Here is a 56880-nt window from a genome sequence, read left to right on the forward strand (position 1 = left end):
CAAATATTTGGGGTGGGCGCAACTCAAAATGTGGGAGGGGGCTTGCCCCCGATAGCAGTGGGTCAGCCAACACATTGGGTGACTGATACACGCAATCGGGGGCAAGCCCCCTCCCACAGTTGGTTTCGAGGTGGTTTTTAGTGTGCGGTGGCCTGTAGACCGGCGAGCAGCAAACGCTGGTACAGATCCTCTTTCAACCCCTCCGGCTGATCCAACCGCATCCGCTCCAGATGCTTGGGAAACGCCTCCGGCTCCGGTGCATCCAGCGCCGCCTTGCCCAACTCCAGAATCTCGGTCAGCTTGAATTTGCTCTTGAGCCAATTCAGCGCGCGCAGCAGATCCTTCTCCTCATCCGTGAAGTCAGTGCCCAGCGGATACTCCGGAAACAGCCGGTGATGCCGCGCCTGAATACCCTTGAGCCGCTCCGGCGTATTGTCGGCAAAGCGTGGGTCCAGCTCGAAATCCTTGGGCAGCTTGCCGGCCTTTTGCGCCTGTTCGATCAAGTCGTTTTGAAAGCGCGAGTCGGTGATATTCAGCAGCGCCTCGATCACCTTCGCATCTGTCTGCCCACGCAAATCGGCAATCCCGTACTCGGTGATGACGATATCGCGCAGGTGCCGGGGAATGGTGCAGTGGCCGTACTCCCAGACGATATTGGAACTGACCTCCCCGGCCGACTCGCGCCAGCTGCGCAGGATCAGGATCGAACGCGCGCCTTCTAGTGCATGGCCCTGGGCAACAAAGTTGTACTGCCCGCCGACGCCGCTGAGCACGCGGCCATCTTCCAGCTGATCGGCCACACCTGCGCCGAGCAAGGTCACCATGATTGCGCTGTTGATAAACCGCGCGTCCAGGCGTTGCAGGCGCTTGAGCTCTTCCTGGCCATACAGCTCGTTGATGTAGCTGATGCGAGTCATGTTGAATTCGAGGCGCTTGGCGTGAGTCATTTCCTGCAAGCGCTGGTAAAAACTGCGCGGCCCGAGGAAGAAACCGCCATGGATCGACACGCCGTCAGGTTGCGCCGCGTCATCCAGCATGCCGGCATTGGCTTGCGCCTGGGTCGTCACATCCGGGTAAACCTTGCGCCGGATAATGCCGGCGTCAGCCAGTACCAGCAGGCCGTTGACGAACATTTCGCTGCAGCCATACAGGCCACGGGCAAAGGGCGACACACCGCCTTCGCGGCTGATCAGGGGCGCCCACTGATACACATCAAGGTCGGTGAGCAGCAGTCGATAAGCCTCGTTATCCGCCTGGCGCGCCAGTAAGGCGGCGGTCAGCGCATCGCCCATGGAGCCGATACCGATCTGCAACGTGCCGCCATCGCGCACCAGGGTGCTGGCATGCAGGCCGATAAAGTGGTCCTGAAAACCCACCGGCATGTTCGGCGTGGAGAACAGCGTGGTGCTGTCCTTTGCGTCGATCAGGTAATCGAACGCGTCCATGCCCAGTTCAGCATCGCCCGGCATGTAGGGCAGATCGGAATGCACTTGGCCAACGATCAGGACGGTTTCGCCAGCATCGCGACGCTTCTCGATCATCGGCAGCAGGTCGAGTGTGATGTCGGGGTTGCAGCTCAAGCTCAGGCGATCCGGATGCTCAGTGCTGCTGGCCACCAGTTGCGCCACCAGATTCAGGCCGGCGGCGTTGATGTCGCGCGCCGCGTGACTGTAATTGCTGCTGACGTAATCCTGTTGCGCCGATGCGCTGTGGAGCAGACTGCCAGGCTGCATGAAGAACTGCTGGACGCGGATGTTCGCGGGCAGGCTGTCCTTTTGCAGGTCGGCAAGAAAGTCCAGCTCGGGGTAATCGCCAAAGACGCGTTCGATGAAGGGCTCGAGAAAGCGCTTCTGCAAACCGTCGCCCAAGGTCGGACGACCCAGGGCCAGCGCGGTGTAGATTGTCAGCGCGCGCTCCGGCAACTTGGCGATACGCCGGTACAGCGCATTGACGAACAGGTTGGGCTTGCCCAGGCCCAGCGGCATGCCCATGTGGATATGCGCGGGCAAGCGCGCCAATACGTCGTCAACTGCTTGCTCGATTGAACACAACTGCACCATCCGACCCTCCTGACATTCCATGATTAGGGGTTGGACCGAGCTTGCCGGGTCTTTGCTGCAATGAACAGTCTCGAAGTACAAATCCCAGGCACAAAAAAGCCGCTGGGCAGCGGCTTTTTTGGCGAAGATCGGTCTACTTCAAACCCGACATCTTCTCGATCGCACCTTTAAGCTCGGCATCCGAGCAATCGGCACAGGTGCCTTTGGGCGGCATGGCGTTCAAGCCGGTAATCGCCTTGGCCAGCAGGCCATCGAGGCCGCCTTGGTGGTCGGCACGGTCTTTCCACGCCGCGGTGTCACCAATTTTCGGTGCGCCCAACAGGCCGGTGCCGTGGCAGGCGTTGCAGTGCTTGGCGATCACGTCATCCGGTGTTTTTGCACCGCCGCCGCCACCGGCTGCCACCGCCACTTCCATGCCTTTGCATTCCTGGCCCTGAACACAGACTTGGCCGACAGGCTCCAGGCGCTTGGCAATTTCATCATTGGTCGCAGCTTGAGCGCTGACAGCCCATAGGGCCAGTACGGTTGCTGGTGCAGCCAGCATTTTCATAATTAGGTTCACGCGTTCACCCTCAATGGTGGCTATTCACGCCTGCGGCCACGGTTTCGCAGGCGGCGAAAGTATAACGGTTAGCCCGTCCGGCCGAAACAACCCTATTAAATAAAGGGAGATTCAGCCCTGCGGAATACAGCTACGGGTGTGTCTGCAACGCTGGCAGCACGCCTCTTGTGTCAAAAGTTCGCGGGTGTGGCTGCGCTGATTAGTCGCGCCGGCACATCGAACGGGTTGCGAAAACGATGCGGCTTGGTGCTTTCAAAGTAGTAGCTATCGCCGGCTTCGAGCACAAAAGTTTCAAGACCGACCACCAATTCCAGGCGACCTTCCACCAGAATCCCGGTTTCCTCGCCTTCGTGGGTGAGCATTTCTTCGCCAGTGTCGGCGCCCGGCGGGTAAATCTCGTTAAGAAACGCAATCGCCCGGCTCGGGTGTGCGCGGCCCACGAGTTTCATGGTGACGGCGCCGTCCGATATGTCGATCAGCTCATTGGCTTTATAGACGACCTGGGTCGGTTTTTCCTGGAGGATCTCCTCGGAAAAGAATTCGACCATCGACATGGGAATGCCGCCCAGCACCTTGCGCAAGGAGCTGATCGAGGGGCTGACACTGTTTTTTTCGATCATCGAAATGGTGCTGTTGGTGACACCCGCGCGCTTGGCGAGCTCGCGCTGGGAAAGACCCTTCAGTTTACGGATGGATTGCAGTCGTTCGCCGACGTCCAATGCAGGAGCCTCCTAGGATTCAGGCTTTGTTGTAATTGAGCGTTATCATGGCGACAGCGTTCAGTATTTACAACACTTGGGCCTAAATCCCGGCCGGCTTCACTCGTAGGCAGCGCTTAGGCCCCGCAATAGAGCCTTGGCACGCGGCGCAGGTTGCAGAAGATCTGGTAGGGAATGGTCTCGGCAGCAGTCGCGACGTCGCTGGCGAGAATAGTTTTGCCCCACAGCTCCACGGTGGAACCGAGCCCGGCCTGCGGGACGTCGGTGAGGTCGACACACAGCATGTCCATGGATACGCGGCCCAGCAACTGGCTGCGCTGGCCCGCCACCAACACCGGTGTGCCGGTTGGCGCGTGCCGTGGGTAGCCATCGGCATAGCCCATGGCGACCACGCCGATCCGCATCGGTTTGGGTGTGATGAATTTGGCGCCGTAGCCCACCGGCTCGCCGGCCGGCAGTTCGCGCACGCAGATGACCTTGGATTCCAGCGTCATCACCGGCTGCAAGCGCGCGGCGATGGCCTGATCTTCACCAAACGGCGTGGCGCCATAGAGCATGATGCCTGGGCGCACCCAGTCGCTGGACACGTTCGGCCAGCCCATCACGGAAGGCGAGTTGCGCAGGCTGACTTCGGCCGACAAACCTTGGCGCGCCGCTTCAAACACCGCCACTTGTTCATTGCTGCGTACACAGTCGAGCTCGTCGGCACGGGCGAAGTGGCTCATCAATACGATTTTCGCCACTTTACCGCTGGCCAGCAGGCGCTGATAAGCCTCGTGGTAATCCTTGGGATGCAGGCCGACACGATGCATGCCCGAATCCAATTTGAGCCAGATGGTCAGCGGCTTGCTCAACCGGGCCTGCTCAATCGCGTCCAACTGCCACAGCGAATGCACCACGCACCACATATCGTGCTCGATGATCAGCGGCAGTTCGTCAGCTTCAAAAAAGCCTTCCAGCAGCAATACCGGCGCGCGAATCCCGGCGGCCCGCAGCTCCAGTGCCTCTTCGATGCAGGCCACGGCAAACCCGTCGGCCTCGGCTTCCAGCGCCTGGGCCACGCGCACGGCGCCATGGCCATAGGCATCGGCCTTGACCACGGCGAGGGCCTTGGCCCCCGTGACTTCACGGGCCAGTTGGTAATTGTGGCGCAGGGCTTGGAGGTCGATCAGGGCACGGGCAGGACGCATGGCGGCAGGCTTCTAGGCGGCAGAGTGAAGAAAAAACCGGCACCGACCAACAGCGTCGGCACCGGGAGAGGGATCGTTGTTTAGGGCAGCGCGGCCACGACGGACAGCTCTACCAGGATTTCCGGTTCGCACAACTTGGCTTCAACCGTGGCGCGGGCCGGGGCGACACCTTTAGGCAGCCACTTGTCCCACACCGCGTTCATGCCGGCGAAATCGGCGTCGATGTCTTTCAAGTAGATCGTCACCGACAGCAGCTTGGATTTGTCGGTGCCGGCCAAGTCCAGCAAACGCTCGATATTGGCCAGGGTTTCACGGGTCTGCTTTTCAATCCCGGCACTCATGTCGTCGCCGACTTGCCCTGCCAGATACACGGTACCGCTGTGAACAACGATCTGGCTCATGCGCTCATTGGTGAGCTGGCGCTGGATTGACATGTTTTGCGGACTCCTGGTGGTTGCCGTAACGGGAAATATCGAGGCCTTCGGCGCTGATCTGCGGGGTTTTCTTCGCCATCAGGTCGGCCAGCAAACGACCAGAGCCACAGGCCATGGTCCAGCCAAGTGTGCCGTGCCCGGTATTGAGGAACAGATTCTTGAAAGGCGTGGCGCCGACAATCGGCGTGCCGTCGGGCGTGGTCGGGCGCAGGCCGGTCCAGAACGTGGCTTCGGTCAAATCGCCGCCCTGAGGATAAAGGTCGTTGACGATCATCTCCAGGGTTTCACGCCGGCGCGGGTTCAGCGACAGGTCAAAACCGGCGATTTCAGCCATACCGCCGACGCGGATGCGATTGTCGAAACGGGTGATCGCAACCTTGTAGGTCTCGTCCAGAATGGTCGAAGTCGGTGCCATCGCCGGGTTGGTGATCGGCACGGTCAGCGAGTAACCCTTGAGCGGGTACACCGGTGCCTTGATCCCCAGCGGTTTGAGCAGTTTTGGCGAGTAGCTGCCGAGGGCCAGTACATAACGGTCCGCGGTTTCCAGCTTGCCGTCGATCCACACGCCATTGATGCGGTCGCCTGCGGAGTCGAGGCGCTGGATGTCCTGGTCGAAGCGGAACTCAACGCCCAGCTGCTTGCACATGTCGACCAGGCGCGTGGTGAACATCTGGCAGTCGCCCGTCTGATCGTTCGGCAGGCGCAGCGCGCCAGCAAGAATATCCGTGACGCTGGCCAGGGCCGGCTCGACGCGGGCAATACCGGCGCGGTCGAGCAGCTCGAACGGTACGCCAGACTCTTTGAGCACGGCGATGTCTTTGGCCGCGCCGTCCAGTTGCGCCTGGGTGCGGAACAATTGCGTCGTGCCGAGGCTGCGGCCTTCGTAGGCAATGCCGGTTTCAGCACGCAGTTCGTCGAGGCAGTCGCGGCTGTACTCGGACAGACGCACCATGCGCTCTTTGTTCACTGCATAGCGGCTGGCGGTGCAGTTGCGCAGCATCTGCGCCATCCACAGGTATTGGTCGATATCGGCGGTGGCCTTGATCGCCAGCGGCGCGTGGCGCTGCAGCAGCCACTTGATCGCCTTGAGCGGAACGCCTGGGGCGGCCCAGGGTGAGGCATAACCAGGCGACACCTGGCCGGCGTTGGCGAAACTGGTTTCCATGGCAGCGGCTGGCTGACGGTCGACCACGACGACTTCAAAGCCGGCCCGCGCCAAATAGTACGCACTGGTCACACCAATGACGCCGCTACCCAAGACCAGAACGCGCATTTTTATATCCTCATCGCGGGCTTGGCCGCTGACGTGTGTTATTCGAGCAATGATGAGCGCAGTATAAAAAGCAATTGCCAGTGCATTTCACTATATAAATGCCTATATTTGGCGACAATTCTCGGTAAAAACCCTTTTGACAGAGGCGTATCCCCTATGCGTACCAACACCCAGACCAAGCGGGAGCTGGACAAGATCGACCGCAATATCCTGCGCATCCTGCAAACCGACGGGCGCATTTCGTTCACGGAACTGGGGGAAAAAGTCGGGCTGTCGACCACGCCGTGCACCGAGCGCGTACGCCGACTGGAACGCGAAGGCATCATCATGGGCTACAACGCGCGGCTCAATCCGCAGCATTTGAAGGGTAGTTTGCTGGTATTTGTCGAGATCAGCCTCGATTACAAGTCCGGCGACACCTTTGAAGAATTCCGCCGCGCCGTGCTCAAACTGCCCCATGTGCTGGAGTGCCATTTGGTGTCGGGTGACTTCGACTACCTGGTGAAGGCACGGATTTCCGAGATGGCCTCGTACCGCAAATTGCTCGGCGACATCTTGCTCAAGTTGCCCCATGTGCGCGAATCAAAGAGCTATATCGTGATGGAAGAGGTGAAGGAGAGCTTGAACCTGCCGATCCCGGATTGAACTGCCACAATGCGGTCAATTGTGGGAGCAGGCTTGCGCGCGAATTCTGTGTATCAGCCCGCGCATTTTTCACTGACCCGCTGCATTCGCGAGCAAGCCCGTTCCCACATTTAGAGTAGGTAAATTCACTAGACCAAGACTTGCCGGGTGCTGGCCATGTATTCGTGGATTTGCTTCTCAACCCGCGGATGAATCAACTCCACCGGGCCCCGCCCGTTGGGGCATGGCAAGGTCTTAGTGGTACCAAACAACCGGCAGATCAGCGGGCGTTCGTCGTACACCGTGCAGCCATTGGGCCCAAGGTGCACGCAGTTCAGCTCGTCCATGGCGGCATCCTGCTCGGCTGCGGTCTTACGCGGCAGGCGCGACATTTCCTCGGGCGAGGTCGTCACCGGCCCACAGCAGTCGTGGCAACCCGGAACACACTCGAACGAAGGAATCTGCCTACGCAGCGCGCTGATTTTCTGACTGTTGCAACTCATCGAAACACATACCGGACGGCGAATAGGCGTGGATTCTGACGCAAAACGCCCTGCGCAGACAGCTTCGTCCGACCGCTGTATCCTGCGTCAAATTTTCCAAACAGGGATGCTCCCCATGACCGCCAGCGCCCGGCACACCGATTCCTACTACGCCGCCAGCAGCGTCCCACAACCCGATTACCCGGCGTTGACGGGCGAAGTCAGCGCCGATGTGTGCGTAATTGGCGGCGGTTACTCCGGGCTCAACACCGCCCTGGAACTGGCCGAACGCGGTTACAGCGTGGTGCTGCTGGAGGCGCGCAGGATTGGCTGGGGCGCCAGTGGTCGTAACGGCGGCCAGCTGATTCGCGGCGTCGGCCATGGCCTGGACCAGTTTGCCAACGTGATCGGCACCGACGGCGTGCGCCAGATGAAGTTGATGGGCCTGGAAGCCGTGGAGATCGTGCGCGAGCGCGTCGAGCGCTATCAAATCCCCTGCGACCTGACCTGGGGTTACTGCGACCTGGCGAACAAACCTCAGCACCTGCACGACCTGGCCGAAGATGCCGAAGAACTGCGCAGCCTCGGCTATCGCCATGAAGTACGCCTGCTGCAAGCCAACGAGATGAGCAGTGTGATCGGTTCCGACCGCTACGTGGGCGGCATGATCGACATGGGCTCCGGCCATTTGCACCCGCTGAATCTGGCCCTCGGCGAAGCCGCCGCCGCGCAGAAGCTGGGCGTGAAGCTGTTCGAGCAGTCCGAAGTGACACGCATCGACTACGGCCCTGAAGTGAACGTGCACACCGCCCTTGGCAATGTGCGCGCCAAGACCCTGGTGTTGGCGTGCAACGCCTACCTCAATGGCCTCAACCCCTACCTGAGCGGCAAAGTGCTGCCCGCCGGCAGCTACATCATCGCCACCGAGCCGTTGAGCGAAGCCCAAGCTGCCCACCTGCTGCCCCAGAACATGGCCGTCTGTGATCAACGGGTAACGGTGGATTACTTCCGGCTGTCCGCCGACCGCCGCCTGTTGTTCGGTGGCGCCTGTCACTATTCCGGACGTGATCCGCAAGACATCGGCGCCTATATGCGCCCAAAAATGCTCAAAGTGTTCCCCCAACTGGCCGACGTGAAGATCGACTACCAGTGGGGCGGCATGATCGGCATTGGCGCCAACCGGTTGCCGCAGATCGGCCGGTTGGTGGATCAACCCAACGTGTATTACGCCCAGGCCTACTCGGGGCACGGCCTGAATGCCACGCACCTGGCGGGTAAGCTGCTGGCCGAGGCAATCAGTGGCCAGCAGCAGGGTCGCTTCGATCTGTTCGCCCAAGTACCGCACATCACCTTCCCCGGCGGCCAACACTTGCGCTCGCCGTTGCTGGCGCTGGGGATGCTCTGGCACCGCCTCAAAGAGCTGGTCTGATCAATCACGCCAGAACGGCTTCAGGCCTTCCTGGCGCGCTTGTTCGGCGGTCAGCCCGACGTCGCGCAGTTGCTCGCGAGTCAGGTGCAGCAAGGCTTTGCGCGTGTGACGGCGGTGCCAGAACAAACGCCAGCGGCTGATCTCCCGTGGCGCCGCCGCGCGCTCTTGCCCTGCCTGCAGTTCCTGACTGTGTAACATCAGACGCACATCGCTCATGCCGCTCATTTTGCTGCCCCTCAGTTGCTTGTTGCCATGAGTGACTAGCCTGAGCGCAACGGCAAAACCATGACAGACTCAACGCACCTTTATTAAATCCATACAGATACTGCCCATGATCGCCTGAATCCTGTATTTTCCGCCTATCTGTACTGGTCCTCGGGAGCGACCGCCATGACCCTTTACGTCAACCTTGCCGAATTACTGGGCACTCGCATCGAACAGGGCTTCTATCGTCCCGGCGATCGCTTGCCGTCTGTGCGCGCGTTGAGCGTTGAACATGGGGTTAGTCTGAGCACCGTGCAACAGGCCTACCGGTTGCTGGAAGACAACGGCCTGGCGATGCCAAAACCCAAGTCCGGCTACTTTGTACCGGTTGGGCGCGAGCTGCCGGCGCTGCCCGAGGTAGGCCGCCCGGCCCAGCGGCCGGTGGAAATTTCACAGTGGGACCAGGTGCTGGAACTGATTCGCGCGGTGCCACGCAAAGATGTCATACAGATGGGCCGAGGCATGCCGGATGTATTGTCGCCGACCCTGAAACCCTTGCTGCGCAGCCTGGCGCGTGTGAGTCGCCGTCAGGATCTGCCGGGGCTGTATTACGACAACATCCTCGGCTGTATGGAATTGCGTGAGCAAATTGCACGCCTGTCATTGGATTCCGGCTGCCAGCTGACGGCCGAAGACATTGTGATCACCACCGGTTGCCATGAGGCGCTGTCCGCCAGCATTCACGCGATCTGTGAGCCGGGCGATATCGTCGCGGTGGACTCGCCAAGCTTTCACGGTGCCATGCAGACCCTGAAAGGCCTGGGCATGAAGGCCCTGGAAATCCCCACGGACCCAATCACCGGCATCAGCCTTGAAGCGCTGGAACTGGCGCTGGAACAGTGGCCGATCAAGGTCATCCAGCTAACGCCCAACTGCAACAACCCCTTGGGCTACATCATGCCGGAGGCACGCAAACGTGCGTTGCTGACCCTGGCCCAGCGCTTTGACGTGGCGATCATTGAAGACGATGTGTATGGCGAATTGGCCTACAGCTACCCTCGCCCGCGCACGATCAAATCCTTCGATGAAGACGGCCGCGTGCTGCTGTGCAGCTCGTTCTCGAAAACCCTGGCGCCCGGTTTGCGCATTGGCTGGGTAGCGCCCGGTCGCTACCTGGAGCGGGTGCTGCACATGAAATACATCAGCACCGGTTCCACCGCGACCCAACCACAGATCGCGATTGCGGAGTTCTTGAAAAATGGCCATTTCGAACCGCATTTGCGGCGGATGCGCACTCAATACCAGCGCAATCGCGACCTGATACTCGACTGGGTCAGCCGCTATTTCCCGACCGGCACACGGGCCAGCCGGCCTCAAGGCAGCTTCATGTTGTGGGTAGAGCTGCCGGAAGGCTTCGATACGCTCAAGCTCAACCGCGTGTTGGTGGAGCAAGGCGTACAGGTGGCGGTAGGCAGTATCTTTTCCGCTTCGGGCAAATACCGGAACTGCCTGCGCATGAACTACGCTGCCAAACCGACCCCGCAAATTGAAGACGCCGTACGCAAAGTCGGCGCCGCCGCGATCAAGATGCTCGCCGAGACGCCAGACTGACCTTTCGCCGGAATTAGCCGTCATATGCCCACAATCGCCCTGACCTGGAAGCAGCGCCCTTGATGATCCAACGGCTTTTACCGTTTTTCCTGCTGGGCGCCCTGGCGCTGGGCGGCTGCGCAACAGTCGACACGCCGCGCATCCCCAGCGACGCCCTGCCCGCCGCGCAATCCTCATTCGGCCGTTCGATCCAGGCGCAAGCGGCGCCGCATCAAGGCCGCTCGGGTTTTCGTTTGCTGCCCAACAGCAGTGAAGCCTTCATGGCCCGCGCCGAACTGATCCGCAACGCCCAGAGCAGCCTCGACCTGCAGTACTACATCGTCCACGACGGCATCAGCACGCGCATGCTTGTGGACGAATTGCTCAAGGCAGCCGACCGCGGCGTGCGCGTGCGCATCCTGCTGGATGACACCACCAGCGACGGTCTCGACCAGGTCATCGCCACCCTCGCCGCCCACCCGCAGATCGAAATTCGCCTGTTCAACCCGCTGCACCTGGGCCGCAGCACCGGCGTCACTCGGGCCATGGGGCGGCTGTTCAACTTGTCGCTGCAACATCGGCGCATGCACAACAAGTTGTGGCTGGCGGACAACAGTGTCGCCATCGTCGGCGGGCGCAACCTGGGCGACGAGTATTTCGACGCCGAGCCCAACTTGAATTTCACCGATATCGATATGCTCAGCGTGGGCCCGGTGGCCGAGCAACTCGGGCACAGTTTTGATCAGTACTGGAACAGCGCACTGAGCAAACCGATTGATGATTTCGTCTCCAACAGCCCCTCCAAACGTGACCTGGCCGCCGCCCGCGTGCGCCTGCAAGATTCGCTCGCCGAGTCCCGCCAGCAAAACCATGCGCTGTACAACCGCTTGCGCACCTACCAGACCCAACCCCGCATGGACATCTGGCGCCGCGAGTTGATCTGGGCCTGGAACCAGGCACTGTGGGATGCGCCGAGCAAGGTGCTGGCCAAGGCCGACCCGGACCCGCAGTTGCTGCTCACCACCCAACTGGCGCCGGAGCTTGAAGGCGTCAACCATGAGCTGATCATGATTTCGGCGTATTTCGTCCCCGGCCAGCCTGGGCTCGTGTACCTGACCGGCCGAGCCGACGCAGGGGTGTCGGTGAGCCTGCTAACCAATTCGCTCGAAGCCACCGATGTACCGGCGGTACATGGCGGCTATGCGCCATACCGCAAGGCCCTGCTAGAGCACGGCGTAAAACTCTACGAGTTGCGCCGCCAACCCGGTGACCCCAGTGCAGGCAGCGGCCCGCACCTGTTTCGCCGGGGCTCGTTGCACGGCTCGGATTCCAGCCTGCACAGCAAGGCGATGATCTTTGATCGGGAAAAGTCGTTTATCGGCTCGTTCAATTTTGACCCGCGCTCGGTGCTGTGGAACACCGAAGTCGGCGTGCTGGTGGACAGCCCCGAGCTGGCGGAACACGTGCGCAACCTGGCGCTGCAAGGTATGGCGCCGGCGTTGAGCTACCAGGCGAAATTGCAGGATGGCCAGGTGGTATGGGTCACTGAGGATAACGGCCAACTGCATACGCTGACCGAGGAACCCGGCAATTGGTGGCGCAGGTTTAATGCCTGGTTTGCCACTTCAGTCGGTCTGGAGCGGATGCTGTAGGAACTATGAAGATCCAGTGTGGGAGCGGGCTTGCTCGCGAATGCGGTGGATCAGTCAATATTGCCGTTAACTGACACACCGTATTCGCGAGCAAGCCCGCTCCCACATTCGCTCCCGTTTCAAATCAGGCGGGCTGTGCGACGCCAAATGCACCCTGACGCAACAACAGCACCACCAGCCCCAACGCGCCGGCGGCCATCAGCAACGGCAACGCATGCCCGCTGATCCACTGGCTGCCCGCCCCGGCCACCAATGGCCCTATCAAGCAACCGATGCCCCACAACTGCGCCACGTGAGCATTCGCGCGCACCAGCGCATCGTCGCGGTAACGCTCGCCGATCAGGATCAGCGACAAGGTGAACAACCCGCCGGCACTGGCGCCGAAGACCACCCACACCGGCCAGATGAGCGGGGTGTGCATCAGCAGTGGAATCGCCAGGCTCGAGATCAGCAACAGCACCGCACAGCTCAAGAACAGCGTGCGACGCGGCAGGTAGTCAGCCAATGCGCCGATAGGCAATTGCAACAGCGCATCACCCACCACCACCGTGCTGACCATGGCCAAGGCGACCTCGGCCGTAAAATCCTGTTGCAGGCAATACACCGGCAGCAGCGTCAGAATCATCGCTTCGAACGCCGCGAATAAAGCCACCGCCCAGGCAATCGCCGGCAGGCTCAAGCAAAAACGCCATAAGTCGCCAAAGGTGACACTGAAGGACTCAGCCGTCGGCGCGCCGGAGCGCCCCAGCAACAGCAGTGGCGCGACCATCAGCAGGCCTACGCCCACCCAGAAGCCGTAATCATGGTCGGTGCCAATCACACCCAGCAGCAGCGGCCCCGACAGTTGGCTCAAGGCGTAACTGCAGCCATACAGCGCCACCAAGCGGCCCCGCCACTGCTCCACCACCAACTGGTTGATCCAGCTTTCACCGAGGATAAACACGATGGTCAGGATCACCCCGATCATCAGCCGCAGCACCAGCCAGACCGGATAGCTGGGCAGGATTGCCAGCAGGCCGATGGACACTGCACCGGCCCACAGGCACAGGCGCATCAGGTTGGCGGTGCCCAGCCATGAAGCCATGCGGCTGGAGACCTTGGCGCCCAGCAGTACGCCGAAGGCCGGCATGGCCGCCATTACGCCGATAGCGAAACTGCCATAGCCCCAGCCTTCAAGGCGCAGGGACACCAGCGGCATGCTGACCCCGAGGGCCAGACCGACGCTGAGTACCGAGGCCAGGACGGCGAAGTAAGTCGCCCAACGCATGTCCACGCTCCTGTGGATAATTTTCAGGGTTTCAAACGAACTGTAGGAGCGAGCCTATGTGGGAGCCGGGCTTGCCTGCGATGCAAGCACCTTGGTGTGTCAGTCACACCTCGGTGATGCTATCGCAGGCAAGTCAGCTCCCACAAAAGCCAGCTCCCACATTTGGCCTGCGGTGTTTCCTACAGGGTTACAGCTTGATCCAGGTTGCCTTCAGTTCGGTGTACTTGTCGAACGCGTGCAGCGACTTGTCGCGACCGTTACCGGACTGCTTGAAGCCACCAAACGGTGCGGTCATGTCACCGCCATCGTACTGGTTGACCCACACGCTACCGGCGCGCAAGGCCTTGGCCGTCAGGTGCGCCTTGGAGATATCCGCCGTCCACACCGCTGCGGCCAGGCCGTATTGGGTGTCGTTGGCGATGGCGATGGCTTCTTCGGCGCTGTCGAAGGTGATCACCGACAGAACCGGGCCAAAGATTTCTTCCTGGGCAATCTTCATGGCGTTGGTCACGCCGTCGAAAATCGTCGGTTCAACGTAAGTGCCACCGGTTTCTTCCAGGGTGCGCTTGCCGCCCGCAACCAGCTTGGCGCCGTCGGCGTGGCCAGCTTCGATGTACGACAGCACGGTGTTCATCTGCTGGGTGTCCACCAGCGCACCGACGTTGGTCGCCGGGTCCAGCGGGTTGCCTGGCTTCCAGCCTTTGAGGGCCTCGATCACCAGCGGCAGGAATTTATCCTTGATGGAGCGCTCCACCAGCAGACGCGAACCGGCGGTGCAGACTTCGCCCTGGTTGAAGGCGATGGCGCCAGCGGCGGATTCGGCCGCCGCTTGCAGGTCCGGGGCATCGGCGAACACGATGTTCGGGCTCTTGCCGCCCGCTTCCAGCCACACGCGCTTCATGTTGGACTCGCCGGAGCGAATCAACAGCTGCTTGGCGATTTTGGTGGAACCGGTGAACACCAGGGTGTCGACGTCCATGTGCAGCGCCAAGGCATTGCCCACGGTGTGGCCGTAGCCCGGCAGCACGTTGAACACCCCTTTTGGAATACCGGCTTCAACGGCCAGGGCCGCGATGCGGATGGCGGTCAGCGGGGATTTTTCGGACGGCTTGAGGATCACCGAGTTACCGGTAGACAGCGCCGGGCCGAGTTTCCAGCAGGCCATCATCAGCGGGAAGTTCCACGGTACGATCGCGCCGACAACGCCGACCGGCTCGCGGGTCACCAGGCCCAATTGATCGTGCGGAGTAGCGGCAACTTCGTCGTAGATCTTGTCGATGGCCTCGCCGCTCCAGCTCAGCGCGTTGGCTGCGCCAGGCACGTCAATGCCCAGGGAGTCGCTGATCGGCTTGCCCATGTCCAGGGTTTCGAGCAGGGCCAGCTCTTCGGCATTGGCCTTGAGCAGCGCGGCGAAACGGATCATGGCGGACTTGCGCTTGGCCGGTGCCAGACGTGACCAGACGCCGGAATTAAAGGTGGCGCGGGCGTTTTCTACAGCGCGCTGGGCGTCGGCGACGTCGCAGCTGGCGACAGTTGCCAGCAGGCGGCCATCGACCGGGCTGATGCATTCGAACGTGTCACCGGAAACAGCGGCGGTGTATTCGCCATTGATGTAGGCGCGGCCTTCGATCTTCAGATCCTTGGCGCGTTGTTCCCAGTCGGCACGGGTCAGGGTGGTCATGCGAGTGTCCTCCTCTTATTGAATACAAGGGCCAGGTGATGTCCCCCGGCAGCCTCAAAGAATTCTTGCCCGGCCAGCCTGCTGTTCGGCTCAAGGCAGCTGCCACCCTAAACCAGCGGCTGGGGGTGTTTCAATATATTTGACACAACGCCGGTAAACGCCCTTGCGATGTTCATTTTAATAAACATAGACTTTGGACTCTCCAACCGCAGGCCAGACGGGACACGCACATGAGCATCCAGGACATCGTCGACTTCAGCCAAGCCAATACCGCCCCCGAACGCTACCGGCCGGCCGCCGAAAAAGTCCTCAAGGGCGATCCCGAGCAAACCCTCTACAACCACTACAACAGCCCGTGCGGCCAGATGAGCGCCGGGGTCTGGGAAGGTGAAGTCGGGCAATGGAAGGTCAACTACAGCGAGCATGAATATTGCGAGATCGTGCAGGGCGTTTCGGTGCTGCGCGATGCCGACGGTAACGCCAAGACCTTGCGTGCGGGCGACCGCTTCGTGATCCCCGCCGGGTTCAGCGGCACCTGGGAAGTGCTGGAACCGTGCCGCAAGATCTACGTGGTGTTTGAACAGAAAGCCTGATCAGCAAATCACAGGCAAAAAAAAGCCCGACTCGTGAGAGACGGGCTTTTTTTCACAAGGAAGAAAATCAATTACTTGATTTTGCCTTCTTTGTAGATCACGTGCTTGCGAACGCGCGGGTCGAACATTTTCTTTTCGAGCTTGTCCGGGGTAGTACGCTTGTTCTTGTCGGTAGTGTAGAAGTGACCAGTACCGGCGCTAGAGATCATTCGAATCAATTCACGCATGATAAAGCTCCTTAGATCTTGCCAGCGGCGCGGATTTCGGCCAGCACGACAGTGATGCCGCGCTTGTCGATGATACGCATGCCTTTGGCAGATACACGCAGGCGAACAAAACGTTTCTCTTCTTCAACCCAGAAGCGGTGATGCTGCAGGTTCGGCAGGAAACGACGACGGGTTTTGTTATTTGCGTGGGAAATGTTATTCCCAGTCACCGGACCCTTACCGGTAACTTGACAGACTCTCGACATGCCTCAGCCCTCTAAAACCACATGCCCAACCCGGCATGGGTTGGCCGCTTAATCTCTCAGTCATTTGGCGCCAGGCGCCGCGTTTCTTTAAGGGTCTTACCGGCTACACCTACAGTGAAGGAACCGGGCCCCTAGAAAAGAGCGCTGCTTTATACCAGAAAGACCAAGGTGCAACAACAGCCCGTGTGTTTTTACCGGCGTAAATCTTGGCGACAGACGCCTGAACCGTTGCCAGGAGTGGCCGCTGTAACAGCCGACCGCTCGTCGCACAGAATGATTTACAGCGCTCGCACGCACGATGAAGTGCACGGCGAAACGCGCTGAGGCGCCATCAAAACAGCATTTGCGCCAAAAGCACAGGCAAAAATGGACTAGTCATTTATCAATCAGACCACTACGGTAGGCTTTTTCCAGACTGCACTCGCAGATGGGCCTTCGATCTGCAAAGGAAACCGAACATGCGCCTCGCTGCCCTACCGCTATTGCTAGCCCCTCTATTTATTGCGCCGGCGGCCCTGGCTGCTACCAGTTTAAGCGTGTGTACCGAAGCCAGCCCTGAAGGGTTCGATGTGGTGCAATACAACTCGCTCACCACTACAAATGCCTCGGCCGACGTCCTGATGAACCGCCTGGTGGACTACGACGCCGCCAGCGGCAAGCTGGTGCCGAGCCTCGCAGACAGTTGGGACGTTTCGCCAGATGGCCTGACGTACACCTTCAAGCTGCACCCGGATGTGAATTTCCACCGCACCGAATACTTCACCCCAAGCCGCACCCTCACCGCCGAAGATGTGCGCTTCAGTTTCGAGCGCATGCTCGACCCGGCCAACCCATGGCACAAGATCGCCCAAAGCGGCTTCCCGCATGCCCAGTCGCTACAGTTGCCGACGCTGGTCAAGAAGATCGACGCCCTCGACCCGCTGACCGTGCGCTTCACGCTCGATCATGCCGACTCGACCTTCCTCGCCGCGTTGAGCATGGGCTTTGCCTCGATCTACCCGGCCGAATACGCCGACAAGCTGCTCAAGGCCGGCACTCCGGAGAAGCTCAATAGCCAACCTATCGGCACCGGCCCGTTTGTTTTCGTCCGGTTCCAGAAAGATGCCGTGGTTCGCTACAAAGCCAACCCGGACTATTTCGCCGGCAAACCGGCTGTGGATAACTTGCTGTTCGCCATTACCCCGGACGCCAACGTGCGCCTGCAGAAATTGCATCGCGACGAATGCCAGATCGCCCTCTCGCCCAAGCCGCTGGATGTGGGCGAGGCCGAAAAAGACCCGGCATTGAAGGTGGAGAAAACCGCCGCCTTCATGACTGCATTCGTGGCCATCAACAGCCAGCATCCGCCGCTGGACAAGCCGGAAGTGCGCCAGGCAATCAATCTGGCGTTCGACAAGAACAGCTACCTCAAGGCCGTGTTTGAAGGCACCGCCGAGGCGGCCAATGGCATTTATCCACCCAATACCTGGAGCTATGCCAAAGACCTGCCGGGTTATCCACAGGACATCGCCAAGGCCAAGACGCTGCTCGACCGCGCGGGGCTCAAGGACGGTTTCAAGACCACCATTTGGACACGACCAACCGGCAGCTTGCTGAACCCCAACCCCAACCTGGGTGCACAACTGTTGCAGGCAGACCTGGCCAAGATCGGCATCCAGGCAGAGATCCGCGTGATCGAATGGGGCGAACTGATTCGCCGCGCCAAGGCTGGTGAACATGACCTGCTGTTCATGGGCTGGGCCGGCGATAACGGCGACCCGGATAACTTCCTCACCCCGCAGTTCTCTTGCGCGGCGGTGAAATCCGGCACCAACTTTGCCCGCTACTGCGACCCCGCGCTGGACAAACTGATCAGCGCTGGCAAGACCACCAGCGAGCAAGGCGTACGCACCAAGTTGTATCAACAGGCCCAGGCGCAGATCCAGCAGCAGGCGTTGTGGCTGCCGCTGGCGCATCCGACCGCGTTTGCCCTGACACGCAAGAATGTCGAGGGCTATCAGGTGAGCCCGTTCGGGCGCCAGGACTTCTCGAAAGTCAGCGTCAAGCCCTGATGACCTGCCCCGCCCTTGCGGGCGGGGCTACATCCACCCGTATTCCGCCATCGACAACGGATCACCATCACCGACGATGATGTGATCCAGCACCCGCACATCCACCACCTCCAACGCCTTTTGCAGCAACTTGGTCAATTTTCGATCAGCCGCACTCGGCTCGACACTCCCGGAAGGATGGTTGTGACACAGAATCAATGCTGCCGCGTTATACGCCAACGCACGCTTGACCACTTGCCGCGGGTAAACAATGGCAGTGTCGATGGTGCCCTGGGACAGCGCCTCAAAGCCCAGAACGCGGTGCTTTGAGTCGAGAAACAGGCAGCCAAAGATCTCGTGAGGCTCATGACGCAGCAGCGCCTTGAGGTAGTCACGCACTGCCAGCGGGCTTTCCAGCACCGAGTCCGCGCGCAGGCGTTCGGCCATGTGCCGTCGGGACATCTCCAGCACAGCCTGCAACTGGGCAAACTTTGCCGGCCCTAACCCCAAATGCTGGCTGAACAGCGTCTGGTTGGCCTCCAACAGCGGGCGAAGGCCGCCAAATTGCGCCAGTAAATGGCGCGCCAGGTCGACCGCGCTTCTGCCCGACACCCCGGTGCGCAGGAAGATTGCCAGCAGTTCGGCATCCGACAGCGTTGCCGCGCCCCATTCCAAAAGTTTCTCCCGCGGACGTTCCGCCACAGGCCAATCGCGAATACTCATCCCACCTCCGTGTGCATGTGCGCCGCTGTTGCCCGGCGGACGCTGTGTTATCTTAAGCCCTCTTTTTTGCGTGCGATTTCTCCTGGGGAGGGGGCATCGCAGGCGTCATTGAACTGGCATCACTGAACTGGAAAGGCAAACCAATGCAGCGTCTGTATCGGAAACGCATCGTTCTCGGCGTCGGCGGCGGCATTGCCGCCTACAAGAGCGCAGAGCTGGTTCGCAGGCTCCTGGACCAGGGCGCCGAAGTGCGCGTAGTCATGACCCGCGGCGGCAGCGAGTTCATCACCCCGCTCACCATGCAAGCTTTGTCCGGCCACCCGGTTCATCTGGACCTGCTGGACCCGGCGGCCGAAGCCGCGATGGGCCATATCGAGCTGGCCAAATGGGCCGATCTGGTACTGATCGCCCCGGCAACCGCCGACTTGATCGCCCGCCTGGCCCAAGGCATCGCCGATGACCTGCTGACCACGCTGGTGCTGGCCACCGACGCCACCGTCGCCATCGCCCCGGCCATGAACCAGGCCATGTGGCGCGACCCGGCGACCCAGGCCAACACCCAGCTCCTGCAAAGCCGAGGCCTCAAGGTGTTCGGCCCGGCGTCCGGCAGCCAGGCCTGCGGCGACGTCGGCATGGGCCGCATGCTCGAAGCCACCGACCTGGCGCTGTGCGCCGCCGAGTGTTTCCAGCACCTGGCCCTTACCGGCAAACACGTGCTGATCACCGCCGGCCCGACTCAGGAAAACATCGACCCGGTGCGCTACATCACCAACCATAGCTCAGGAAAAATGGGCTTTGCATTGGCCGAAGCGGCGGTTGAGGCAGGCGCACGTGTCACCTTGATCACCGGCCCGGTGCATTTGCCGACGCCTGATCGGGTCACGCGAATCGACGTAGTCAGCGCCCGGGACATGCTGGCGGCTTGCGAGGCAGCCATTCCCTGCGACCTGTTTATCGCCTCGGCGGCGGTTGCAGACTACCGCCCGGAAGTCGTAGCCCCGCAAAAGCTTAAGAAAGACCCTACAAGCGGCGACGGCCTGCTCCTGCAAATGGTGCGCAACCCCGACATCCTGGCAACCATCGCCACGCGCGCGGACCGCCCTTTCAGCGTCGGCTTTGCCGCCGAAACCGAGCACCTGCTGGACTACGCGGCACGCAAATTGAAAGACAAAAACCTCGATCTGATCGTTGCCAATGATGTCGCCAACCCGAGCATCGGCTTCAACAGCGAGGAAAATGCCATCAGCGTGATCGACCGCGAGTTGCACGCCACCGTTTTCGCCCAGACCAGCAAAGGCAAGATTGCCCGCCAACTGATCTCATTTATCGCCCAACGGCTGAACCAGGTTTAATTGACATGCACGCTTTGCAAGCCAAGATTCTCGACCCACGCATCGGCAACGAATTCCCACTGCCGGCCTATGCCACCCCAGGCTCCGCCGGGTTGGACCTGCGCGCCATGCTCAAGCAAGACACCGTTCTTGAACCGGGCCAGACCCTCCTGATCCCTACCGGCCTGTCGATTTATGTTGGCAATCCGGGCCTGGCGGCACTGATCCTGCCGCGCTCCGGCCTGGGCCACAAACACGGCATCGTGCTGGGCAACCTGGTCGGCCTGATCGACTCCGACTACCAGGGCGAGCTAATGGTGTCGTGCTGGAACCGCGGCCAGTCCGCCTTCAACATTGCTGTTGGCGAGCGTATCGCGCAACTGGTGCTGGTGCCGGTGGTGCAAGCGCACTTCGAACTGGTTCAGGAGTTTGATGAGACTCAACGCGGCGCAGGCGGTTTTGGGCATTCCGGCAGCCACTGACTAAGCTGAATCAGGCCGGACGCTTTTGTCCGGCCCGATGCCACCGCAAGGCTTTTCAGGACGAAGAATGCGCGGAATTAATCAGCGAGATTTCATCATTGAAATCAATGCATTACGCAGCCATAAGCACTGAGTGCCAGCTCCGATGGCACTTTTGCACCACGAACTCTCTGCCGAAAACGCCGTCATACCCTTCAGTTTGAGCCTGCCGGTCAGCCACTTTAAAGCCAGCTTTTCCCCCTTCAGATGGAGTTTCCCCCCGCAATGAGTACCGCAGCCCGAGTAGCCCCGACATTTCCCGACAGCATCTTTCGCGCCTATGACATCCGTGGCGTCGTGCCCAAGACCCTGACCGCCGAAACCGCCTATTGGATCGGCCGTGCCATCGGCTCCCAAAGCCTGGCCCAGGGCGAACCCAATGTATCGGTAGGCCGCGATGGCCGCTTGTCCGGCCCGGATCTGGTGGAACGACTGATCCAGGGCCTGGCCGACAGCGGCTGCCACGTCAGCGATGTGGGCCTGGTGCCGACCCCTGCGTTGTACTACGCAGCCAACGTACTGGCTGGCAAGTCAGGCGTTATGCTCACCGGCAGCCATAATCCCTCGGACTACAACGGCTTCAAGATCGTCATCGCCGGTGACACCCTCGCCAACGAACAGATTCAGGCGCTGCACGAGCGCCTGAAGACCAACGATCTGACCACCGGCACCGGCAGCATCACCAAAGTCGATATTCTTCAACGCTACTCTGACCAGATCACTGGCGACGTCAAACTCGCCCGCCGCCTGAAAGTGGTGGTGGACTGCGGCAACGGCGCGGCCGGCGTGATTGCCCCGCAACTGCTCGAAGCCCTGAACTGCGAAGTGATCCCGTTGTTCTGCGACGTCGACGGCAACTTCCCTAACCACCACCCGGACCCGGGCAAGCCTGAAAACCTGGTGGACCTGATCGCCAAGGTCAAGGAAACCGGCGCCGACGTGGGCCTGGCGTTCGACGGTGACGGCGACCGCGTCGGCGTGGTGACCAACACCGGCGAGAACGTGTTCGCCGACCGCCTGCTGATGTTGTTTGCCCGCGACGTGGTGGCCCGTAACCCCAACGCCGAAATCATCTTCGACGTGAAGTGCACCCGCCGACTCACCCCGCTGATCAAGGAATACGGCGGTCGCCCACTAATGTGGAAGACCGGCCACTCGTTGATCAAAAAGAAAATGAAGGAAACCGGCGCGCTGTTGGCCGGCGAAATGAGCGGCCACGTGTTCTTCAAAGAGCGCTGGTTCGGGTTCGACGACGGCATTTACAGCGCCGCCCGTCTGCTGGAGATCCTCAGCAAGGAAAAATCCACGGCGCAGGAGCTGTTTCAGACCTTCCCGAATGATATTTCTACGCCAGAGATCAATATCCATGTGACCGAGGAGAGCAAATTCAGCATCATTGACGCACTGCACGATGCGCAATGGGGCGAAGGCGCCAACCTGACCACCATTGATGGTGTGCGCGTCGATTACGCCAAAGGCTGGGGCCTGGTTCGTGCGTCCAACACCACACCGGTGCTGGTCCTGCGTTTCGAGGCGGATACCGAGGCTGAGTTGCAGCGCATCAAGGACGTGTTCCACGCCCAGTTGAAACGTGTTGCCCCTGATCTCCAATTACCGTTCTGATTTTTTACCGGAGCCCTGAATGACCCTCGAACGCGAAGCCGCTGCCAATACTGCCAAGGTCCTGTCCGAAGCGTTGCCTTACATTCGACGCTACGTCGGCAAGACGCTGGTGATCAAGTACGGCGGCAATGCCATGGAAAGCGACGAGCTGAAAACCGGCTTTGCCCGCGACATCGTGTTGATGAAAGCTGTCGGGATCAACCCGGTGGTGGTGCACGGTGGCGGCCCGCAAATCGGCGATCTGCTCAAGCGCTTGTCGATCGAGAGTCACTTCATTGATGGCATGCGCGTCACAGACGCGCAGACCATGGACGTGGTGGAGATGGTCCTTGGTGGCCAGGTCAACAAAGACATCGTCAACCTGATCAACCGACATGGTGGCAGCGCCATCGGCCTGACCGGCAAGGACGCGGAGCTGATCCGCGCGAAAAAACTGACAGTTACCCGTCAGACGCCAGAGATGACCCAGCCGGAAATTATCGACATCGGCCAGGTCGGTGAAGTGATCGGCATCAACACCGACCTGCTGAACCTGCTGGTCAAAGGTGACTTCATTCCGGTGATCGCGCCAATCGGCGTGGGCGCCAACGGTGAGTCCTACAACATCAACGCCGACCTGGTAGCCGGTAAAGTGGCCGAAGCGCTGAAGGCTGAAAAGCTGATGCTGCTGACCAACATTGCCGGCCTGATGGACAAGGAAGGCAAGGTGCTGACGGGTTTGACCACCCAGCAGGTGGACGAGCTGATCGCCGACGGCACCATCTACGGCGGCATGCTGCCGAAGATCCGTTGCGCGCTGGAAGCCGTACAAGGCGGCGTGGGTAGCTCGCTGATTCTGGATGGCCGCGTGCCTAATGCAATCCTGCTGGAAATCTTCACCGATACCGGTGTGGGCACGCTGATCAGTAATCGCAAGCGTCCTTAAGCTTCAGAAAACAAAAGGCCCCGCTCAATGACATTGAGCGGGGCCTTTTTTATGAGGTCTTCAAGGTGGAATGCAATCCAATGTGGGAGCGGGCTTGCTCGCGAATGCGGAGCGTCAGTCAATACTTCTGCTGAATGACTGACTACATTCGCGAGCAAGCCCGCTCCCACAAGGGGTTTGCGACGCCTTTGGATCGCCTCAGACGCCGAACTGCTCGCGGTACGCACGCACCGCCGGCAAGTGCTGCTTGAGCTGCGGATCGTCTTCCAGGAACTGCAACACCTGGTTCAGCGACACAATGCTCACCACCGGAATGCCGAAATCACGTTCCACTTCCTGAATTGCCGACAACTCACCGTTGCCGCGCTCCTGACGATTCAGCGCGATCAGCACGCCGGCGGCCTTGGCGCCATCTTGGGATGCGATGATCTGCATCACCTCACGGATGGCGGTACCGGCGGTGATCACGTCATCGATGATCAGCACGTCGCCCTTGAGCGGAGCCCCAACCAGGCTACCGCCTTCGCCATGTGCCTTGGCCTCTTTGCGGTTGAAGCACCACGGCAGATCCAGCCCGTGATGTTCAGCCAACGCCACGGCAGTCGCGGCCGCCAGCGGGATGCCCTTGTAGGCTGGGCCAAACAAAACGTCGAAGGAAATGCCGCTTTCAACGATGGCTGCCGCGTAGAAACGACCCAGCTGAGCCAGGGCCGAACCCGAGTTGAACAAGCCTGCATTGAAGAAGTACGGGCTGGTGCGCCCGGACTTCAAAGTGAACTCACCGAAGCGTAAAACGCCGCGATCGATGGCAAAACGAATGAAATCGCGTTGATACGCCTGCATGAAAAAAAGCCTCAGATACCACGGATTTAGCTAATTAGGTAGACGGCGTGTATCATACACGCACGCGATTTTTGGGGCCATTTATGCGGATCATCAGTGTGAACGTCAATGGTATTCAGGCTGCAGTCGAGCGTGGTTTGCTCAGTTGGCTGCAAGCACAGAATGCCGACGTCATCTGCCTGCAGGACACCCGCGCCTCCGCCTTTGAACTGGACGACCCAGCCTTCCAACTGGATGGCTACTTCCTTTATGCCTGCGATGCCGAAGTGCCCACCCAAGGTGGCGTGGCTTTGTACTCGCGGTTGCAACCCAAGGCGGTCATCAGCGGCCTCGGCTTCGAGACAGCCGACCGCTACGGGCGCTACCTGCAGGCCGATTTCGACAAGGTCAGCATCGCGACCTTGCTGCTCCCTTCGGGGCAGAACGGCGATGAAGACTTGAACCAGAAGTTCAAGCTAATGGACGATTTCGCCCGTTATCTGGATAAACAGCGACGCAAACGTCGCGAGTACATTTACTGTGGCTCGCTGTACGTGGCGCAACAGAAGCTGGATATCAAGAACTGGCGCGACAGCCAACAATCCCCGGGCTTCCTGGCGCCGGAACGTGCCTGGATGGACGAGATTGTCGGCAACATGGGCTATGTTGACGCCCTGCGCGAAGTCAGCCGCGAAGGCGACCAGTACAGCTGGTGGCCGGATAACGAACAGGCCGAGATGCTTAACCTGGGCTGGCGTTTCGACTACCAACTGCTGACCCCGGGGCTTCGCCGCTTTGTTCGCAGCGCACGCCTGCCGCGTCAGCCACGCTTCTCGCAGCACGCGCCGCTGATAGTGGACTACGACTGGACATTGACCATTTAAAGTCTTTTTCCAGGCACAAAAAAACCGACATCGCTGTCGGTTTTTTTGTGGGCGCTCATTATTTGACCAATCGCCAGGTAAAGGGATAGCGATAGGCAATCCCCTTGCTGGCTTTGATTGCGCCGATGATCGTCAGCACCACCGTGGCGATCGCCAGGGCAGTCATCAGGAAAAAACCAATCACCGCAAACGCCAGCACGATGCAAACCAGCCAGGCAATGGCCACGGTGATCTGGAAGTTCAAGGCCTCCTTGCCTTGATCATCAATGAACGGGTCCACTTCCTTCTTCATCTGCCACAGGATCAGCGGCCCGACGACACTGCCGAAGGGAAACACAAACCCCAGGAACGCCGAGAGGTGACACAACATTGCTCCCTGACGCGCTTCGTAAGGAGGCGTGGGTACAGGCAGTTGGTGGTCACTCATGGCGTTGCTCCTTGCGGCCGTTTCAGTCAGCCAGTGCGGCGTTCTGCAGTTCGAAGATTTCGGTCATGCCTTTCTGGGCCAGGGCCAGCATGGCGTTCAGGTCGGCCGGCTGGAATGGCGCGCCTTCGGCGGTGCCCTGCACTTCGATGAAACCACCGCTGCTGGTCATTACCACGTTCAGGTCAGTCTCGGCAGCCGAGTCTTCCAGGTAGTCGAGATCCAGCACTGGCTCGCCCTGGTACATGCCCACCGATACGGCAGCGATCATCTGCTTGAGCGGGTCGCCGGCTTTCAGGCCGCCACGCTTCTTGATCACTTTCAGCGCATCAACCAAGGCCACCATGGCGCCGGTGATGGAGGCAGTGCGGGTGCCGCCGTCGGCCTGGATCACGTCGCAATCGACGTACAGGGTCACGTCGCCCAGCTTGGACATGTCCAGGGCTGCGCGCAGCGAACGGCCGATCAGGCGCTGGATTTCAAGGGTGCGGCCGCCTTGCTTGCCACGGCTGGCTTCACGCTGGTTACGCTCGCCGGTGGCGCGCGGCAGCATGCCGTACTCGGCGGTCAACCAACCCTGGCCCTGGCCCTTGAGGAAGCGCGGCACGCCGTTTTCGACGCTGACGGTGCAGATCACCTTGGTATCGCCAAACTCGACCAGTACAGATCCCTCGGCGTGTTTGGTGTAGTTGCGGGTGATGCGGATCGAGCGGGGCTGATCGGCAGCGCGACCACTTGGACGTTTCATAGGGGATACCTGTACGGAGGACGAAAAACTGCCGAGCATTATAGAGCCGCCAGCCGATTCGGGGCACTTCTAAAAAATTCGGTTACGAATGGTTGGCCTGGCGCCCATTGTTTGGGCGCGTTCGCCTCACTGCGCTACAATCCTGCGCCTTCGCAGCCTGTCGGCTTCAATTTACCCATCAGCCCGTATTTGCGGGACTGCATCGCGAGGTACCTCCATGGTGCACAGCATGACCGCCTTCGCCCGCGTCGAAAAAGCCGGCGCCCAAGGCACCCTGAGCTGGGAACTGCGCTCGGTCAACAGCCGTTACCTGGAGCCGCACCTGCGTCTGCCGGAATCCTTGCGCGACCTCGAAGGCGCCGTGCGTGAAGCGCTGCGCCAGGGTATTTCCCGCGGCAAGCTGGAATGCACCCTGCGTTTTACCGAAGTAACTACCGGCAAGCCGCTGCAGATCGACCGCGACCGCGCCGCGCAACTGGTCGCTGCCGCTGAAACCATCGCCGGCCTGATCAAGCAACCCGCCGCGCTGAACCCGCTGGAAGTGCTGGCCTGGCCCGGCGTACTGGTGGCCGACGCCACCGACCCGCAGGCCCTCAATGCCGAAGCCCTCGCCCTGTTCAATCAGGGCTTGAAGGAGCTTAAAGCCGGCCGCGAGCGTGAGGGCGCCGAACTGGCGCGCCTGATCAGCGACCGCCTGACCTCCATCGAAGAGGACGTGGTGACCCTGCGCGAACTGGTGCCGCAGATGCTCGCCACCCAGCGCCAGAAGGTTCTGGACCGTTTCACCGACATGAAGGCCGACCTCGACCCGACGCGCCTGGAACAGGAAATGGTGCTGCTGGCGCAGAAAAGTGACGTGGCCGAAGAGCTCGACCGCCTGAGCACCCACATCCTCGAGGTGCGCCGCGTGCTCAAGTCTGCCGGTGCCGCTGGTCGGCGCCTGGACTTCCTGATGCAGGAACTCAACCGCGAAGCCAATACACTGGGCTCCAAAGCGTTTGATCCGCGCAGCACCCAAGCTGCGGTCAACCTCAAAGTGTTGATCGAGCAGATGCGCGAACAAGTACAGAATATTGAGTAAGGCAACTTCCATGACCCACAGCACCGGCACCCTTTACATCATTTCCGCCCCTTCGGGCGCGGGCAAGAGCAGCCTGGTCAAGGCCTTGACCGACGCTGACGAGCAGATCCGCATCTCGGTCTCGCACACCACCCGCGCCATGCGTCCGGGTGAAGTGAACGGCGTGCACTACCACTTCGTCGAGCGCACCGAGTTCGTCAAGATGATCGAGCACGGCGACTTCCTGGAGCGCGCCGAAGTGTTCGGCAACCTCTACGGCACCTCGCAAAGCCACCTGCAGCAGACCCTGGACGAAGGCCACGACCTGATCCTTGAAATCGACTGGCAGGGTGCCGAGCAAGTGCGCCAACTGATGCCGAAGGCGCGTTCGATCTTTATCCTGCCGCCGTCGCTCGAAGCCTTGCACCAGCGCCTGACCAACCGTGGCCAGGACAGTGACGAGATCATCGAAGGCCGCATGCGTGAAGCCGTCAGCGAAATGAGCCACTACGTCGACTACGACTACCTGATCATCAATGACGATTTCGCCAGCGCCCTGGACGATTTGAAGGCAATTTTCCGCGCCAATCAGCTCCAGCAGAAACGCCAACAGCAGCGTTTCGGCAAATTACTCGCCGAACTGCTTGGCTGATTGGCTCTTCCCAAAACCGCTGCAAGGGCTTTACATTGGCACTTGTAGCCGTTTTGCGAGGCCGCGGGAAAAATCAGCGCTTCCCTAAACGCTGGTGATTTTTTAAACTGTTCAGTCCGCTCGCCCAACCGGGCAGCGCGCATCTTGCATTCGCTCCGAGGAATACCATGGCCCGCGTAACCGTTGAAGACTGCCTAGAACACGTGGATAACCGCTTTGAGCTGGTCATGCTCTCTACCAAGCGTGCCCGTCAACTGGCCACTGGCGGCAAAGAGCCCCTGGTCCAGTGGGAAAACGACAAGCCTACCGTTGTAGCCCTGCGTGAAATCGCTGAAGGCCTGATGAGCTACGAGTTCATCGCCAACGCCGAAATCGTTGAAGACGAACCGCTGTTTGCAGCGTTCGAGGACGAGTCCAACGAGGCCGTCTAAGCCTATGCCTGGTCGACGTAGCACGGCGCGGGGTCACAGCCAACGGCAGGAGTTAATACTTTGCCGAGCATAGACGCCCTCGCCGATCGCTTATCGACCTACCTCGGCCCAGACCAGGTCAACCTGGTCCGCCGAGCGTATTTCTACGCCGAACAAGCCCACGACGGCCAACGCCGCCGCAGTGGTGAGGCGTATGTCACGCATCCTCTTGCCGTGGCCAATATTCTTGCCGACATGCACATGGACCATCAGAGCCTGATGGCTGCGATGCTGCATGACGTGATCGAAGACACCGGCATCGCCAAGGAAGCGCTCAGTGCGCAATTTGGCGAGACCGTTGCCGAACTGGTCGATGGGGTCAGCAAACTGACCCAGATGAACTTCGAAACCAAGGCCGAAGCCCAGGCGGAAAACTTCCAGAAGATGGCCATGGCCATGGCCCGAGACATTCGGGTAATCCTGGTGAAGCTGGCCGACCGGCTGCACAACATGCGCACGCTGGAAGTGCTGTCCGGCGAAAAACGCCGGCGCATCGCCAAGGAAACCCTGGAAATCTATGCGCCCATCGCCAACCGGCTGGGCATGCATGCCATTCGTATCGAATTCGAAGACCTCGGCTTCAAAGCCATGCACCCGATGCGTTCCGCGCGCATTTATCAGGCCGTCAAGCGCGCCCGGGGCAACCGCAAGGAAATCGTCAACAAGATCGAAGAGTCGCTGAGCCATTGCCTGGCGATCGACGAAATTGAAGGCGAAGTCAGCGGCCGGCAGAAACACATCTACGGCATCTACAAAAAAATGCGCGGCAAGCGTCGGGCCTTCAACGAGATCATGGACGTGTACGCGTTCCGGATCATCGTCGACAAGGTCGATACCTGCTACCGCGTGCTGGGTGCTGTACATAATTTGTATAAACCCCTGCCAGGCCGCTTCAAGGATTACATCGCGATTCCCAAGGCAAACGGCTATCAGTCGCTGCACACCACGTTGTTTGGTATGCACGGGGTACCGATCGAGATCCAGATCCGTACCCGTGAAATGGAAGAGATGGCCAACAACGGCATCGCCGCGCATTGGCTGTACAAGTCCAGCGGCGACGAACAGCCTAAAGGCACGCATGCCCGCGCCCGCCAGTGGGTCAAAGGCGTGCTGGAAATGCAGCAACGGGCCGGCAACTCCCTGGAATTTATCGAAAGTGTGAAGATCGACCTGTTCCCGGACGAGGTCTACGTCTTCACGCCCAAAGGCCGGATCATGGAGCTGCCCAAAGGCTCCACAGCGGTCGACTTTGCCTACGCGGTACACACCGACGTGGGCAACAGCTGTATTGCCTGCCGGATCAATCGACGCCTCGCGCCGCTGTCCGAGCCGCTGCAAAGCGGCTCCACGGTCGAGATCGTCAGCGCACCCGGCGCGCGCCCGAACCCGGCCTGGCTCAACTTCGTGGTCACCGGAAAAGCGCGCACACACATTCGCCACGCGCTCAAATTGCAACGCCGCTCCGAATCCATCAGCCTCGGCGAACGCCTGCTGAACAAGGTGCTCAATGGTTTCGACAGCGCCCTGGAGAAGATCCCGGCCGAGCGCGTGCAAGCGATGCTCCACGAGTATCGTCAGGAAACCATCGAAGACCTGCTGGAAGACATCGGCCTGGGCAACCGCATGGCGTATGTGGTCGCCCGTCGCCTGCTCGGCGAAGGCGAACAGCTGCCAAGCCCCGAAGGCCCGCTGGCGATTCGCGGCACGGAAGGCCTGGTGCTCAGCTACGCCAAATGTTGCACGCCGATCCCGGGCGACCCGATTGTCGGCCACTTGTCGGCTGGTAAAGGCATGGTCGTGCACTTGGACAACTGCCGCAACATCACTGAAATCCGTCACAACCCCGAGAAATGCATCCAGCTCTCGTGGGCCAAGGACGTCACCGGCGAATTCAACGTCGAGCTGCGCGTTGAGCTGGAGCACCAGCGCGGCCTGATCGCCCTGCTGGCCAGCAGCGTCAACGCGGCCGACGGCAATATCGAGAAAATCAGCATGGATGAGCGCGATGGCCGCATCAGCGTGGTCCAGCTGGTGGTCAGCGTGCACGACCGCGTGCACCTGGCCCGCGTGATCAAGAAACTGCGCGCCCTGACCGGGGTGATTCGCATCACCCGCATGCGCGCATAGCCGATCTCTTACAAGGAGTCACTCATGACCAAGACTGTTATCACCAGCGACAAAGCCCCTGCCGCCATCGGCACTTACTCCCAGGCGATCAAGGCGGGCAACACCGTCTACATGTCCGGCCAGATTCCACTGGACCCAAAGACCATGGAGCTGGTTGAAGGCTTTGAAGCACAAACCGTCCAGGTCTTCGAAAACCTCAAGTCGGTGGCCGAAGCCGCTGGCGGCTCGTTCAAAGACATCGTCAAGCTGAACATCTTCCTCACTGACCTGAGCCACTTCGCCAAGGTCAACGAGATCATGGGCAAGTACTTCGAACAGCCGTACCCAGCCCGCGCCGCTATCGGCGTTGCCGCCCTGCCAAAGGGCGCACAGGTCGAGATGGACGCGATTCTGGTCATCGAGTAAAACACCCGGCGCAGCCTCCACAGGCCGCGCCGACTTCGTTTCAGAAGGATTTCGTGATGCGCAAAGCGCTTGTAGCCTCTTCGTTGCTCGCCTTGTTGCTCGGCGGCTGCGCCAGCAACCCCGCCGACCTGGATGTGAGCGGCACCTGGATCAACCAGGCCGCCATCAACGCGGCAGCCAAGGGCGGCCCTTTGCGTGAAGCGCTGCAAACCTATGGTCCGAACCTCGAATGGGAGGTCAACACCAAGGCTTCGCAGGCGCGTTACTACAACGGTTTTGAAGTCGCCGAAGGCAAGCTGCTCAGTGAGAAACCCGGCGCCTGGAGCGTCGATTTCTACGGCAGCTCCGCCACCGAACTCAAGCGCAAAGGCAAACAACTGCTGCAAGTGGCCAACGACAATGAGCCTGAGCAGCTGTTCGCCCGTGCCAATGACCCAGCCCCCGAAGGCGCGCCACTGGGCGCCAACTTCGAGCGCGCCCTGTATGCCGCCTATATGGGTGGCGACTGGAAGATCACCGACGGGAACGGCGACGGCGCCACGGTGCAGTTCCAGGCCGACGGCAAAGTCGCCGGTTTGCCCGGTGTCGATCGGTACTCGCTGTGCCTGGCGGGTGACTGCGCCTCAATGAGCGGCGGCTACGACAGTATCTGGCTGCAACTCAACGGCCAGGGCAACCCGTGGATCTTCGCGCGCAAAGGCAAGCAGCTGGAAATCTTCCAGGCCGTGAACACTGCGCAGGCGGATGAAGTGCCTTCGTTTACGCCGGGGCCACGGCAGTGGTTGTTGGAAAAACAGTGATACAGAACAAAGGAGCCTACCGGCTCCTTTTTCTTTAGTCTGCGCCATGGTTTTTTCACCAGCAGACGGACCACTCCATGCACACGCTACTCCTCATCAGCTTGATCCTGCTGGGCGGCTGCACACACCTGCAGCAGCAAACCGCGGACATCAGCGGGCTATGGATCAACCAGGCCGCTATCGATACCGCCGCCCAGGGGCGGCCGCTGCTTAAAGCCCTGGACGCCAACGGCATGAACCTGGAATGGAACATCGACACCCGTACCGGCAAAGCGCAATTCAGCACTGCGTTCGAGGAGGGTGAAGGCCAACTGCTGCAGAAGGCGCCTGGCATTTGGTCGGTGGATTACAACGGCCATGGCAGCGACGAATTGCAATTGAACGGCGAGCAACTGGTCCAACAGACCGGCAAGATTTACGCAGGGCAAACGTTTAGCCGCCCCATTCAACCCGCTGCCGCAGGTGCCAAGTGGGGCACGGCGTTCAGGCAAGCCCTGAACTCAGCCTACATGGGCGGTCAGTGGAAAATTATTGAAGGCCAAGGCACAGGCAACCTTGTGAGGTTCAGCGCCGATGGCAGCCTGTCCGGCCTGGGCAACAATGACCGCTATGAACTGTGCCTGGGAGGCGACTGCGCCACTCAAGGTGCCGGCAATGACGTCGTCTATCTGGGCAAAGGAGCGGTCGGCGACGGCTGGATTTTCGTGCGCTACGGCAAACAGTTGGAAATTCTGCAGGCGATCAACCTTTCCCAGCCAGATGAAATCCCCCAGCTCAGCCCCGGGCCACGCCAATGGCTGCTGGAAAAGCAGTAACAAAAAAGGAGCCTCACGGCTCCTTCTTCACATCTAGCACTTACCTTCAAGGATCGCCGCGTACCCTTCGCGATAAGTCGGGTAGGTCGGCACCCAGCCCAACGCCTTGGCTCGGGCGTTGCTGCATTGTTTGCTGCCAGCGCGGCGCACACTGGCGTCATCAGCCCATTCGGTCACGCCCAGGTAGTCGCGCAACCAACTCACCACTTCTGCCAAGGGCGCGGGCGCATCGTCAACGCCGATGTAAATGCTGTCCAGCGAACCGCCCTGCTCCACATGCCGCAGCAGGAAGGCCAGCAATCCGGCAGCGTCATCCGCGTGAATCCGGTTGCCATATAAAGGGGGATCAACCGCCACGCGATAGCCTTGGCGCACTTGGGTCAGCAGCCATTCACGGCCGGGCCCATAGATACCGGTCAACCGCACGATGCTCGCAGGAATACCGCTATTGAGCGCCACTTGCTCAGCTTCCAGCATTACCTGGCCGGAATACCCTTTCGCTTGAGTGTCGGACGTTTCGTCGACCCACTCACCCTTCTGCTGGCCGTACACACTGCTGCTCGACACAAACAGCAAATGCTTGGGCTCCTGGCCGTAGTCGTTCAGCCACTCCAACACATGCTGCAGCCCTTGCACGTAGGCCGCACGATAGCCGGCCTCATCGTGGTCGGTCGCAGCGGCGCAATACACCAGATAATCCACTGCGCCGATCGGCCAAGTGTCAGGGCAATCCTTTTTGAACAGGTCACCGGCGATGCCGATGACACCCTCTGGCAGGCGTGAAATATCACGTCGCAGGCCATGAACCTCCCATTCCGAGGCCAGCAATTGGCTAGCCAGCCGACTACCCACATCGCCGCAACCGGCAATCACAACAGAAGGCGCAGACATCACAAAACTCCATTCTTAAAGGCGCAGATTAGCCGCCGAAGATGACCAGCGGCCAGCAAAACGACAAATTAAGTAACTGTATTACTTTTGTTAACAAGAATTACTTGCAATAATAACCGCCCATTTGTCCTCGACCCATCAGGGTCTGGCAGGACGATCACTCATTTTTTCTCTCAGGTCCGGCCAGCATGACACGTAATACAAACCCCGCTTCGCCAACCAAGCCTCTCAGCCCATCTCGCGCCTGGCGTGCGATTGCTGCGCTGCTGTTCAGCGTTCTGCTGGCACCGACCGCCGCTTTCGCTGACGCAACCGCCCCAGCCACTCCGGCCGCGGCCCAGCAGAACGCAACCACGCCGCCAGCCCCTGCCGCAGCACCTGTGGCCACCGACCCAGCCCAGGCCGCAGCCCCTGCGCCTGCCGACGACTCCGGTGTTGTCCTGGAAGAAGACAACAGCCTGGGCATGGCCCATGACCTGTCCCCGTGGGGCATGTACCAGAACGCTGACGTGGTGGTAAAAGCCGTCATGATCGGCCTGGCCATCGCCTCGATCATTACCTGGACCATCTGGATCGCCAAGGGCTTCGAGCTGCTGGGCGCCAAGCGTCGCCTGCGCACTGAAATCGTCCACCTGAAAAAAGCCACCACCCTCAAGGAAGCCAGCGACACCGCTACCAAGAAGGGCACCCTGGCCAACCTGCTGGTCCACGACGCGCTCGAAGAAATGCGCTTGTCGGTCAACACCCGCGAAAAAGAAGGCATCAAGGAACGCGTCAGCTTCCGCCTCGAGCGCCTGGTGGCGGCCTGCGGTCGTAACATGAGCAGCGGCACCGGCGTGCTCGCCACTATCGGTTCCACCGCACCGTTCGTGGGTCTGTTCGGTACCGTGTGGGGCATCATGAACAGCTTCATCGGCATCGCCAAAACCCAAACCACCAACCTCGCTGTCGTTGCCCCAGGCATCGCCGAAGCCCTGCTGGCAACCGCACTGGGCCTGGTTGCCGCGATTCCTGCGGTGGTGATCTACAACGTCTTCGCCCGCTCCATTGCCGGCTACAAGGCTCAGGTATCGGACGCGTCGGCAGAAGTCCTGCTGCTGGTCAGCCGCGACCTCGATCACGCCCCTACCGAGCGCAGCTCGCAACCGCACATGGTGAAAGTGGGGTAATCGGCCATGGGCCTGCATTTGAATCAAGGCGACGATGAACTCGTCGAGAACCACGAAATCAACGTCACGCCGTTTATTGACGTGATGCTGGTGCTGCTGATCATCTTCATGGTGGCGGCACCGTTGGCCACCGTGGACATCAAGGTCGATCTGCCGGCCTCCAGCGCCAAGCCTGCGCCGCGTCCAGAGAAGCCGATCTTCCTCAGCGTCAAGGCGGACCAACGCCTGTTCCTGGGTGAAGAAGAAGTCAAAGCTGAAACCCTGGGCCCGGTGCTCGACGCCAAGACCCAAGGCAAGAAAGACACGACGATCTTCTTCCAGGCCGACAAGGGCGTGGACTACGGCGACCTGATGAGCGTGATGGATGCCCTGCGGGCAGCCGGCTACCTCAAGGTCGGCCTGGTCGGACTTGAGACGGCAGCCAAGAAATGATCACGACGCGCCACAAACTGACGCGTTATGGCACCAGCCTCGCCGTCGTGCTGGGCGTGCATGCCGTCGCGATCATCATCGCGCTTCAATGGTCCGCGCCGCATCCGGTGACGCTGCCACCGGCCGCCATGGTCATCGACCTGGCGCCGATGCCGGCACCACCGCCTCCCGCGCCGCCCAAGGTGGTCACGCCGCCACAGCCGCCGGCGCCGGTGGAAGAGCTGCCTTTGCCGAAACTGGCCGAGGCGCCCAAGCCAACGATCCAGGTGCCCAAGCCGGTCAAGCCCAAGCCCAAACCCCAGCCGCCCAAGCCAGTGGAGAAAAAGCCCGAGCCGCCCAAGGAGAAACCTTCCGAAGAGCCGCCGAGCGAAACCCCACCGACGAATGCGCCGGCTGAAAAATCCGCTCAACCCGTGCCCGGCCCTTCGCCAGCCCAGGTAGCAGCGAAAGCGTCCTGGGAAGGCACCCTGCTGGCGCACTTGCAGAAGTACAAGAAGTACCCGCCAGGCGCTCAACAGCGTGGCAAAGAGGGGCTTAACCGCCTGCGCTTCGTGGTCGATGCCGAAGGCAATGTGCTGTCCTACGAGTTGGTGGGCCGCTCCGGCAACGCCGACCTGGACCGCGCGACCCTGGACATGATTCGTCGTGCCCAGCCATTGCCCAAGCCGCCGGCCGACATGTTGAAAGGCGGCAGCGTCGAGATCGTCGCGCCGTTTGTTTACAACATCGAGAAGCGTCGCCGCTAAGGATTGCCAAGCAGGCCAATGCGGGAGCGAGCTTGCTCGCGAAAGCGCAGTGTCAGTCGATACATTCTTAACTGACACCGCGCATTCACGAGCCAGTGCGCTCCCACATTTTGTTTGTTGAAGCTAAAAATCCATTTTTCAGTTAAATCCGAGCCACTCCCCGCTCAATCCCCAGCAAAGTTCTGATAACGTGCGTCTATCGATTGCAGCCGGTATGCTTGGCTCGCAACCTCATGGACGCCCGCTATGACTCTTACAGAATTACGCTACATCGTGACCCTCGCCCAAGAGCAGCACTTCGGCCACGCGGCCGAGCGTTGCCATGTCAGCCAGCCGACGCTGTCGGTGGGCGTGAAAAAGCTTGAAGACGAACTCGGTGTGCTGATTTTCGAGCGCAGCAAGAGCGCCGTGCGCCTCACGCCAGTGGGCGAAGGCATTGTCGCCCAGGCCCAAAAGGTGCTGGAACAAGCCCAAAGCATTCGCGAGCTGGCCCAGGCCGGCAAGAACCAGCTGACTGCACCGCTCAAAGTCGGCGCCATCTACACCGTTGGCCCGTACCTGTTCCCGCATTTGATTCCGCAACTGCACCGCGTCGCGCCGCAGATGCCGCTGTATATCGAAGAAAACTTCACCCACGTGCTGCGCGACAAACTGCGCAACGGTGAACTGGACGCGATCATCATCGCCCTGCCGTTCAACGAAGCGGACGTGTTGACCTTGCCGCTCTACGACGAGCCGTTCTACGTGTTGATGCCGGCCTCCCACCCGTGGACGCAAAAAGACACCATCGACGCCGGCCTGCTCAACGACAAGAGCCTGTTGCTGCTCGGCGAAGGCCACTGCTTCCGCGACCAGGTACTCGAAGCCTGCCCGACCCTGACCAAGGGCAACGACGGCGCCAAGCACACCACCGTGGAATCCAGCTCGCTGGAAACCATCCGCCATATGGTCGCGTCCGGCCTGGGTATTTCGATCTTGCCGCTGTCGGCAGTGGACAGTCATCACTACGCCCCCGGCGTAATCGAAGTGCGCCCGCTCACGCCGCCGGTGCCATTCCGGACCGTGGCGATCGCCTGGCGCGCCAGCTTCCCACGCCCGAAAGCCATTGAGATCCTCGCCGACTCGATCCGTTTGTGCTCGGTGGCCAAGCCGCCTGCTGCGAGCTAAGCAAGGGTATGACTGAGCTGTCGCACGTGTCGGTCACCGCACTCAAGGGTGTTGGTGAAGCCATGGCCGAGAAGTTGGCCAAGGTCGGCCTGGAGAACCTCCAGGACGTGCTGTTCCACTTGCCCCTGCGCTATCAGGACCGCACGCGCGTCGTGCCCATCGGCCATTTGCGCCCAGGACAGGACGCGGTGGTCGAAGGCACCGTCAGTGGCGCGGATGTGGTGATGGGCAAGCGCCGCAGTCTGGTCGTACGCCTGCAGGACGGCACCGGTGGCCTCAGCCTGCGCTTCTACCATTTCAGCAACGCCCAGAAGGAAGGCCTCAAGCGCGGCACCCGCGTGCGCTGCTACGGCGAGGCACGACCTGGCGCGTCGGGCCTGGAAATCTACCACCCCGAATACCGCGCCATTACCGGCGACGAGCCGCCGCCGGTGGATACCACCCTCACGCCGATCTACCCGCTGACCGAAGGCCTGACCCAACAACGCCTGCGCCAACTGTGCATGCAGACCCTGACGATGCTCGGCCCCAAAAGCCTGCCCGACTGGCTGCCGGTGGAACTGGCCCGCGACTACCAACTGGCGCCGCTGGACGATGCCATCCGCTATCTGCACCACCCGCCCGCCGATGCCGATGTCGACGAACTGGCCCTGGGTCATCACTGGGCGCAACATCGCCTGGCCTTTGAAGAGCTGCTGACTCACCAGTTGTCCCAGCAGCGCCTGCGCGAAAGCATGCGCTCCCTGCGCGCGCCCGCAATGCCCAAGGCCACGCGCCTGCCTGCGCAATACCTGGCGAACCTGGGCTTCGCGCCAACCGGCGCCCAGCAACGGGTTGGCAATGAAATCGCCTACGACCTCAGCCAGAAAGAACCAATGCTGCGCCTGATCCAGGGTGACGTGGGCGCTGGCAAGACCGTGGTCGCCGCCCTCGCCGCCTTGCAGGCACTGGAAGCCGGTTACCAAGTGGCGCTGATGGCGCCCACCGAGATTCTCGCCGAGCAGCACTTCATCACCTTCAAGCGCTGGCTCGAACCACTGGGCCTGGAAGTGGCGTGGCTGGCCGGCAAACTCAAGGGCAAGGTGCGCGCGGCGGCGCTGGAACAGATCGCCAATGGCGCACCGATGGTGGTGGGTACCCATGCGCTGTTCCAGGACGAAGTGAAATTCAAGAACCTCGCGCTGGTGATCATCGACGAACAGCACCGCTTCGGCGTGCAGCAGCGCCTGGCCCTGCGCCAAAAAGGCGTGGGCGGGCGCATGAGCCCGCACCAGTTGATCATGACCGCGACACCGATCCCACGCACCCTGGCCATGAGCGCCTACGCCGACCTCGACACCTCGATCCTCGACGAACTGCCGCCCGGCCGTACTCCGGTCAACACCGTGCTGGTCACCGACACCCGCCGCGTGGAAGTGATCGAGCGCGTGCGCGGTGCCTGCGCCGAAGGCCGTCAGGCGTACTGGGTGTGCACGCTGATCGAAGAGTCCGAGGAGCTGACGTGCCAGGCCGCCGAAACCACCTATGAAGACCTCACCAGTGCCTTGGGCGAACTCAAGGTCGGGCTGATCCACGGCCGCATGAAGCCTGCGGAAAAAGCTGCGGTGATGGCTGAGTTCAAAGCGGGCAACCTCCAATTGCTGGTGGCCACCACGGTGATCGAAGTGGGTGTGGACGTGCCCAATGCCAGCTTGATGATCATCGAAAACCCCGAGCGCCTGGGCCTGGCCCAATTGCACCAATTACGTGGTCGCGTCGGCCGGGGCAGCGCTGCCAGCCATTGCGTGCTGCTCTACCATCCACCGTTGTCGCAGATCGGTCGTCAGCGCCTGGGCATCATGCGCGAAACCAACGACGGCTTTGTCATCGCCGAAAAAGACCTCGAGCTGCGCGGTCCCGGTGAAATGCTCGGCACCCGCCAGACTGGCCTGCTGCAATTCAAGGTCGCCGACCTGATGCGCGACGCTGACCTGCTGCCGGCCGTGCGTGATGCGGCGCAAGCGCTGCTCGAACGCTGGCCGGATCACGTCAGCCCGTTGCTCGATCGCTGGCTACGGCATGGGCAGCAATACGGCCAAGTGTGACGCCTGACTCACTTATCCAACCAACAGTTGTATCAAGCTGGTTATACTTCGGTGACTGTAAGAAATTGGATCAGGCCATGTCAGAAGTAGCCCTCGCCACAGCCCCACTGACCGCCCCGCCGGTCATTCGGGCTCTGCTCGCAAAGCTCGCCATTCCTTATACGGAAGTCGCCGAACAGGCTGGCCTGAATCCCGCGCAAAAGGTCCAGGCGGTTTTGCTGGAAGATGCCGTTGGCGCCCTCATGGTGCTGTTCCCGCAGAGCCAGTTGCTCGACCTCAACCGACTCGCCGAACTCACCGGTCGCCGCCTTACCGCGGTATCGCCGGATCGCATCGAGCGCATGTTGGCCAAGCACGAGTTGAGCCTGCTGCCAGGCCTGCCGGCCCTGACCAGTTCGCCCTGCCTGTACGAAGGCAGCCTGCTGAGCGAACCGAGCCTGCTGGTGCATTCAGGCGAAGCCGGGCTGCTGCTGGAAATTGCCAGCAGCGACTTCAAGACCATGCTCACCAAAGCCAGCGCCGGGCAGTTCGGCGAGCCGTTGAGCAACATTCGCCCGAACCTCGACCGCCCCAATGATGACCGCGAGGAAATCACCCAGGCGATGCAGGCGTTCACCGCCCGCCGCATCCAGCAACGCCTGGAAGCGACCATCGAAATTCCACCGCTGGCCGATACCGCGCAAAAGATCATCAAGCTGCGCGTCGACCCCAACGCCACCATCGATGACATCACTGGCGTAGTGGAAACCGACCCCGCCCTGGCCGCCCAAGTGGTGAGCTGGGCCGCGTCGCCGTACTACGCCTCGCCAGGCAAGATTCGTTCAGTTGAAGACGCCATCGTGCGCGTACTGGGCTTTGATCTGGTGATCAACCTGGCGTTGGGCCTGGCCCTGGGTAAAACCTTGAGCCTGCCCAAAGACCACCCGCATCAGTCCACGCCGTACTGGCACCAGTCGATCTACACCGCCGCTGTGATCGAAGGCCTGACCCGCGCCATGCCACGCGCCCAGCGCCCGGAAGCCGGCCTGACCTACCTCGCCGGCCTGCTGCATAACTTCGGTTATCTGCTGCTGGCCCACGTGTTTCCGCCGCACTTCTCGCTGATCTGCCGTCACTTGGAGGTCAACCCGCACCTGTGCCACAGCTATGTCGAACAACACTTGCTGGGCATCAGCCGCGAGCAGATCGGTGCCTGGCTGATGCGCTACTGGGACATGCCGGACGAACTGTCCACCGCCCTGCGCTTCCAGCACGACCCGACCTACGACGGGCAATATGCCGAATACCCGAACCTGGTGTGCCTGGCGGTGCGCTTGTTGCGCAGCCGTGGCATTGGCTCCGGGCCGGATGAGGCGATTCCGGATGCACTGCTTGAGCGTTTGGGCTTGAGCCGTGACAAGGCCGAGGAAGTGGTCGGCAAAGTACTGGATGCCGAGGTGCTGTTGCGTGAACTGGCATCCCAGTTCAGCCAGGGCTGACGCTGTCGCCTGATAAACCGCTATCGCAGGCAAGCCAGCTCCCACAGTTGACCGAGTTTCAACCCTGGAATGCAGTCAACTGTGGGAGCTGGCTTGCCTGCGATGAATTCAACTCGGTACCCCTGAAGAAACCCTTCAGGCCTTCTTCTTTTTCTTCGGCTTCAAATACTTGGTCAGCCCCTGGAACCAGATCACCAGCGCCGGGTTGCCCTTGATCTGGATCGACTTGTCCTGAATCCCTGTCATGAACGCCAGTTGCTTGTTCTTCGCCTGCATCGTGGCGAAGCCGTAGGCGGCATCTTTGAAGGCGATAGCAAACGCAGGTTGCGGGTGAACCCCTGAGCGGCTGGTGATGCGCTGGTCTTTGACGATGAAGTGACGGGCAACCTTGCCGTCGAGGGTCTGCAACTGGAACGCCAGGTCTTTGTCACCCAGCTGTTGCTGGAAAGCAGGATTGGTGCGGCTGGCCTTGCCCATCATCAGGCCAAGCACCCACAGCAGAAGACGAAATTTCATGCACACGGCCTCGGTATCATTATTAAGTGGCCGCAGCAGTGTAACGATTTGTTTGAGGAACGCCACCGATCTCGCGCTTTAGCGGGAGATCGGCTGGCGTTTAACGCTTATAGCAACATGTTACTTAAACGTTAGGGCAAGGCACCGGCGCCCAGTCGGCCAGGTTTGGATCGCGGCAAGTGCCTTCGATCTGCGCCTTGCCAGCGCTGGCGACCTGCTTGCTTTCAGCTTGCTTGGTCTGCGCGGTCTGGATGGTTTTTTCGGTGGCGACCGCTTCTTTCGGCACGGTCGGCAGCGCTGCTTTTTTCGCCGGCTTGACGGCTTTTTTGCCTTTGGCCGGCGTCACCACCGGCGTGGTATCAGCGGTGGCCACGGTCACGACGTCGGCACGCTGCACACCCACTTGTTGCAGGTCTTGCTCGTACGCCTGGGTGTAGTTGTTCAGGTCTTCGCTGGCTTTGCCGTTGACCGCGACGATCAGGTCATTGGACTCCTTGAGGCCGGAAACGATTTCCGCCAGGCGCTTGCGGCCTTCGGTGTCGTTGACGGTCTTGGCTTTACGGTCAGCCACCAGCTTGGTGAATGCGCTCTGGTAGCACTGCTGGGACGCTTTGGCGTATGCGGTGCTGCGGTCGATGTCGGAAGCGCTTTTGTTGACGTCAGCCGCGTAGGACGCAATGCGCTGGTTGTCATCGCTGATCTGCTTCTGACGCTCGGTGTAGTAACCCGCCGCGCCACCCGCCAGGGCGCCGCCCGCGGCACCGATGGCAGCGTTACGGCCGCGCTTGTCGGAGTCGCCGGTCAGCGCGCCCAGCAGAGCACCGCCGGCAGCGCCGATGGCCGCACCGGTGACAACCGACTTGGTCATGTCCGAGTCGGTCGCGCGCAAGTGCTGCACCGGCTCGTAGCAGTTCGGGTAGTACTCGACCTTGGTGCTCGACGCGACCTTGGACGCCGGCGACGTGGCGCAGCCAGTCAACACGGTGCTGAAACCAGCCGCGATCAGCAGCAAGTGACGCTTGGAAACCGCCTTACGGGAAAAAAGCATAGGTGTGTTCTCTGTTAAGTTTGACTTGCCCAGCACGGCCCACCGCCGCCTGAGTCCCTTCCAAGCTCGCCATACAACCAGCGATCAAGACCGCTGACCGCTCGCTGCGAGCAATTCCTTCAAAATCGTTGCCGGGTCGGCCCGCTGTTGTTTGCGGTAGTTGCCGACATGGCGAACGAACAGTGTCGCGCGCGTCACCAGGCTCTTGCCGAGCACTGGCTTGCGATCCAACTCTTCCTTGATTCGTTGAAACTGCGCCTGGATCACCGCGTCGGTGTAGCGCGTGCCGGTGGCCAGGTTGTCGATGTAGATCGCCACCGCGCCGTCGAGCGCGCTGCGGCCATTGTCGATGGCCGTGGCAAACAGCTGCGCGCTGGCCGCGTCCTTGTTGTCCAGTGCCTGCTGGCGACTCTTCTGCAAGTTCATCAGGCGGATGTTGTAGTTGCTGATGGTCTCGGCCACCAGCGCGGCCGATTGAATCAGGTTGCCCGCCGCCTCTTCGCGTTGCTGGGCGATCAGCGAAACGTTGCGCTTGAGTTCTTCGTTGACCAGGCCCAGTTCGGCTTGCAGCTTGGGATCGACGCTGGCGGCGATGATGCTGTCCAGGCGCTTGGTCGGGTCCTGGGCGTCGTCGATGGCGTCGGTCAGCGAGGCCAGGCGGCCTTCTTTCTGCCACTGCGCGAACAGCTCCTTGTAGCGCGAACGCGGCGCAGACAACGCACCTATCGCCACGCGAAAACCGGTGGTCTCGTTGCTCTGCTCGGTGCCGTCGGCGGCAAACAGCGGGTACTCGCGGCGCATGCCCGTGAACAGCGTGCCCTCGCCTTCCAGGTAGTTGCCGCCCTTGACCACAAAGCCGCCGTAGGTGCCCTGGCGGCGCCCGGCGTGCACCAGTTGGAACGACTCCTGGACCATTTCCGCCGCATTGCCAATCACATCGAACATGCCGATCGGGTTGGGCAATTTGGTGCCGATGGGCATCAGGCGTGCCGCCTGGCCTGTACCGCCGGCGACTTGGTTGAACACCGCGTAATCACCCAGCGGCCCGTCGCTTTCACTGCCTTCGACACGACGCGGAAACAGCCGCCCCTCGAGGTCCTGCCGGCTCACTGCCTGGCCACCACGCGCGGCGAATTCCCATTCCACTTCGGTGGGCAAGCGCACAAAACCGAGGCCACCGTCTTCGGCCGAAGACCCACGACCACTGACCGGCAGCACGTCGCGGTGGTATTTCATCAACCAGGCGCTGTACACCGCCGAGAAGCGCTCGGCTTCAAAGCGCGAGAGTTTCACCTTGGGCAAGCGTGCAGCCATGCCGGTAGGCGCATCGCACGCTGGCGCCGGCTCACCACTGGCGAGCGACTGTGCCTGGGACATCACTTGGGCATACTGGCGTGCGGTGACTTCGTACTTGCCGATGAAGTACAGCATCGGCTTGAGCGGGGTTTTGGCGTCGGTCTTCGGCATCAAGGGCGCAATAACCGCGTTCCAGTCCTTGGGCAAATCCTTGAGCGTGAACTGGCCGTTGATAAAGTCGCGCCGGTAGCCGGAAATAAACGACTGCTGATAACCCGCCTCACCCTCGGCAAAGGGGTAACCGAGGCTGATCTCGCGGTCATCCAGGGTGCCTTGGGCCAGCACATAGGCGTAGCGGAACACCATGTTGCCTTCGCATGGCAGCGGCAGGCTCACGTCATCGGGCAACGGTTTGGGGTTGTCGAGTTTGTCGCTCGCCTCATCCGCCCACGCCATTGAAGCCAAGCTCAGCGCCATGGCGGCGCCCAGTAACTTATACATCTCTGATTCCTTCAGAAGCCTGGATACGCGCCACTCGCCAACCGCCACAGGCCGCCGCCACGGCGCTGACGCCGAGGACTGCAGCCAGGGCCAGGCCGTAATGAGGCGCCAACAGGTGACTGGCGTATTCGCCCGGCACCTGCACGAATAATTTATTCAAACCCGCCTCGGCCAGGCCATACAACCCGGCACTGAGCACGGCGGCAAACCCTGCGCTGTACAGCGCCTGCACCACCACAAACAGCAACAGCCCGGCAGTGGAAAACCCCAGCAGGCGCAACACCGACAATTCCCGACGCTTGCGCGCCACGGCGGCCAACACGCCGGCGAAGATCGCCGCAAATGCGCCCGCCAAGGCCAACCCGGCAATGATCCAGAACACGATCGACAGGTTGCGACTCAACGACTGCACCTGGGCAATGGCGTTCGCCTGGGTCGACACCAACAGGTTCTGCCCGGCGAAAAACACCCGCAACCGCTCCACATCGGCGAGGTGGCGGGCATACAGGCGAAACGCCGGATAAACCCGCTGCTCAGTCGCGCCGACCGCGTCACCGTCCCAACTCAACGCCGGCACCGCGCGGCCGTCGCGGTAATCTTCCGCCGCTTCCAGCAGGCGCAAATCGGCAAACAAACCGTCCCGCGCAAACGCTTCCAGCGGCAGCACCGCCAGCACCTGCAACCGCGTGCGTTGGGCTTCGACACGCCCTGCCACTTGCCGCGCAAAGCTGGTCTCCAGCCAATCGCCAGGCCGCGCCGCGAGTTTTTCCGCGGCGGTGTGGCTCAACACGATCTGGTCCAGACCCCGAGGCATCGGCAACCCCACGAGCAGCGGATCACCCGCTGCAGTCGGCAGCATTTCCAGGGTCAGCGTGCCCACCTGCGCGGTCGCCGCAATCTGGCGGGTACGCGGCACGGCAAAGGCCACATCACCACGCTGGGCAAGTTGCTCGATAAACGCTGCGTTGAATCGACCGCCGCCCAACGGAATAATTTCACGGGTTGCGGGGTCGGTCTCCAGGCGTTCGGTCAAACTGCTAACCAGTCCAAATTTCAGGCCGAATAACACCAGCAACGGCGCGATCACGGCCACCAATGCCAGCACCGAACAGGCCGACAGCCAGGCGTCGTTGCGGTAATCCTGCCAGGCCAGGGACGCCACCAGACCGATGCGCATCAGCACGCCTCCCCGAGGGTGGCCGTGACGCCGCCGTCGGTGTCACGGCGGCAACTGATGCGCCGCACCTGCAAACCACTGGCGCGGGCCAGCGGCTCGTCATGGGTGGCGATCACGCAGGCTGCGCGATGTTCGCGGGCCTGGGCCAGCAGCGCCTGCATCACACGTTCGGCGTTCAGCGGGTCAAGCGACGCCGTCGGCTCATCCGCCAGCACCAGTTGCGGCGCGTGGGCCAGTGCACGGGCGCAGCTCACGCGTTGGCGTTGGCCCACCGACAGCGCAGTCGGTTTTTTGCCCAACTGATCGCTGATCTCCAACTGTTCGGCCAGACGCGCGACGCTGCCGTCGTCCTTGAGCCCCAGCAGCTGGCGGGACAAGGCGATATTGCTGCGCACATCGAGAAAGCCCAGCAGGCCGCCGGTTTGCAGCACGTAGCCCAAGTGCGTGCTGCGCAACGCGGCCAACGTCGACTGCTGATCGGCACGCCACAGAGCGCCGACATCGACCTGATCAAATTCAAAACGGCCAACCTGATCCGGCGCCAACACCAGCGCCAGCAGATCGAGCAAGGTGCTTTTGCCACAGCCGCTCGGCCCGACGATTGCCAACTGCTCACCCGCGCGCAGCGCCAGCGCCGGAATCACCAGGCTGTAGCGCTGGCTGCCAACGCCGCGGCTTTTGTGCACTGCGCTCAAGTTCAGCATCACGGCAGCGTCGACAAGGGCACGCGGTACAACGCATCGCCCGGCTCGGCATCGCCGAAACGGACCCAGTTGGCCACATCATTGTGAAAGGTTTCGTAGAGGCGGATTTTCGAATCCAGCTCGTCGATAAAGTCTTCCTGCTCGGCCACGCTCAACGACAACCACAAGTCCTGGGTCATGTTCAGCGACTTGCTGCGGTACGGCAGGCCTTCCAGGTATTCGCCGAGGATGCCGCCTTCGGCCAGGTTGCCGCCCTTGCGCAGCGCCTGTGGGTCGCGGCTCATGTAGGCCGAGGCGCTGGCGATTTCCTGGAAAAAATCCTTGGGCGAGGTCTGGGTCTTGCGCGCCGCATCGACGATCAGTTTCAGCGACTGCTGCAGGTCGTTGAGCTGCAATTTGGTCAGCATCACGCACACCTGGAACGCCGGCAGCGCCGGGTTGGTCAGGTCGCGGTCGGCGGTCCAGGCGCTGACCAGTTGCGGCGCCTGGCTCGCGGTTTTGCGGCCGAGGAAATCCATGTGCATGGCGTAGCCGACGGCCGCGGACTTGTCGGCCAAGGTCGGCGCGGCACTCAGCAGCGGCACCGGCTGCGGCGTGTTGCTGCGCACGTGGTGCACGAGGTTGGCGAACACACTGCCGATCTCATCGACACGCTCACCCAGCTTGCGCACATCCCCCCCTGGCACCGGCGTGTAGAGGTCGCCGATCTGCGGGTTGGCGTCAGCGGTGAGCACGCGGTACTGGGTTTCGGCACCGGCATGGGTTTTCTTGCCGGCGTCGGTGCGCAGGTGCAGGGCGTAGATCTTGATCTGCTTGCCCAGCGCGGCCTGGCGCACCTCGGCTTCGTTCATCTGGGTGGCGGCAAACGGGTCGTTCTTGCGCAGTGCGCCGGCGTCGGTGACCAGCAGGATGATGCGCCCACCGTAGCCGGACCAGTCCATGCCATCCACGGCCTGCATCACCCCGGCAAACGCGTCTTCGTTGAACGAGTGGCTGGACACGGTGGAGGCTTTGACCTGCCGCGCCATGTCGAGGAAGCGCTCTGGGTCGCGGCCCTGGTCGAGGCTGATCAGCGTCTTGGCGACGTACTCAAGCCCTGGGGTTTTCTTGATGCTGTTGCGAAAACCCACCAGGCCGAAGCTGACGCTGTCCAGCTCACCACGCTCGGCGATGCGGGTTTGCAGCTCGTGCACCACGTCGCGGACCTGGTCGATGTAAGGCTGCATCGACACCGTGGTGTCCACCACCAGCACCACGGCGGTGCGGAAGGCGTCGGCGTTGGTGTTGATCGCTCGGGCGGCCGGCTTGGCAGCCGCGCTGCTGCCGGGGTCGATAGAGGCCACATTGAGCAACTGCACCGGCTGGCCGTTTTCGTCGAAGCTCTCTTTGGAGTCGAAAATCGGCAGCAGGTAGAACTGGTCCTGCGGCACCGCACTGGCCGTCGGCTCCAGCGCCAACACCTGTTGATTGTCTTCGCTGTTCTTCTGCGCCTTGGCCAGAACGCCTTTGGCGGCCGCAGGATCGGCCAGCAGTTTTTCCACTTCGCTGGATTGGCGCAGAAACATCACTGGCGCCCGGCCAGAGCGCTCGGTGAATTTGAGCACCAGGCTTTGTTTCCAGTCGCTGACCTGGGCGGCCGGCAACCAGCCGTCGCTGCGCCCATCGGTGGCGGCACCGACACGCAGCCACGGGCTGCCATCGACGTCTTTGCGCTGGTAAACGTAGAGCACGGAAAACGCCGGCAGCCCCTCGTCGGAGGCGCCGCCGGCATCGTGGGACAGTTTGGCGCCCGGCTTGCTCAGCACACGCTGGAACAGGGTCTTCTTGCCCGCCATCAGCAAGGGACGCTGGCCGCCGTCCGCATCGGCCACAACCGTTTTTGCTTCAGGAGGCGCGGGCGTTTTCGGCACCACCGCAGCGGGCGGCGTCGCGGCTGTATCGCCGCGGCTCAACCACCAGTAGCTCGCGCCACCGATGGCAAGGGCGACAGCCACGGCGACTGCAGCTAAGGCCAATACCGGCCCGCGACGCTGCTCGGACACATTGCTGTGTTGGGTCGGCGTCACCACCGGTTGGCGCACCGGCTGCGGCTGGGGTTTGTCGGTCGGAATGTCGATAGACACCGGCGTCATGCCCGCCAGGTCGAAGCTCAGCGGAATCGGCAGCGGCCGCACCAGCGTGGCTTCCGGCGAGTCCGCCGGCAGTTGGTCCAGCGCGCGCAGTAACGCCGCCGCGTCCGGGAAACGCTCCGCCGGGTCCTTGGCCAACAGCTTGCGCAGCACCTCCTGATAACGGCCGTGGTGCACCGGCAGTTCCGGCAGCGGTTCGGTCAGGTGCGCCAGCGCCGTGGACAGTGCATCGGTGCCGGTGTAAGGCAACTCGCCGACGAGGATTTCATAGAGCACCACGCCGAGTGCGTAGAGGTCAGCGCGGCCATCAATCTCCTGGCCCCGCGCCTGCTCCGGGCTCATATAGCTCGGCGTGCCCACGGCAAACCCGGCTTGAGTGAACTGGGTACGGTCATCCAGCGACTTGGCGATGCCGAAGTCCGACAGCACGGCGGTGCCGTCAGCGCGGAACAGAATGTTCGCCGGCTTGACGTCACGGTGGACCAGGCCCTGGGCATGCGCATAGCCCAGCGCCGAGGCGATCTGGCGGATCAACGTCACGCCCTGCTCCGGTGTCAGGCCGGCGGCAATGCGCTCTTTGAGCGTGCCGTTGGGCAGGTATTCCATGGCCATGTAATACAGCTCACCGACGTTACCGATGTCATGGATGGTCACCGTGTGCGGGTGCGACAGGCGCGCCAGGGTCTTGCCCTCGCGCAGGAAACGCTCGCAAAAACTCGGGTCCGCCGCCAGCGCCGCCGCCATCACTTTTAACGCCACCTTGCGCTCCAGCGAACGCTGGGTCGCCAGGTACACGCTGGCCATGGCACCTTCGCCGATCTCGCCTTCGATGTCATAACCCGGAATCACGATGTTCATGGCGAAACCTTCACGACAATGGCGGTGATGTTGTCCGGCGCGCCCCGGTTGAGGCCCAGGTGCACCAGGCTGCGCACGATTTCATCCGGCGCGTCGTGGCCCAGCACTTCGCGGATTTCATGATCCTCGACGGTCTTGTTCAGGCCGTCGCTGCACAGCAGGTAGCTGTCACCGGGAGCGATCAGCAGGTCGACCACCGCCACCTCCAACTGCGCCTCCACGCCAATCGCACGGGTGACGATATTGGCGCGAGGGTGCACACGGGCATCGGCTTCACTGAGCAAGCCGCTGTCTTGCAGGTCCTGCACGTAGCTGTGGTCGCGGGAAATGCCTTCCAACACGCCGTCGCGCAGGCGGTACAGGCGGCTGTCGCCGGCCCACAAACACACACCACGCAAGCCGCGTGCGGCCAGGACCACCACGGTGCTGCCCATCATGGTCACGCCACGGTTGGCGGTTTCTTCGCGCACGGTTGCGTTGATGCGGATCAGGTCATTGCGCAGGGCCGCCGAATATTCGTCGAGGGAACGCCCCACCGGCACAGCGCGCAGGCTGTCGACGATCAGGCTGCTGACGTAGTCGCCCGCCGCATGCCCGCCCATGCCGTCGGCCACCACCCACAGACGGTTTTCCGGCAGGTCCAGGCAGGCGTCTTCATTGACCTGACGGACCATGCCCACATGGCTTTTGCTCGCGGATTTGAACGTCGCCCCCATCTACACCACACCTTCTTGTCCGAGCAAAAACTGCGCAAAATCGCCGGCGGCAGGCAAACCCTGACACCGCAATAAACCTGGGGAAATCACCTGCGAGCCACGCCCCCACCACAGGCTCGCGCCCTCGCAGGCCTGTTCGGCGAGCGCGGTCATGCGGCTGTGGGGCACGGTGGCGGCAACGCGTTGCAGCCCGGCAAAGCGGCTGTCCACGGCGCGTTGCTCACTGGCCGGGATGCCGAGTTTGTCGACGCCATCGTTGAAGCCTTCAAAGGTCGCGCCGGCATCCAGCGTGCTGAGCAGCAGCTCTTCGGCCTGCTCAAACCAGGTGTCCGGCCCGCCCACCAGCGATGCGGGGTTGGTGTCGTGATCGAGCAACGCCACCACCGCCAACGGAAAATACCGGCCGACACGGTCAATGCTGGGCATGACCACACCCGCCGCCGCGTCCGGCCCGCACACACCCGGCGCCAGCACAAAGCGCCACAACGGGCTGACCAGGTACACATTGAGCCAGTCGCCACCCAGGCTGTTCTGGCTGGCGAGCAGTCCTGCCGCCAGCCAGCTGTCCCAGGGGCCGATAAAACTCTGGGGCAAGGCGCGGCTGACAAAGTCACCGCGGCTGGCCAACTTGCCGTAGAAACCCAGCGTCGTCATAACCGCTCCGGCAGGCTGAAGCCACTGAGTACGCGGCTCTTGAACGGGTTGAAGGCGCTGTTGGCGCGCAACTCGTAGGCGATGCTCGCCCCGTCCACCCGCAGGCGCAGGTTGAAACGGTCCGGCGAATTGCCGGCGGTGAGGTCCGACTGTTCCAGCAAGCGGAACCAGGCCCACGGGCCGTCCAGGGTGACGCCCGAACGGCCGCTGGCCGATGGCGGCATGATCGAAATACGCACCACGCCGATGCTGCCGGGGTTCGGCCATTGCATGGCGACCGGGCGGCTTGGGCCGTGGTCGTAGCTCAATTGCTGGCCGTCCAGATCAAGCAGGAACTGGGTGATGGTCGGGTCCATCGACACTGGTTTGAGTTCGAAACGCACGATGGGCTGCGTACCACCGGCGCGGAAGAACGCATCACGAATCGCTGCCGCACGCTGGAACGTCTGCAACACGCCTGGCGCAATCCCGAGCTTCTGCGCGGCGCCCGGTTGCCAGCGCCAGGTCTGCGCGGAGGTGTCCACGTAAGGCTGCAGGTACTTGCGGAAATAGTTGTCCATCACCCCGCCCACGCCGAAGAACTGACCGAAGTCATCCAGCGTGGCGTCGCGAGCGCTGCCCGGCGACATCGGATAACGCCCGGCCAGCGACTGGCGGTAGACGTTGACCACTTCGCTGACCCACGCCGCGTTCAGTTGGTTACGCACGCCGCCCATCATGCTGTTGGTGGTGGAATTGACCACCGACTTGACCATGCCCTGTACGAGCGGCGGCTGGCGTTCGGCATTCAGGCTGACCCGCGTGGCCGCAGCCGCCGCCTGGTTCTTGGCCTCGCCAAGCAAAGCATCGCCACTGGCGCCGACCATGGCACTGACCTGCACGTACAGCGCGTTCATGTCTGCCAGCAGGCCGTCGATGGCAGCCGGTTCGCCTTCATTCTTGCTGACGATGCTGTTGAGTTCGGCGAAGTGCGCGGTGACCGGGTCATCCGCAGCAGCCGGCGCGTTGGCGGTCGGTTGTTCCTGGCCGAGCAGGCTGCCGAGGCGCTCCTTGAGTTTGTCGACGCCGCCTTCCACCGGCACGCCTTTAGCGGCCAATTGGCGCTCTTCGGCTTGCAGATCGGTTTCCTTGGACACGGCCACCAGCAGTTTTTTCAGCGGCGAGGTCGGGCCGGAAATCACCCGCAGTACATCGGCCGCCTGGGCCACGCTGGTGATCGGCACAAAGTCGATGTCGGCGAGCAAGGCGTCCCATTGGCGCTGGTAGTCCTGGAAGTACAAGCGGCGCACGTCCGCAGCGAGGCTGACCACGTTCTGCTGGTCGGCCTGTTCACGGCCCAGCACCCATTGCTCTTCGGCGAGGGTGCCGGTCTGGTTCAGGCTGCTCAGCAAGAACGCCTGGCGATACCCCTTGGCGGTGAAGAACCCACTCAGCGGCTCACCCAGCGGCTTGCCACTTTTGCGGCTGAACACCAGCGCAGCATCGCGGCCAGCGGCTTCGTTGATGCGAAAGTCCGGGATGCCGTCGGGCAGCTTCTGGCGCTTGACCCGGTCGTAGACGCGTTGCGCCACCGGCAGTTGTTGCAACTGGCGACGCAGGTCGTCGATCAGGCGTGGGTCGAGGCGTGCATTCGGCGGGTGGCGCTCGAACAACGCCTGCAAGTGCCCGGTCAGCGCCTGACGCTGATCGGCCGGCAGGTCGCGCGGCAGGTTGCGGTCCCAATCGAGAGCGATCCAGGCCTTGATGAAGTCCGGGTCGTAGTGCTCGGCGTCGGCGAGCATCAGGTAGGCCTTGAGGCCTTCGTACAGGAAATCGGAATTGCCGCCACCGTGCAGTTGCTCTTCGATGCGCGTCACCAGGCGAGGCGCAAACACGGCGATCAACAGCTTGCGGTAGACGCTGGCAGATTCGGCTTCGAGCATGTCGCCCTGGTACAGGCCCAGCCCTTCGGACCAGCTTGGCGAATCACCCGCGAGGCTCTTCACCGCATTGAGCAACGGCAGCACGGCGAGCACTTCGCGTTGCGCCGGGCTGAGGTTCTGTACGGCCTGGCCCAACGGCGCGACCTTCTGATCTACCTGGGCGATATACGCCTGGTTGGCGCGATAACTCACCCACCACAAACCACTGACCACTACCACCAAAGCGACGGTGGCCGCCAACACGCCGCGTGCGATCCACTTGCGCCGACGCTCGACCTTGGGGTTCACGCCCACCAGGCCGCGCTCGGCGAAGGCCACGGCGGTGAAGAGCTTTTCGATGAAGTAGCTGCGCCCGGTGCCGCTCTGGCGCGCCAGGTGCTGGCGGTCCAGGTTCATGCTTTGGGCCATGGCACCGATCAGGCGATCAATCGGGCTGCCTTCCTGGGTGCCGCTGGTGAAGTACACGCCGCGCAGCAGCACGCGCTCTTCAAAGGCATTGGGTTTGAACACGCCTTCGAGAAAGCTTTGCAGGCAATCTTTCAACGCGCCGAACTGCTGCGGGAAGCCGTAGATCAGGTCGCGCCGCGCCGGGTCGCGCTCCTGTTGCAGGCGCTCCACCAACCGTTCGTTGAGGCGCTGCTCAAGGCCGGCGAACTCGCTTTGCAGCGTCGCCAATGGGCTGTCGCTATGCTTGCCGTCATCGAGCGCAAAGGTCATGCCCCACACCTGAGCGCGCTCTTCCTTGCTCAGGTTGTCGAAGAACTCCATGAAGCCCGGCACCAGGTCGAGCTTGGTCAGCATCAGGTAAATCGGGAAACGCACGCCCAACTGGGTGTACAGCTCCTGAATACGCAAGCGAATCGCCGCCGCATGGGCAGCCCGTTCGGCGTCTGTGCCAAGCAGCAAATCCGAGAGGCTGATGGCGATAAACGCACCATCAATCGGGCGGCGCGAGCGCTGCTTTTTCAGCAGGTCGAGAAAGCCCAGCCATGCCGCCTTGTCCACCGTCGAGTTGCTGTCCTGGGTGGTGTAGCGGCCCGCGGTGTCGAGCAAAACGGCTTGGTCGGTAAACCACCAATCGCAGTTGCGCGTGCCACCGACGCCCCGCACCGCACCCGCGCCCAATTGCGCAGCCAGTGGAAAATGCAGACCGGAATTGACCAGCGCCGTGGTCTTGCCCGACCCCGGTGGGCCGATGATCACGTACCACGGCAGCTCGTAGAGGTTGCGGCGTTCATCGCCACCGAGCTTGGCCTTTTTCAGCAGCGCCAGGGCCTCGTCCATGCGCTGGCGCAGGGTGCTGAGTTCTTCGGCGGTGGCGACACTGTTGGGGTCGACCGGGGTTTCCGCGGCCAGGCTGCGCATCACTTCGGCGGCCTGGCGGCGGGCCTGGATAATGCGGAACACGCGATACGCAATCCACACCGCAAACACCAGAATGATCAGCGCCCAGCGCCGCCCTTCCGGCACCAGCACATCGAGCAGCGGCCCCACAAACCAGATGATCAGGCTCAGGGCGATCAGGCCCAGCACGGGAATCACCCAGCGAATCATGAAACTGAAAAACGCCTTCACTCGACGCCCTCCGCCAATACGGTGATTTCAACCCGACGATTGCGGGCACGGCCTTCTGCGGTGGCGTTGGTCGCCACAGGCTCGGTGTCACTTCTGCCTTCGGCGCTGAAGCGATCCGCCTGGCCGGTCTTGGCTGCCAGGATCTCCAGCACCGACTTGGCGCGGGCTTCGGACAGCGCCCAGTTGGACGGGAAGCGCAGCGTGGCAATCGGGCGGTTATCGCTGTGCCCGGTGACGCGCACCTGCCCCTTGACCTTGCGGATGGCGTCGGCAATGCGCAGCATCAGCGGCTGATAGTCATCGACGATGCTGGAGCTGGCCGAGGCGAACAACTCATCGCCCCGGATCGTCACCACGGAGCGGTCGACCTTGTCTTCCACCGCCACGCGGCCAGCCTTGATGTCTTCCGCCAGGAAACCGGCCAAGCGTGGCCGCTCAATGACTTTGGGCTGCGCCACCGGACGGTCGATGGCCTGCACCGGGATCTCGCCCAGCGCATGAATATTCTTGAACACCGGCTCGGCATCCGACGCCAGTTTCATGCGCAAGCCGAACAGCAACGCCAGCAGCAGCGCCAGGCCGATGGCCACCGCGATCCACGGCGGCATGAATTGCGCCAGGCGATCACGCGCCACGGTCACGCCGCGCCAGTGCGGCGACAGCTCGCGCTCGTGCTCGCCACGCGCACTGCGAATGGCGGCGGCGGTGCGTTCACGCAAGGCTTCGAGCTGGCTGCGACCGTCGTTCATCACGCGGTAACGGCCCTCGAAACCCAGGCACATGCACAGGTACAACAGCTCCAGCAGGTACAGGCGCTCGCGCGGGCTTTGCAGACAATGGTCGAGCAACTGGAAGACCTTTTCGCCGCCCCAGGCTTCGTTGTGCACCGTGATCAACAGGCTCTGCTTGCCCCAGTCGCTGGTGCTGCCCCACGGCGTACTGAGCACCGCCTCATCGAGTGCGGTGCACAGCGCGTAACGTGCCAGCAGCACTTCGTTGCGCGCAACGCCAGCGGCTTCGGCGCGCTCTTCGAACTGGCGCAGGTAAGCCAGCAACTGCGCACGCAGGCTGGCCGGTGCCGGGTGCGCGATGGTGTTGCGCAGGCGCGTCAACAGCGCCAACAGTGGGCCGGCGGCGCTTTCCAGCGGGTTGAGGCCCTGGCTTTTGCCGGTCAGGATCGGCGCGGCCGGCACCGACAGCGGCGCCGGCTCTGCACGCGCAGGTTCCGGCGCACGGCCACCCGGGCGCGGCATGAACTGGGTGCGGTCATCATCATTGGGATGCATCGCGGATTATCCTCGGATCGCCCAGAAGGCCAGGTTCAAACCCGGGAATTGCCCGGCGATGTGGAAGGCAAAGCCGCCGGAGTTATTCAGTTGTTGCCAATGCTCGCTGCCACGGTCCAGCTCGTAATAGGTACTGCCTGCGTGGTACGGAATCTGGCGTGGCGCCACCGGCAACGGCAGCAGGCCGATGCCCGGCAGTTGCAGGTTGACCATGTCGCGGATGTGCTCCACCGAGCCGACTTTGCTCTGCTGGCCGAAACGCGCGCGCAAGGTTTCGCCGGGCACATCGGCGCGCACCACGAGGATGAAACTGGCGCTGTCGAGCAGGGTTTTGTCGGCGAGCATCGCCACGTGGATGCCGTAGGCTTTTTCCACAATCGGGATCGGTGTGGCTTTGCTGTCGATCAGCATCGACAGCGCCTCACGCAACGCTGCCATCACCGGAGTGAAGCTCAGGGCCAGGTCGTCGTGCTGGTATTGCGGGTATTCCTGGGGGCGACGGCCCGACGTCGAGAAGGTGGAAAACTCACCGGCCAGGCTCACCAGTTCGCTGAAAAAACGCTCCGGGTGCAGCGGGCTCAACTGGCTGAAATGCTGGAGCAGCGGCTGCGCGCGGTTGACCAGTTGCAGCAGCATGAAGTCGGCAATCTCTGACGCACCACCGGCGCCCGAGGCGACCACGCGGCCGGCCAGGGCTTCGCCGCGCTGGTGCAGCAGGCCCAGCAATTCGCTGCGAAAGGCCGTCAGCGGTTTGCTTGCGGCCACGTCCAGCACGGGCGGGATGTAGGTGTCATCCAGCACCAGCGCGCGGTCGGCGCGTTTTTCCTTGATGCGCACCAAGCCGATGGCGGCGTAGTCGCTGATGCCATCCTGCGCAGTCAGCAGGCGCAACGCACGGGAACCCACGGCCACGGGCGCGCGGTTTTCGAACGGGGCGTTGTCATCTCGCACTTCGCGCACCTGGCTGACGTAACGCGCAGCGCCGAGGTCTTCGCCGTCATCGACGGTGTCACGCGCGCCTGCACGCTTGAGCGGCAAGGCCAGGTACACCAGGCCATCGCGCAGGTTGTCGTCGATATTCAAAGGGCTCGGCGCCAGGTCATCCTGGGGAATATTGAACGGCGTGCCATCCGGCAACAGGCCACGTGCCGACACAATCGCCAGCTTGCCCTGGGCCAGCAGCCCCTGGTCGATGAGCAATTCGGAGAAACCCCAGGCACCGGCGGACAACGGGCGGCTGCGGGCGTCAATCAGGTTTTCCAGGTAACGGTCATGCTGCTGGAAGTGCTGCGTTCCGATGAACATGCCTTCCGACCAGACCACGCGATTGTTCCAGGACATGGGAGCTCCGTTTGCTTCTTATTGGGCAGGGCTGGATGGGGGAACCACGACGTCGGCGCGTACGGCACGCACATCGAGGCTGATCTGGTATTCGGTGTATTGGCGTGCCGGGACGGTAAGCACCGTGCGCCATTGCGCGCGGTCCAACTCGCGATAGCCCACCAGCAGGCCGATCTGGCGCGTGGACGGGTCGAGGTTGCGCTGGATACTCAGTTGCTGGCCGGGTTGCACCATCACTTCGTCCTGATCCAGCAGATCGAGGCCGAGCGTGGATTGCGCGCGATCAGCCAGCGCGAAGTAATCGGAGCGGCTGAAGGTGGCGGCGTTTTTCAGTTCAAAAATGCGTACGCGAACCGGCGCGGCCTGGCCGTTGGCGCCGGGGTTGAGCCCGGCAATGGCGTGAAAATGCAGTTCGATGGCGGCGGTGTCCGCTTCGGCTTCAGTGGCCGCCTCGGGCTTGGCGGCATCCTTGGCACACGCCGTCAGCAGCAGCGCCGTGGCGGCTGCGAGTAAAAACCTGGGAATCATCCTGCGTCCTCAATGACGTACTTAGCTATCCGTTTTATCCATTACTGCGTTGCGGTTTAGCGACGCTGTC

The 56880-nt window shown here is 61.8% G+C and carries 53 protein-coding genes and 1 pseudogene (1 of these 54 running past the window's edge); 24 read left to right on the forward strand and 30 right to left on the reverse strand.

Annotated elements, in window-relative coordinates; all coding sequences use genetic code 11:
- Positions 1-137: 137 nt before the first annotated feature.
- The 6 genes from AC19YS_RS07535 to dadA form a co-directional block, all read right to left on the reverse strand.
- Positions 138-2060, reverse strand: a complete 1923-nt coding sequence (locus tag AC19YS_RS07535) for an acetyl-CoA hydrolase/transferase C-terminal domain-containing protein (protein ID WP_500601366.1) — start codon at positions 2058-2060, stop codon at positions 138-140.
- Positions 2061-2193: 133 nt separating this feature from the next.
- Positions 2194-2610 (reverse strand): c-type cytochrome, encoded by a 417-nt coding sequence (locus AC19YS_RS07540; RefSeq protein ID WP_099488297.1) that lies wholly within the window; start codon positions 2608-2610, stop codon positions 2194-2196.
- 182 nt (positions 2611-2792) lie between these two features.
- The gene (locus AC19YS_RS07545; RefSeq protein ID WP_106575843.1) at positions 2793-3341 is read right to left on the reverse strand and encodes a cupin domain-containing protein; all 549 of its coding nucleotides are present in this window, start codon (positions 3339-3341) and stop codon (positions 2793-2795) included.
- A 116-nt stretch (positions 3342-3457) separates the two neighbouring features.
- Positions 3458-4531 (reverse strand): alanine racemase, encoded by a 1074-nt coding sequence (gene alr, locus AC19YS_RS07550; RefSeq protein WP_119737240.1) that lies wholly within the window; start codon positions 4529-4531, stop codon positions 3458-3460.
- 80 nt (positions 4532-4611) lie between these two features.
- Complete coding sequence (locus AC19YS_RS07555; protein WP_016970573.1) at positions 4612-4965, reverse strand: RidA family protein; 354 nt, start codon at positions 4963-4965, stop codon at positions 4612-4614.
- Positions 4937-6238, reverse strand: coding sequence for a D-amino acid dehydrogenase (gene dadA / locus AC19YS_RS07560; protein WP_106575845.1), 1302 nt, complete (start codon positions 6236-6238; stop codon positions 4937-4939). The genes AC19YS_RS07555 and dadA overlap by 29 nt, the downstream gene beginning before the upstream one ends.
- Positions 6239-6394: 156 nt before the next feature.
- On the opposite strand from dadA, the gene AC19YS_RS07565 reads away from it, so the two are divergent.
- Positions 6395-6883 carry an Lrp/AsnC ligand binding domain-containing protein gene (locus tag AC19YS_RS07565; RefSeq protein ID WP_003176896.1) on the forward strand — a complete coding sequence of 163 codons (489 nt, stop codon included), beginning with the start codon at positions 6395-6397 and terminating at the stop codon, positions 6881-6883.
- Positions 6884-7011: 128 nt separating this feature from the next.
- Here AC19YS_RS07565 and AC19YS_RS07570 read toward each other — a convergent pair whose 3' ends face one another.
- Positions 7012-7365 carry a YkgJ family cysteine cluster protein gene (locus AC19YS_RS07570; RefSeq protein WP_003176897.1) on the reverse strand — a complete coding sequence of 118 codons (354 nt, stop codon included), beginning with the start codon at positions 7363-7365 and terminating at the stop codon, positions 7012-7014.
- Positions 7366-7480: 115 nt separating this feature from the next.
- Here AC19YS_RS07570 and AC19YS_RS07575 point away from each other — a divergent pair, with 115 nt between their 5' ends.
- A complete protein-coding gene (locus tag AC19YS_RS07575) occupies positions 7481-8773 on the forward strand; it encodes an NAD(P)/FAD-dependent oxidoreductase (protein ID WP_500601369.1) in 1293 nt (430 codons plus the stop codon).
- On the opposite strand, the gene AC19YS_RS07580 is transcribed toward AC19YS_RS07575, so the two are convergent.
- Positions 8774-8998, reverse strand: a complete 225-nt coding sequence (locus tag AC19YS_RS07580) for a DUF1127 domain-containing protein (protein WP_500601370.1) — start codon at positions 8996-8998, stop codon at positions 8774-8776. It abuts the gene before it with no gap.
- A gap of 165 nt (positions 8999-9163) precedes the next feature.
- Here AC19YS_RS07580 and AC19YS_RS07585 point away from each other — a divergent pair, with 165 nt between their 5' ends.
- Together AC19YS_RS07585 and AC19YS_RS07590 are read left to right on the forward strand one after the other, a co-directional pair.
- Entirely contained in the window at positions 9164-10588 is a 1425-nt protein-coding gene (locus AC19YS_RS07585) for an aminotransferase-like domain-containing protein (protein ID WP_119737238.1), read from the forward strand.
- Positions 10589-10650: 62 nt separating this feature from the next.
- Entirely contained in the window at positions 10651-12219 is a 1569-nt protein-coding gene (locus tag AC19YS_RS07590) for a phospholipase D family protein (protein WP_119737236.1), read from the forward strand.
- A 124-nt stretch (positions 12220-12343) separates the two neighbouring features.
- Here the strand turns inward: AC19YS_RS07590 and AC19YS_RS07595 are convergent, their stop codons facing one another.
- Both AC19YS_RS07595 and AC19YS_RS07600 read right to left on the reverse strand, forming a co-directional pair.
- Positions 12344-13486, reverse strand: coding sequence for an MFS transporter (locus AC19YS_RS07595; protein ID WP_500601372.1), 1143 nt, complete (start codon positions 13484-13486; stop codon positions 12344-12346).
- Positions 13487-13673: 187 nt separating this feature from the next.
- Positions 13674-15167 carry an aldehyde dehydrogenase gene (locus tag AC19YS_RS07600; RefSeq protein WP_106575851.1) on the reverse strand — a complete coding sequence of 498 codons (1494 nt, stop codon included), beginning with the start codon at positions 15165-15167 and terminating at the stop codon, positions 13674-13676.
- 230 nt (positions 15168-15397) lie between these two features.
- On the opposite strand from AC19YS_RS07600, the gene AC19YS_RS07605 reads away from it, so the two are divergent.
- A complete protein-coding gene (locus tag AC19YS_RS07605; protein WP_145158135.1) occupies positions 15398-15760 on the forward strand; it encodes a cupin domain-containing protein in 363 nt (120 codons plus the stop codon).
- Positions 15761-15831: 71 nt separating this feature from the next.
- Here the strand turns inward: AC19YS_RS07605 and rpmG are convergent, their stop codons facing one another.
- Positions 15832-15987 carry a 50S ribosomal protein L33 gene (gene rpmG / locus AC19YS_RS07610; RefSeq protein WP_003176906.1) on the reverse strand — a complete coding sequence of 52 codons (156 nt, stop codon included), beginning with the start codon at positions 15985-15987 and terminating at the stop codon, positions 15832-15834.
- Between the two features lie 11 nt (positions 15988-15998).
- Positions 15999-16232: a 50S ribosomal protein L28 gene (gene rpmB / locus AC19YS_RS07615; RefSeq protein ID WP_003176907.1), complete on the reverse strand. Its 234-nt coding sequence runs from the start codon at positions 16230-16232 to the stop codon at positions 15999-16001.
- Positions 16233-16690: 458 nt separating this feature from the next.
- On the opposite strand from rpmB, the gene AC19YS_RS07620 reads away from it, so the two are divergent.
- A complete protein-coding gene (locus AC19YS_RS07620; RefSeq protein WP_500601373.1) occupies positions 16691-18283 on the forward strand; it encodes an ABC transporter substrate-binding protein in 1593 nt (530 codons plus the stop codon).
- Positions 18284-18310: 27 nt separating this feature from the next.
- Here the strand turns inward: AC19YS_RS07620 and radC are convergent, their stop codons facing one another.
- Entirely contained in the window at positions 18311-18985 is a 675-nt protein-coding gene (gene radC / locus AC19YS_RS07625; protein WP_119737230.1) for a RadC family protein, read from the reverse strand.
- Between the two features lie 143 nt (positions 18986-19128).
- Here radC and coaBC point away from each other — a divergent pair, with 143 nt between their 5' ends.
- From coaBC to argB, 4 genes and pseudogenes are all read left to right on the forward strand, one after another.
- Positions 19129-20337, forward strand: a complete 1209-nt coding sequence (gene coaBC / locus AC19YS_RS07630; protein WP_010207499.1) for a bifunctional phosphopantothenoylcysteine decarboxylase/phosphopantothenate--cysteine ligase CoaBC — start codon at positions 19129-19131, stop codon at positions 20335-20337.
- Between the two features lie 5 nt (positions 20338-20342).
- Positions 20343-20798 (forward strand): dUTP diphosphatase, encoded by a 456-nt coding sequence (gene dut / locus AC19YS_RS07635; RefSeq protein ID WP_448198577.1) that lies wholly within the window; start codon positions 20343-20345, stop codon positions 20796-20798.
- 240 nt (positions 20799-21038) lie between these two features.
- A pseudogene (locus tag AC19YS_RS07640) lies at positions 21039-22460 on the forward strand (phosphomannomutase/phosphoglucomutase); the annotation flags it as partial.
- Between the two features lie 19 nt (positions 22461-22479).
- Positions 22480-23385: an acetylglutamate kinase gene (gene argB / locus AC19YS_RS07645; protein WP_015886532.1), complete on the forward strand. Its 906-nt coding sequence runs from the start codon at positions 22480-22482 to the stop codon at positions 23383-23385.
- Between the two features lie 198 nt (positions 23386-23583).
- Here argB and pyrE read toward each other — a convergent pair whose 3' ends face one another.
- Positions 23584-24228: an orotate phosphoribosyltransferase gene (gene pyrE, locus AC19YS_RS07650; protein ID WP_106575858.1), complete on the reverse strand. Its 645-nt coding sequence runs from the start codon at positions 24226-24228 to the stop codon at positions 23584-23586.
- Between the two features lie 83 nt (positions 24229-24311).
- Between pyrE and crc the strand changes: the two genes are divergently transcribed.
- Positions 24312-25091 (forward strand): catabolite repression control protein Crc, encoded by a 780-nt coding sequence (gene crc, locus AC19YS_RS07655; protein ID WP_003195493.1) that lies wholly within the window; start codon positions 24312-24314, stop codon positions 25089-25091.
- A gap of 58 nt (positions 25092-25149) precedes the next feature.
- Here the strand turns inward: crc and AC19YS_RS07660 are convergent, their stop codons facing one another.
- A complete protein-coding gene (locus tag AC19YS_RS07660) occupies positions 25150-25518 on the reverse strand; it encodes a DUF4870 domain-containing protein (protein WP_200622567.1) in 369 nt (122 codons plus the stop codon).
- Between the two features lie 22 nt (positions 25519-25540).
- Positions 25541-26263: a ribonuclease PH gene (gene rph, locus AC19YS_RS07665; protein ID WP_500601375.1), complete on the reverse strand. Its 723-nt coding sequence runs from the start codon at positions 26261-26263 to the stop codon at positions 25541-25543.
- A 217-nt stretch (positions 26264-26480) separates the two neighbouring features.
- Between rph and AC19YS_RS07670 the strand changes: the two genes are divergently transcribed.
- From AC19YS_RS07670 to AC19YS_RS07700, 7 genes are all read left to right on the forward strand, one after another.
- Positions 26481-27344: a YicC/YloC family endoribonuclease gene (locus AC19YS_RS07670; RefSeq protein ID WP_200622569.1), complete on the forward strand. Its 864-nt coding sequence runs from the start codon at positions 26481-26483 to the stop codon at positions 27342-27344.
- 10 nt (positions 27345-27354) lie between these two features.
- Positions 27355-27975 carry a guanylate kinase gene (gene gmk / locus AC19YS_RS07675; RefSeq protein WP_106575862.1) on the forward strand — a complete coding sequence of 207 codons (621 nt, stop codon included), beginning with the start codon at positions 27355-27357 and terminating at the stop codon, positions 27973-27975.
- 167 nt (positions 27976-28142) lie between these two features.
- Entirely contained in the window at positions 28143-28406 is a 264-nt protein-coding gene (gene rpoZ, locus AC19YS_RS07680) for a DNA-directed RNA polymerase subunit omega (protein WP_003176920.1), read from the forward strand.
- A gap of 60 nt (positions 28407-28466) precedes the next feature.
- Entirely contained in the window at positions 28467-30572 is a 2106-nt protein-coding gene (spoT, locus tag AC19YS_RS07685) for a bifunctional GTP diphosphokinase/guanosine-3',5'-bis pyrophosphate 3'-pyrophosphohydrolase (RefSeq protein WP_083356111.1), read from the forward strand.
- A gap of 24 nt (positions 30573-30596) precedes the next feature.
- Positions 30597-30977 (forward strand): RidA family protein, encoded by a 381-nt coding sequence (locus AC19YS_RS07690; protein WP_003176922.1) that lies wholly within the window; start codon positions 30597-30599, stop codon positions 30975-30977.
- A 56-nt stretch (positions 30978-31033) separates the two neighbouring features.
- Positions 31034-31777 (forward strand): hypothetical protein, encoded by a 744-nt coding sequence (locus AC19YS_RS07695; RefSeq protein ID WP_124418757.1) that lies wholly within the window; start codon positions 31034-31036, stop codon positions 31775-31777.
- Between the two features lie 77 nt (positions 31778-31854).
- Positions 31855-32592 carry a hypothetical protein gene (locus tag AC19YS_RS07700; RefSeq protein WP_169367845.1) on the forward strand — a complete coding sequence of 246 codons (738 nt, stop codon included), beginning with the start codon at positions 31855-31857 and terminating at the stop codon, positions 32590-32592.
- Positions 32593-32625: 33 nt separating this feature from the next.
- Here the strand turns inward: AC19YS_RS07700 and AC19YS_RS07705 are convergent, their stop codons facing one another.
- On the reverse strand, positions 32626-33483 hold the full coding sequence (locus tag AC19YS_RS07705) for an SDR family oxidoreductase (protein WP_106575865.1): 858 nt from the start codon (positions 33481-33483) through the stop codon (positions 32626-32628).
- Positions 33484-33671: 188 nt separating this feature from the next.
- On the opposite strand from AC19YS_RS07705, the gene exbB reads away from it, so the two are divergent.
- The 6 genes from exbB (at position 33672) to AC19YS_RS07735 (ending at position 40559) form a co-directional block, all read left to right on the forward strand.
- On the forward strand, positions 33672-34652 hold the full coding sequence (exbB, locus tag AC19YS_RS07710; RefSeq protein WP_200622592.1) for a tonB-system energizer ExbB: 981 nt from the start codon (positions 33672-33674) through the stop codon (positions 34650-34652).
- A gap of 6 nt (positions 34653-34658) precedes the next feature.
- Positions 34659-35084: a TonB system transport protein ExbD gene (gene exbD / locus AC19YS_RS07715; protein ID WP_003195519.1), complete on the forward strand. Its 426-nt coding sequence runs from the start codon at positions 34659-34661 to the stop codon at positions 35082-35084.
- Positions 35081-35830 carry an energy transducer TonB family protein gene (locus AC19YS_RS07720; RefSeq protein WP_106575867.1) on the forward strand — a complete coding sequence of 250 codons (750 nt, stop codon included), beginning with the start codon at positions 35081-35083 and terminating at the stop codon, positions 35828-35830. Before exbD ends, AC19YS_RS07720 begins: the two co-directional genes overlap by 4 nt.
- Positions 35831-36076: 246 nt before the next feature.
- The gene (locus AC19YS_RS07725; protein WP_015886540.1) at positions 36077-36997 is read left to right on the forward strand and encodes a hydrogen peroxide-inducible genes activator; all 921 of its coding nucleotides are present in this window, start codon (positions 36077-36079) and stop codon (positions 36995-36997) included.
- A gap of 8 nt (positions 36998-37005) precedes the next feature.
- Positions 37006-39081 carry an ATP-dependent DNA helicase RecG gene (gene recG / locus AC19YS_RS07730; protein ID WP_119737210.1) on the forward strand — a complete coding sequence of 692 codons (2076 nt, stop codon included), beginning with the start codon at positions 37006-37008 and terminating at the stop codon, positions 39079-39081.
- Positions 39082-39158: 77 nt separating this feature from the next.
- Positions 39159-40559: an aminoacyl-tRNA deacylase and HDOD domain-containing protein gene (locus tag AC19YS_RS07735; RefSeq protein WP_119737208.1), complete on the forward strand. Its 1401-nt coding sequence runs from the start codon at positions 39159-39161 to the stop codon at positions 40557-40559.
- 135 nt (positions 40560-40694) lie between these two features.
- Here AC19YS_RS07735 and AC19YS_RS07740 read toward each other — a convergent pair whose 3' ends face one another.
- The 13 genes from AC19YS_RS07740 to tagH form a co-directional block, all read right to left on the reverse strand.
- Positions 40695-41075: a helicase gene (locus tag AC19YS_RS07740; RefSeq protein ID WP_119737206.1), complete on the reverse strand. Its 381-nt coding sequence runs from the start codon at positions 41073-41075 to the stop codon at positions 40695-40697.
- Positions 41076-41199: 124 nt separating this feature from the next.
- Positions 41200-42123 (reverse strand): type VI secretion system-associated lipoprotein TagQ, encoded by a 924-nt coding sequence (tagQ, locus tag AC19YS_RS07745; RefSeq protein ID WP_106575871.1) that lies wholly within the window; start codon positions 42121-42123, stop codon positions 41200-41202.
- An 84-nt stretch (positions 42124-42207) separates the two neighbouring features.
- Positions 42208-43920 (reverse strand): formylglycine-generating enzyme family protein, encoded by a 1713-nt coding sequence (locus AC19YS_RS07750; RefSeq protein WP_119737204.1) that lies wholly within the window; start codon positions 43918-43920, stop codon positions 42208-42210.
- Positions 43913-45097 carry an ABC transporter permease family protein gene (locus tag AC19YS_RS07755; RefSeq protein WP_119737202.1) on the reverse strand — a complete coding sequence of 395 codons (1185 nt, stop codon included), beginning with the start codon at positions 45095-45097 and terminating at the stop codon, positions 43913-43915. Before AC19YS_RS07755 ends, AC19YS_RS07750 begins: the two co-directional genes overlap by 8 nt.
- Positions 45097-45801, reverse strand: a complete 705-nt coding sequence (locus tag AC19YS_RS07760) for an ABC transporter ATP-binding protein (RefSeq protein ID WP_106575874.1) — start codon at positions 45799-45801, stop codon at positions 45097-45099. Before AC19YS_RS07760 ends, AC19YS_RS07755 begins: the two co-directional genes overlap by 1 nt.
- Positions 45801-48788 (reverse strand): serine/threonine-protein kinase, encoded by a 2988-nt coding sequence (locus tag AC19YS_RS07765; RefSeq protein ID WP_500601379.1) that lies wholly within the window; start codon positions 48786-48788, stop codon positions 45801-45803. The genes AC19YS_RS07760 and AC19YS_RS07765 overlap by 1 nt, the downstream gene beginning before the upstream one ends.
- Positions 48785-49504 carry a PP2C family protein-serine/threonine phosphatase gene (locus tag AC19YS_RS07770; protein ID WP_106575876.1) on the reverse strand — a complete coding sequence of 240 codons (720 nt, stop codon included), beginning with the start codon at positions 49502-49504 and terminating at the stop codon, positions 48785-48787. Before AC19YS_RS07770 ends, AC19YS_RS07765 begins: the two co-directional genes overlap by 4 nt.
- Positions 49505-50158: a type VI secretion system-associated protein TagF gene (gene tagF / locus AC19YS_RS07775; protein WP_106575877.1), complete on the reverse strand. Its 654-nt coding sequence runs from the start codon at positions 50156-50158 to the stop codon at positions 49505-49507.
- Positions 50155-53655 (reverse strand): type VI secretion system membrane subunit TssM, encoded by a 3501-nt coding sequence (gene tssM / locus AC19YS_RS07780; RefSeq protein WP_179676466.1) that lies wholly within the window; start codon positions 53653-53655, stop codon positions 50155-50157. The genes tagF and tssM overlap by 4 nt, the downstream gene beginning before the upstream one ends.
- The gene (locus AC19YS_RS07785; protein ID WP_200622613.1) at positions 53652-54941 is read right to left on the reverse strand and encodes a DotU family type VI secretion system protein; all 1290 of its coding nucleotides are present in this window, start codon (positions 54939-54941) and stop codon (positions 53652-53654) included. The genes tssM and AC19YS_RS07785 overlap by 4 nt, the downstream gene beginning before the upstream one ends.
- A gap of 6 nt (positions 54942-54947) precedes the next feature.
- The gene (gene tssK / locus AC19YS_RS07790; protein WP_106575880.1) at positions 54948-56282 is read right to left on the reverse strand and encodes a type VI secretion system baseplate subunit TssK; all 1335 of its coding nucleotides are present in this window, start codon (positions 56280-56282) and stop codon (positions 54948-54950) included.
- Positions 56283-56300: 18 nt separating this feature from the next.
- Entirely contained in the window at positions 56301-56810 is a 510-nt protein-coding gene (gene tssJ, locus AC19YS_RS07795; protein ID WP_106575881.1) for a type VI secretion system lipoprotein TssJ, read from the reverse strand.
- A 56-nt stretch (positions 56811-56866) separates the two neighbouring features.
- On the reverse strand, positions 56867-56880 hold the final stretch of the coding sequence (gene tagH, locus AC19YS_RS07800; protein ID WP_500601382.1) for a type VI secretion system-associated FHA domain protein TagH. It continues 1351 nt past the right edge of the window; 14 of the gene's 1365 nt are visible here — the last part of the coding sequence; the start codon falls outside the window, past its right edge; the stop codon is at positions 56867-56869.

The organism is Pseudomonas sp. MF08831, assembly GCF_059862645.1.

Bases quoted from the DNA above. Each gene is read 5' to 3' on its own strand.
- AC19YS_RS07535 (WP_500601366.1), bottom strand. From the start codon at position 2,060: ATGGTGCAGTTGTGTTCAATCGAGCAAGCAGTTGACGACGTATTGGCG.
- AC19YS_RS07540 (WP_099488297.1), bottom strand. From the start codon at position 2,610: ATGAAAATGCTGGCTGCACCAGCAACCGTACTGGCCCTATGGGCTGTC.
- alr (WP_119737240.1), bottom strand. From the start codon at position 4,531: ATGCGTCCTGCCCGTGCCCTGATCGACCTCCAAGCCCTGCGCCACAAT.
- AC19YS_RS07555 (WP_016970573.1), bottom strand. From the start codon at position 4,965: ATGTCAATCCAGCGCCAGCTCACCAATGAGCGCATGAGCCAGATCGTT.
- dadA (WP_106575845.1), bottom strand. From the start codon at position 6,238: ATGCGCGTTCTGGTCTTGGGTAGCGGCGTCATTGGTGTGACCAGTGCG.
- AC19YS_RS07565 (WP_003176896.1), top strand. From the start codon at position 6,395: ATGCGTACCAACACCCAGACCAAGCGGGAGCTGGACAAGATCGACCGC.
- AC19YS_RS07570 (WP_003176897.1), bottom strand. From the start codon at position 7,365: ATGAGTTGCAACAGTCAGAAAATCAGCGCGCTGCGTAGGCAGATTCCT.
- AC19YS_RS07575 (WP_500601369.1), top strand. From the start codon at position 7,481: ATGACCGCCAGCGCCCGGCACACCGATTCCTACTACGCCGCCAGCAGC.
- AC19YS_RS07580 (WP_500601370.1), bottom strand. From the start codon at position 8,998: ATGAGCGGCATGAGCGATGTGCGTCTGATGTTACACAGTCAGGAACTG.
- AC19YS_RS07585 (WP_119737238.1), top strand. From the start codon at position 9,164: ATGACCCTTTACGTCAACCTTGCCGAATTACTGGGCACTCGCATCGAA.
- AC19YS_RS07590 (WP_119737236.1), top strand. From the start codon at position 10,651: ATGATCCAACGGCTTTTACCGTTTTTCCTGCTGGGCGCCCTGGCGCTG.
- AC19YS_RS07595 (WP_500601372.1), bottom strand. From the start codon at position 13,486: ATGCGTTGGGCGACTTACTTCGCCGTCCTGGCCTCGGTACTCAGCGTC.
- AC19YS_RS07600 (WP_106575851.1), bottom strand. From the start codon at position 15,167: ATGACCACCCTGACCCGTGCCGACTGGGAACAACGCGCCAAGGATCTG.
- AC19YS_RS07605 (WP_145158135.1), top strand. From the start codon at position 15,398: ATGAGCATCCAGGACATCGTCGACTTCAGCCAAGCCAATACCGCCCCC.
- rpmG (WP_003176906.1), bottom strand. From the start codon at position 15,987: ATGCGTGAATTGATTCGAATGATCTCTAGCGCCGGTACTGGTCACTTC.
- rpmB (WP_003176907.1), bottom strand. From the start codon at position 16,232: ATGTCGAGAGTCTGTCAAGTTACCGGTAAGGGTCCGGTGACTGGGAAT.
- AC19YS_RS07620 (WP_500601373.1), top strand. From the start codon at position 16,691: ATGCGCCTCGCTGCCCTACCGCTATTGCTAGCCCCTCTATTTATTGCG.
- radC (WP_119737230.1), bottom strand. From the start codon at position 18,985: ATGAGTATTCGCGATTGGCCTGTGGCGGAACGTCCGCGGGAGAAACTT.
- coaBC (WP_010207499.1), top strand. From the start codon at position 19,129: ATGCAGCGTCTGTATCGGAAACGCATCGTTCTCGGCGTCGGCGGCGGC.
- dut (WP_448198577.1), top strand. From the start codon at position 20,343: ATGCACGCTTTGCAAGCCAAGATTCTCGACCCACGCATCGGCAACGAA.
- argB (WP_015886532.1), top strand. From the start codon at position 22,480: ATGACCCTCGAACGCGAAGCCGCTGCCAATACTGCCAAGGTCCTGTCC.
- pyrE (WP_106575858.1), bottom strand. From the start codon at position 24,228: ATGCAGGCGTATCAACGCGATTTCATTCGTTTTGCCATCGATCGCGGC.
- crc (WP_003195493.1), top strand. From the start codon at position 24,312: ATGCGGATCATCAGTGTGAACGTCAATGGTATTCAGGCTGCAGTCGAG.
- AC19YS_RS07660 (WP_200622567.1), bottom strand. From the start codon at position 25,518: ATGAGTGACCACCAACTGCCTGTACCCACGCCTCCTTACGAAGCGCGT.
- rph (WP_500601375.1), bottom strand. From the start codon at position 26,263: ATGAAACGTCCAAGTGGTCGCGCTGCCGATCAGCCCCGCTCGATCCGC.
- AC19YS_RS07670 (WP_200622569.1), top strand. From the start codon at position 26,481: ATGGTGCACAGCATGACCGCCTTCGCCCGCGTCGAAAAAGCCGGCGCC.
- gmk (WP_106575862.1), top strand. From the start codon at position 27,355: ATGACCCACAGCACCGGCACCCTTTACATCATTTCCGCCCCTTCGGGC.
- rpoZ (WP_003176920.1), top strand. From the start codon at position 28,143: ATGGCCCGCGTAACCGTTGAAGACTGCCTAGAACACGTGGATAACCGC.
- AC19YS_RS07690 (WP_003176922.1), top strand. From the start codon at position 30,597: ATGACCAAGACTGTTATCACCAGCGACAAAGCCCCTGCCGCCATCGGC.
- AC19YS_RS07695 (WP_124418757.1), top strand. From the start codon at position 31,034: ATGCGCAAAGCGCTTGTAGCCTCTTCGTTGCTCGCCTTGTTGCTCGGC.
- AC19YS_RS07700 (WP_169367845.1), top strand. From the start codon at position 31,855: ATGCACACGCTACTCCTCATCAGCTTGATCCTGCTGGGCGGCTGCACA.
- AC19YS_RS07705 (WP_106575865.1), bottom strand. From the start codon at position 33,483: ATGTCTGCGCCTTCTGTTGTGATTGCCGGTTGCGGCGATGTGGGTAGT.
- exbB (WP_200622592.1), top strand. From the start codon at position 33,672: ATGACACGTAATACAAACCCCGCTTCGCCAACCAAGCCTCTCAGCCCA.
- exbD (WP_003195519.1), top strand. From the start codon at position 34,659: ATGGGCCTGCATTTGAATCAAGGCGACGATGAACTCGTCGAGAACCAC.
- AC19YS_RS07720 (WP_106575867.1), top strand. From the start codon at position 35,081: ATGATCACGACGCGCCACAAACTGACGCGTTATGGCACCAGCCTCGCC.
- AC19YS_RS07725 (WP_015886540.1), top strand. From the start codon at position 36,077: ATGACTCTTACAGAATTACGCTACATCGTGACCCTCGCCCAAGAGCAG.
- recG (WP_119737210.1), top strand. From the start codon at position 37,006: ATGACTGAGCTGTCGCACGTGTCGGTCACCGCACTCAAGGGTGTTGGT.
- AC19YS_RS07735 (WP_119737208.1), top strand. From the start codon at position 39,159: ATGTCAGAAGTAGCCCTCGCCACAGCCCCACTGACCGCCCCGCCGGTC.
- AC19YS_RS07740 (WP_119737206.1), bottom strand. From the start codon at position 41,075: ATGAAATTTCGTCTTCTGCTGTGGGTGCTTGGCCTGATGATGGGCAAG.
- tagQ (WP_106575871.1), bottom strand. From the start codon at position 42,123: ATGCTTTTTTCCCGTAAGGCGGTTTCCAAGCGTCACTTGCTGCTGATC.
- AC19YS_RS07750 (WP_119737204.1), bottom strand. From the start codon at position 43,920: ATGTATAAGTTACTGGGCGCCGCCATGGCGCTGAGCTTGGCTTCAATG.
- AC19YS_RS07755 (WP_119737202.1), bottom strand. From the start codon at position 45,097: ATGCGCATCGGTCTGGTGGCGTCCCTGGCCTGGCAGGATTACCGCAAC.
- AC19YS_RS07760 (WP_106575874.1), bottom strand. From the start codon at position 45,801: ATGCTGAACTTGAGCGCAGTGCACAAAAGCCGCGGCGTTGGCAGCCAG.
- AC19YS_RS07765 (WP_500601379.1), bottom strand. From the start codon at position 48,788: ATGAACATCGTGATTCCGGGTTATGACATCGAAGGCGAGATCGGCGAA.
- AC19YS_RS07770 (WP_106575876.1), bottom strand. From the start codon at position 49,504: ATGGGGGCGACGTTCAAATCCGCGAGCAAAAGCCATGTGGGCATGGTC.
- tagF (WP_106575877.1), bottom strand. From the start codon at position 50,158: ATGACGACGCTGGGTTTCTACGGCAAGTTGGCCAGCCGCGGTGACTTT.
- AC19YS_RS07785 (WP_200622613.1), bottom strand. From the start codon at position 54,941: ATGCATCCCAATGATGATGACCGCACCCAGTTCATGCCGCGCCCGGGT.
- tssK (WP_106575880.1), bottom strand. From the start codon at position 56,282: ATGTCCTGGAACAATCGCGTGGTCTGGTCGGAAGGCATGTTCATCGGA.
- tssJ (WP_106575881.1), bottom strand. From the start codon at position 56,810: ATGATTCCCAGGTTTTTACTCGCAGCCGCCACGGCGCTGCTGCTGACG.